Origin of the sequence: Cellulomonas sp. URHD0024 (assembly GCF_000426185.1) — a bacterium.
Classification (GTDB): Bacteria; Actinomycetota; Actinomycetes; order Actinomycetales; family Cellulomonadaceae; genus Cellulomonas.
In genome coordinates this window covers 1-57,107 of sequence record NZ_AUEW01000011.1, presented here as the reverse complement: position 1 = coordinate 57,107, position 57,107 = coordinate 1, and the positions used below count along the sequence as shown (strand labels likewise).

The window sequence follows — 57,107 nt, the reverse complement described above, 5'->3', positions numbered from 1 at the left end:
CGACGAGTAGCTCGTAGACGAGATCCATGCGGGAGAGCCTATCTGACGCTGAGTCAGATAAATCCGCAGTTCCCCTTTGTCGAGTTTTCGGGGATGCTGTCGGGGCGCTTCCCAATGGCGGGGAGCGCTGCGACCGCGCGGGGTCGCCGTACCGACACCCATTCGGCAACGGAGCTGAACCATGTCCCCACGCGCATCCACCTTCCGTCGAGCCGCGGCCGCAGCCGTAGCCGCGTTCAGCGTGCTGGCCGCCGCCACGCTCGTCGCCGCGCCTGCTGCTGTCGCCGCCGGTGAGCCCTGGACCAACACGAGCCTGACGCCCGAGGCACGAGCGGACCTCCTGGTCGCCGCCATGACGACGGCCGAGAAGCTGACGATGCTGCACGGTGGCACCTCGTGCGGCTATGCGGGCTGCATCGACGCCAACACCCGCCTGGGCATCCCGGCGCTGCACCTCCAGGACGGCCCCGTGGGACCCGGCGACGGGTTCACCGGCGTCACGCAGCTGGCCGCACCCGTCGCAGGCGCTGCGACCTGGGACACGGCGCTGATGCGGCAGTACGGCGACGTCATCGGCGCGGAGCAGAAGGGCAAGGGCACGAACGTCCAGCTCGGCCCGACCGTGAACATCATCCGCGACCCCCGCTGGGGCCGCGCGTTCGAGTCGTTCGGGGAGGACCCCTACCTGGCGGGCCAGATCGGCGTCGCCGACATCCAGGGCGTACAGGGCCAGGGCGTCATGGCGCAGGTCAAGCACTACGTCGCGAACAACCAGGAGTCCAACCGGATGGGCGTCAACGCGGTCGTCGGCGACCGTGCGATGCGCGAGATCTACACCCCCGCGTTCGAGGCGGCCGTCAAGGGCGGCGTCGACTCGGCGATGTGCTCGTACAACCTCATCAACGGCCCGTACGCCTGCGAGTCCGCCCCGACCCTGAACGGCATCCTCAAGGGCGACCTGGGCTTCAAGGGCTTCGTCACCTCCGACTGGGGTGCCACCCACTCCACCGTGGCATCCGCCACCAACGGGCTCGACATGGAGATGCCGGACGCCCGCTTCTTCGGCGGACCGCTGACGACGGCCGTCAACAACGGCCAGGTCTCCATGGCCACGATCAACGACAAGGTCAAGCGCATCACGACGTCGATGTTCCGGCGCGGCCTGTTCGACCGGGCGCCTGTCGGCAGCACCGGCGCGGTCGTCACGACGCCCGCCCACGTCGCGGTCGCCCGCCAGGTGGCCACCCAGGGCTCGGTCCTGCTGAAGAACGCCAACGGCGTCCTGCCGTTCACGTCAGCGACCAAGAACGTCGCGGTGATCGGCTCCGGAGGCGGGAGCGGCGCGATGTACCAGGGCGGAGGCAGCGCGAACGTCAACCCGTCCGGCACGGTCAGCCCGCTCGACGGGCTCAGGGCGCGCGCCGGGAGCGCGGTCAACGTCACGTACGCACCCGGCTCCGGGGGCTCCGACGGCGCACTGCCCGCCATCGACACCAGCTACCTGACACCTGTCTCCGGCACGGGCCACGGCCTGACGGTCGACTACTTCAACAACACGACGCAGGCCTCGCCCACCGCGAGCACCCGCGTGGAGCCCGCCGTCGACTACAGCTGGAACGGCTCGGCGCCCGTCGCCGGCCTGGGAGGCGTGAACTGGTCCGGCCGCTGGACCGGCAAGGTCACGCCGCCCACCACGGGCACCTACACGTTCTCCCTGACCAGCGACGACGGCAGCCGGTTGTTCGTCAACGGCCAGAAGATCGTCGACATGTGGAACGCCCAGGCGTCCACCACGAGGACCGGCACCATCAACCTGACCGCCGGCCAGGCCGTCACCATCCAGGTCGACTACTTCCAGGCAGGCGGCGGCTCCAACCTCACGCTCGGCTGGCAGGTGGCCGGCCAGAGCCTGCGCGACCAGGCGATCGCCACGGCACGGACAGCCGACGTGGCCGTCGTCTTCGCCAACAAGTTCGAGTCCGAGGGCTCGGACGTCGGCGACATCGAGCTCCCGGCAGCGCAGAACCAGCTCATCGCCGACGTCGCCGCCGCGAACCCGAACACGGTCGTCGTCGTGAACAGCGGGTCGGCCGTGACGATGCCGTGGGCCGGTTCGGTACGCGGGATCGTCGAGGCCTGGTACCCGGGTCAGGACTACGGCAACGCGCTGGCGTCCCTGCTCTTCGGGGACAGCAGCTTCTCCGGCAAGCTGCCCGTCACGTTCCCGAAGTCGCTGGCCGACGTCCCCGCGAACACCGCGGCACAGTTCCCCGGGACCAGCACCGTCCAGTACTCCGAGGGCATCAACGTCGGCTACCGGTGGTACGACTCCAAGGCGATCGCACCGGCCTTCCCGTTCGGGTTCGGCCTGTCCTACACGACGTTCGGCTACGGCAACCTCACCGTCGGCGCCCCGGACGGTGCCGGCAACGTCGCCGTCTCGTTCGACGTCACCAACACCGGCACGCGCGCCGGCGCCGAGGTCGCCCAGGTCTACGTCACGCAGCCGTCGGCCGCCGGCGAGGCACCGCGGAACCTGCGCGGCTTCTCACGGATCCAGCTCAACCCGGGTCAGACGCAGCGCGCCACCGTCACGCTCGACGCCCGCAGCTTCCAGTACTGGGCCGGCTCGTGGACCAAGGCGCCCGGCACCCAGACGGTGTCCGTGGGCTCGTCCTCGCGAGACATCCGGCTCACGGGGACCGTGCCCGGCTCCGACACGGGCGGCGGTGGCGGTGGTGGTGGTGGTGGCACCGACCCGAGCACCCCGCTGCCGCGGGCGGGCTGGACCGTCACCGCGTCGTCGACAGGCGGCGGCGACGTCCCCGCTCGCGCGATCGACGGAAGTCTCACGACCCGTTGGTCCACCGGCGTCCCGATGGCCAACGGGCAGTCGGTGACGATCGACCTCGGTTCCGTCCAGCCGTTCGGCCGTATCGACCTCGACGCCGGGGGAAGCGCGGCCGACTATCCGCGGGGGTACCAGGTGTTCGTCTCGAACGACGGTGCGTCGTGGGGCTCCGCGGTAGCGACCGGCACGGGAAGCAGCGCGCTCGTCTCGACGACCTTCCCCACCCAGAACGCCCGCTACATCCGCGTCGTGCAGACCGGGGCAGCCAGCTCCTGGTGGTCGATCGCGGAGCTGAACGTCTACGGCGCCGGGGGCACCACCCCGGTCACCCCCGTCGTCGGCGTGCTGCGTGGCGCTGAGTCCGGTCGCTGCGTCGACGTTCCCGGCGCGAACGCCGTCAACGGCGCCGCAGTCCAGCTGTACGACTGCAACGGCACCGGTGCGCAGCAGTTCACGGCGACCGCGAGCAACCAGCTGACGGTGCTCGGCAAGTGCCTCGACGTCAGCGGTGGCAGCACCGCGGACGGCTCGGCCGCCATCATCGGGGACTGCGCCACCGGCGGCACCAGCCAGCAGTGGACCGTGAATGCGGACGGCACGGTGGTCGGGGTGCCCTCGGGCAGGTGTCTCGAGGCGACCAGCCACGGCACCGCGAACGGCACCAAGCTCCGGATCGCCACCTGCACCGGCGCGACCAACCAGAAGTGGGCACGTAGCTGACCGAGTGACGACCTCGCCGCCCGCGCGTCGACCGCAGCGCGGACGGCGGGGTCGTCGCCTTCGCACCCGAATCCCCTCAGCCCGACAGGCTCGGTACGCGAGGGTCGTCCGGCGAAACAGCCACCGTGCGGCCACGCACCGGCTTGCCTGCTACAGCAGGCGCCTGGCGGCGGCCCAGCGGGTCAGCTCGTGGCGGCTGGAGAGCTGGAGCTTGCGCAGGACGGCGGAGACGTGGGTCTCGACGGTCTTGATCGAGATGAACAGCTCGGACGCGACCTCGCGGTAGGAGTAGCCGCGCGCGATCAGGCGCATGACCTCTCGTTCACGGGCGGAGAGGCGGTCGAGCTCGTCGTCCCCGATCGCCACGTCGCCGGCCGTCGACCCGAAGGCGTCGAGCACGAACCCGGCCAGCCGGGGCGAGAAGACCGCGTCCCCACCCGCCACCCGGCGGACGGCGTCGGACAGGTCCGTGCCGTCGATGTTCTTGGTGACGTACCCGCGAGCACCCGCACGGATGACCGCCACGACGTCGTCGGAGGCGTCGGATACCGACAGGGCGAGGAACCTCGTCGAACCCAGCAGGTCGGTGCAGGCGCGGATGACCTCGGCGCCGCCACCGCCGTCACCGCCGGGCAGGTGCACGTCGAGCAGGACCACCGGCGGCGCCAGCTGCCTGACGAGGCGGATCGCCTCGTCGACGGTGTCGGCCTCGCCCACCACGCGCACGCCTGCGTCCAGCGACGCCTTCACGCCCGTGCGGAACATGTGGTGGTCGTCCACCAGCACCACATCGACGACCTCGCTCATCGCACCTCTCCTTCGTCCGAGCCTGAGCCTGACGCACCCAACCCGCCCGAGCTGGCCGAGCTGCCCGAGCCCACGGCGAACGGCACCAGCAGGTGGACCTCCGTCCCGTGCCCGGGTCGGCACGTCACCGTCGCCGAGCCGCCCCGCCGGCGGACGCGACCGATGATCGACTCGCGTACCCCGAACCGGTCGGACGCGACCTCGTCGAGGTCGAACCCGTCGCCATGGTCCCGTACGAACACCTCGATCTGCGACTGCCCGACTTCCAGGTAGAGCGAGACCGGCGGCCGCCCGTGGACGACCGCATTGACCAACGCCTCGCGGGTGGCCTGCAGCAACGCCTCGGTGTCGGCGTCCGGCACGCGGTCCCCGACGACCACCGAGTCGATCGCGACCGGATCCCCTGACGGTCCGGAACGGGAGTCCTCGACCTCCGCGACGACCACCCGCAGCGATGCCGCGACCGACGTCCCGGGGGCCGGACGGTCGTCGTAGAGCCATTCACGCAGCTCACGCTCCTGCGCACGCGCCATCCGCGCGACCTCCGCAGGGTCGTCGGCACGGAGCCGGATGAGCGCGAGCGTCTGCAGCACGGAGTCGTGCAGGTGGGCCGCGATGTCGGCCCGCTCGGACTCCCGGGCGCGGGCGGCGCGCTCGTCGCCGAGCTCGCGCACCAGCCGGAGCCACCACGGGGTGAGCACGAGCGCCACTCCGCCCAGCATGACGATCGCCGCGATGATCGACTGAGCGAGCGTCGCCGGCTCGACGCCCTGGCCAGAGGCCATGCCGATCAGCAGGAGGACCCCGACGCCGGCCAGCAGGATGCCGCCGGCAACACGCACCACGCTGACCGGAGTGCGACCGCCGGCGCGGTCCCGGAGCCGGTCGCGCTGCGCCGCGTCGAGCTGGCTCCACGCGAGCCACAGACCGGCGAGCACGATGAGCGCCGGCAGCAGCCAGTCCACCTGCACGTCGGCGCCCGCACGCACGGCGATCAGCAGCACGGCCGCGACGACGAGCAGAGCGCCGATGGCGATGTCGGTGACGGGGACCCGTCGGCCCGGTTCGACGAGGTTCTGCCGCCGCGCCAACCGCGTCAGGGTGCTCGGCCGCACGCCCTGTGCGGCGTCGGCGGGATCGCCGACGGGGATCGAGAGCCACCAGAACAGGTAGAGCATCAGCCCGATGCCCGCCACGGGTGTCAGGACGAGGAACGCGAGCCGCACGAGGCCGACGGGTAGATCGAGGTGCGCCGCCAGGCCCAGCGCGACGCCGCCGAACCAGCGCCCGCGCTCCGGGCGGCGCAGCGGGAGTCGTCGTGGGGCGACGAGAGGTTCGGCGGGGTGCACGGTCCGATCGTCACATGCCCGACGAGCCCCAGGGGTGCTTCTCGGGGCCACGTCAGGGCTGCCGGCCCCCAGGTTCAGGGTCGTCTCAGGGGCACACCCGATGTCACAGGTGCGGCGCGACGACCAGGATCGACACATGGACACGAGCACTCCCCCCACACCCGAGGAACCGGCGCCGCCCGCGGCCCGCCCCACCGACGGCTTCTTCGCCGCGGTGCGTCGCCTCGGCATCACGCGTGCCGACGACCGCTGGGTCGCCGGTGTCAGCGCGGGCACAGCGGACCGGTTCGGCATCGACCCGCTGCTCGTGCGCGGCATCTTCGCGGCGTCGTTGCTGCTCGGTGGCCTCGGTCTGGTGGCCTACGGCATCGCCTGGGCCCTGCTCCCCGAGCGGCGCGACGGCCGGATCCACCTCGAGGAGATGGTCCTGGGACGTTTCGACATCGCCCTGCTCGGCGCCCTCGCGTTCACGCTCGTGGGATTCGGCAGGGGCGACACCTGGTTCTTCTTCTGGGGGCCTCCGGGATGGGTCCAGGGTCTCCTGTGGATGCTGTTCGTCGCCGGCATCGTTGCGGTCGTGCTGGTCGTGGTGAACCAGAACCCGCGGCCCGTGCGTCAGCCGTACGGCTTCCCGACGCCGACGCCGACGCCGACGACGACCACAACTTCTGGCCCGCGGGACGACGTTCCGACCTACCCCACGACCGCTTCGGCACCGCCGGTCTCCACAGCACCCGTCGGCTCAGCACCTCCCTACACGCCGCCCGTGTACGCAGCCCCCGTCCATACGACTCCCGCGTACACGCCGCCGCCACCACCGCCGGTGCCCCCGAAGCACCACCGTCCCCCGCAGCCCCCGCGGCCACCGAAGCCGCGGACACCCGGAGCCGGCGCGGGGACCGTCGGGGTGGTCGTCGCCCTGAGCCTCCTGACGCTCGCCGCCCTCTTGATCGCGGAGCGGACCGCTGGTTTCGACGGTCCGGTCGCACTGACCGCCCTCGGCGTCGCGATCGTCCTGGCAGGCCTCGGCATCATCGTCTCGGGTCTGCGCGGCCGCACCAGCGGGGCGCTCGGAGGGCTCGCGGTCCTGGGCCTGCTGGCCTCCGTTCCGCTCGGCGTCGTGACGAGCACGAGCTCGTTCTGGCAGAACGACGGCGAGCGCCAGTTCAACGCCTCGGACGTCACAGCTACCAGCCGCCAGGAGGCGTCGCAGGGCTGGTCGATGGGATTCGGCGACGTCACCGTCGACCTGACCGACGTCCCGATGACGGATCAGACCCTCGTCGTCCCCATCGCCCTGGCCGCAGGAAATCTGACGGTCCTCGTTCCCGAAGGGGTCGACGTCGACGCCGACGCCAACATCGGCGCGGGCCAGATCGCCTGGAACGTGGCGGGCGAGCACCGCTCGCAGGACGGCGTCGCCATCGACGACGGCAACTTCACCACCGGGGGCGGCGACGACCCGGCACTTCACCTTCAGATCCGCGTCGGTGCCGGGCAGGTCGACATCGTCGACGGGCCGCCGGCCATTCGTCCGGCGATGCCGACCCCGTCCGGGCAGGAGACCCCATGACCACCGAGAAGCACACCCCCGACGACCAGCCGTCGCCCGACGGCCCCGTCGAGACATCCCAGCAGGACTCCGCGGTCGACGAACCGTTGGTGGCCGATTCGAGCGGCGAGGCGTCAGTGCCGGACCCGGCCGTCGAGGCGTCGGTTCCGGATCCGGCCGACGAGGCGGCAGTGCCGGATCCGGTCGCCGAGGCGTCGGTTCCGGATCCGGTCGCCGAGGCGTCGGTTCCGGATCCGGTCGCCGAGAGCTTGGTCGTGGAAGACCCCGACGCACAGGGCGTCGACCCGGCCGGGACGGCGGCGTACCACCCGGTCGTCGACACTGTGGCGCTCGAGCAGGCCGATACCGAGGAACGGCCCGGAGCGACGACGAGCGAGGCGGTCACCGCCGCGACCGAGCCCGTGGTCGACGACACGCCGGCCCGGAACGCGCCGGACCCGTTCGACCTGTTCACGGCCGGCTCGACACCGCCTGCGTGGACCCAGCCCGCACCCACGATGGTCGCCGCGACCACCGACCCCGAGCCCCAACCGCGCAGGCTCCGCGTCGGCACGGTGGTGTGGGGCCTGATCCTTGCCGCATGCGGTCTCGGCGTGATCGCATGGGCTTCCGGCGCCCGCATCGACTACCAGCTGGCGCTGATCATCCTGCTGGCAGCGGCCGGTACCGCGCTGCTGGTCGGATCGATCGTCTCGGGCGCTCGTCGCGCCCGACACTGACCACCGACGTCCGGTCCCGGTCGCGGGGACCGGACGTCGGCGTGCGTCAGGCCGTCGGTGCGGCGGGCGGCGCGGCGGGCGGCTCCGTAGCCGTGGTCGGCCGGGTTGCAGCCGGCGCAGGTGCCGTCGCGGCCGGAGCCGGCCGGGCGGCGGCGGGTGTGGCGGTCGCGGCTGCGGCCGGGCCCTGGCCGATGCGCCGGAGCGCCCAGCCGATCAGGATGAAGATCACGCCGAGCCCGACGACCAGCGCAGCCACCCCGAAGGCGACGACGGAGGTGAACAGCGACGCCCGCAGGAACGAGGCCGTCATGACGGTCTCGCGCTTCGGGTCGTCCTGCGGCAGCTCGGCGTAGGTCTTGCCCTCGGAAGCGTGCAGGGCGTGCGTGTTGATGATGTCGGCCTGGAACCAGGCCTCCCACGGAGTGTCGACGAGCTGTCCGCCGAAGTGCTGCGCGTCGTCGGAGACCGTGATCTTCTCTGCCGCGAGGTTGCTGGACACAGACCCCCACGTGATACCGCCGGCAATGATGAAGATGATGCCTGCGATCAATGTGAGGAGCCCGATGACGCGGACCCCCTTGGACCCTGCGACCTCAGTCGTCGTCGTCATTTCTACCCTTCCGAGTCCCGCCGCGGTGGAGCCGGACCCGTGACGGGCCAGATGAGCGCCGCAGCTCATGCCAGAAGAAACCGAACACGAACACGTTAGCGAGAAATGTCGGGGAATGCCCGTAACCTATGGATTCGGTGGTGCGCCTGATCAGGCAATGCGCGCCAGGGAGCGGGCGCGAGCGTATTCGGCGTCGGCTACGGCCAGCACGCGGTCCCACCCGAAGGCGGGCGCTGTCGACCGGTTGTGGGCGACGATGGCGTCGAGGAGGGACCGCTCCGACGCGAGGCGCACGATGACGTCCGCCATCGCGTCGTCGTCGGAGACCAGGAACCCGTCGACCCCGTCCTCGACGAACTCCGCCACGCCGGTGCCCCGTCGCGCGACGACGACCAGACCGGCCGTTCGAGCCTCGAGCGCCGCGATCCCGAAGGCCTCGAGCTCCGCCGGGGCGAGGAAGACGTCCGCGTCCGCGTACGCCGCACGCACCTGTTGACGCGTCAGACGACCCCGCAGCTCGACGATGTCGCCGAGCCGCTGTGCAGACACGGCCGCCGCGATCCGAGCCTGCGCCGGACCGGAGCCGATGATCGACAGCCGCACCCCGGGTGGAGCGAGCCGGCGCGCCGCCGTGCCGACGAGCTCGACGAGCTGGACCCCACGCTTGCGCGGAGCGAGCCGCATCGTCGAGACGAGCCTGAGCGGGCCGTCGGCGACGGGTGTGCGCTGGGCCGGCCCCCACGCAGCGAGGTCGATGCCGTTCGGGAGGACCGACACCTCAGCCGCGAAGACCTCGCGGACCCGGGACGCCGCCTCGGTGCTCACCGCGCTCAGCGCCGCCGACGTGCGGTTCCAGCGAGAATGGCCGACGACGGTACGCAACGGTCCGACGACGCCGTCGAGCATGCAGTGCCAGGTGATCGCCATGGGCAGGCCGAGGTCCTGCGCGATCCGGGCACCGTCGAACGCGAACGGCGACAGCACCCCCGCGTGCACGTGGACGACGTCCGGCCGCAGGGACCGGTAGGCGTCGCGCAGCAGCCGGGGACCGACGGGGTTCACGGGCAGGTCGAACGGCAGCCGCGCGCCGAGCCGGTGGACGTGGACGCCGTTCTCCAGGTCCACCACGCCGCCGCGCTCTCCGGCCTCGCCGAGCGTGGCGGTCAGGACGTGCACCTCGTGGCCCGCGGCCGCCTGCCGCGCGGCGAGGTCGCCGACCTGCGACTCGATGCCGCCGGTGCGCGGCGCGAAGCAGTCGCTGACGTGGGTGATCAGCACGTCAGGCCTGGGCGGCGGTCGCGGCCTCGATACGGGCAGCGGCCTGCGTGTGGACCTTGCGCTCCAGGATGAACGACATGGCGGGCACGACGCCCGCCGCGGCCATCGTGGCCAGGCGACCGAGCCGCCAGCGCATCGTGGACCACAGGTCGAAGACCGTGAGGAGGTAGACGACGTACAACCAGCCGTGCGCATAGGCGACCCAGGCGCCGATCACCGGGTTCGGGTGTCCGTCCGCACCGACGCCGTTGGCGTGGAAGCCGTACTTGAGGATCAGCTCGAGGCAGAGCAGGAGCAGCATCGTGCCGGTGGCCCACGCCATGATCCGGTACCGAAGCGCGGCCCCCGCAGCCTTGCGCGGCCAGGCCTGCGCCTTGGTGTTCGTCGCAACGGACTCAGTCATGCGGCGATTCTCCCCCACGCGCGGGGCAGATCACTCCCACTCGATCGTGCCCGGCGGCTTGCTCGTGACGTCGAGGACCACCCGGTTGACCTCCGGGACCTCGTTCGTGATGCGGGTCGAGATCGTGGCCAGGACGTCGTACGGCAGGCGGGTCCAGTCCGCGGTCATCGCGTCCTCGGACGAGACGGGCCGCAGCACGACCGGGTGGCCGTAGGTGCGGCCGTCGCCCTGGACGCCGACCGACCGGACGTCCGCCAGCAGGACCACCGGGCACTGCCAGATGTCGCGGTCGAGGCCGGCCCGGGTCAGCTCTTCGCGGGCGATGACGTCCGCTGCCCGCAGGATGTCGAGGCGCTCGGCGGTCACCTCGCCGATGATCCGGATGCCCAGGCCCGGGCCCGGGAACGGCTGGCGCCACACGATGCCCTCGGGCACGCCGAGCTCGAGGCCGACCGCGCGGACCTCGTCCTTGAACAGGGTGCGCAGCGGCTCGACGAGCGCGAACTGCAGGTCGTCGGGAAGCCCGCCGACGTTGTGGTGCGACTTGATGTTGGCCGCGCCCTCGCCGCCGCCGGACTCGACGACGTCGGGGTAGAGGGTGCCCTGGACGAGGAACTTGACCTCCTCGTCGCTGCCTTCCACGATCTCGCGGGCTGCGTCCTCGAAGACCCGGATGAACTCGCGACCGATGATCTTGCGCTTGGTCTCCGGATCGGTGTGCCCGGCGAGCGCGCGCAGGAACCTGTCACGCGCGTCGACGACCTTGAGCTGGACGCCCGTGGCGGCGACGAAGTCCTTCTCGACCTGCTCGGCCTCGCCCGACCGCAGCAGGCCGTGGTCGACGAACACGCAGGTGAGCTGGCTTCCGACGGCCTTCTGCACCAGCGCCGCGGCGACCGAGGAGTCGACTCCGCCCGACAGCCCGCAGATCACGCGGGCCGACCCGACCTGCGCACGGATCTTCTCCACCTGCTCCGCGACGACGTTGCCGGCGTTCCAGTCGGGCGCCAGGCCCGCGCCCTCGTACAGGAAGTTCTCGAGCGCCTTCTGCCCGAGCGGGGAGTGCTTGACCTCCGGGTGCCACTGCACGCCGAAGAGGCGCCGCGTGCGGTCCTCGAACGCAGCGACGGGACTTCCGGCCGACGTCGCGAGGACCTCGAAGCCTTCGGGTGCCGCGTGCACCGCGTCGCCGTGGCTCATCCAGACGGTCTGGTTCTCGGGGCTCCCGGACAGCACGGTCCCTGCGGACGTGACCGAGACCGCCGTGCCGCCGTACTCGCGCTGCCCGGTCTGCGCGACCGTCCCGCCGAGCGCCGCCGCCATCGCCTGGAACCCGTAGCAGATGCCGAGCACGGGGACGCCGGCCTCGAACAGAGCCGGGTCGACGAACGGTGCACCGGTCGCGTACACGGACGACGGGCCGCCCGACAGGATGATCGCGGCGGGGTTCTTGGCCAGCAGGTCCTGCACCGAGGCGGTGTGCGGAACGATCTCCGAGTAGACGTTGGCCTCGCGCACGCGTCGCGCGATCAGCTGCGCGTACTGGGCTCCGAAGTCGACGACGAGGACCGGGCGGTGGTCCGTGGTGGCGGGCGGCGGGGGCGTCTGCGTCACGGGTCAAGGGTAGTCGGGCGCCGACACGGGTCGCGCCGACGTCCACGTCGCCACGTCGACCGTCGGGTCGGATAAGGCTTCGGTGCTTGTCGGTACCGGCCCGTAACGTTGCTGCTCGTGCGTTCACTCCCCCTGGCTGACCCCGGCACCCCGCCGACGAGCGGGCCGTGGGCGCTGCTCTGGTGGCTGGCGCGTCGGCAGTGGGGCATCCTGCTGGTCGCCGTGCTGCTCGGGGTCACGGTGTTCGCCTCCCAGGCAGTGACGCCCTACATCGTCGGTCGTGCTGTGGACGACGGTCTCGAGCACGGGTTCGGACCTGAGCTCTGGCGCGCGTGCGCCAGCCTGCTCGCTCTCGGGCTGGTCGTGATCGTCGCCGGAGCGCTGACCCACCGGTTCGAGATCGCCAACTGGCTCCGCGCTGCCTTCACGTCCTCGCAGCTCGTCGGGCGGACCGTGTCCCGCAGCGGCCACGCGATCACCGCAGAGCTCCCGACCGGCGAGGTGGTCTCGGCGGTCGCCAACGACGCCCTGCGGATCGGCGAGGTCTACGCTCTCGCCGCCAACTTCCTGGGAAGCCTCGTCGCCTACGGGGTCGTCGCGGTGCTCATGCTGCGCGTGTCCGTGCCGCTCGGCCTCGTCGTCATCCTCGGTCTGCCGACCGTCGCGGCGGCCCTCGGCCTGCTGGTCAAGCCGCTGCAACGGCGGCAGGCCGCACAGCGTGAGGCGTCCGGTCGGCTGACGACTCTGGGCGCTGACACGGTCTCCGGCCTGCGCATCCTGCGCGGCATCGGCGGCGAGTCCGTGTTCACCGGTCGCTACCGCGCCCAGTCGCAGGAGACGCGCCGCCGAGGCGTCGAGGTGGCCCGGACGCAGTCGGTGCTCGACGCGTTGCAGGTGCTCCTGCCGGGCAGCTTCGTGGTCGTGCTCATCTGGATGGGTGCGCACATGGCGCAGGCCGGCACGCTGACGCCCGGGCAGCTGGTCGCGACGTACGGGTTCGCCGCGTTCCTGGCCTGGCCCGTGCAGAACGCCACGCAGACGTTGCAGGCCGCAACGCGCGCGCACATCGGCGCCGCCAAGGTGATCAAGGTGCTCCAGGTGGTTCCGTCGACCGGCTCGGAGCCGGGCCGTGCGCCGCTGCCGCCTTCCCACGTCCCGCTCGTCGACGAGGTCAGCGGGCTCGTCGTCGACGCCGGTCGCGTGCTCGCGCTCGTGAGCGCCGACCCGGACGAGTCGGCGCGCCTGGCGACGCGGCTCGGACGGTTCGACGACCTCGCGGAGCGCGAGACGCCGGTGCGACTCGGCGGCGTGCTTCTCCGCGACCTCGACAAGGACGCCGTACGCGCACGGATCGTCGTGGCCGAGGCGACACCGCAGCTGTTCTCCGGACCGCTGGGCGGCGCGCTGGACGTCCACGGCAGCGCCTCACGCGACGACCTGCTGCGCGTGATCGCGACCGCCGACGCGCACGACGTCCTCGACTCCGTGCCCGACGGCCTCGACGGTGACCTGCCCGAGAAGGGACGCTCGCTGTCGGGTGGCCAGCGTCAGCGTGTCGCGCTGGCTCGCGCCCTGCTCGTCGACCCGGAGATCCTCGTGCTCGTCGAGCCAACCAGCGCCGTCGACGCGCACACGGAGGCGAGGATCGCGGCACGGCTCGCCGACGCCCGCCGCGGCCGCACGACGCTGGTGGTCACGGCGAGCCCGCTCGTGCTCGACCACGTCGACGAGGTCGCGTTCCTGCAGGACGGTGTCGTCGTCGCCCGCGGGCAGCACGACGAGCTGCTCGACGACCCGGCGTACCGCGAGGTCGTCGGACGACGGATGGACGAGGAGGCGTTGGCCCGATGAAGCTCCCCATCGCCGACTCGGCGACCGTGCGCGCCTACGCGACCGTCCTCCTGCGGCGCCACCGCCGCCCGCTGCTCCGCATCGTCGTGCTGCACACCCTTGCAGCGACCGCCGGCCTCGCCGGGCCGCTGATCCTCGGTCTCCTGGTCAACGCGGTCACGGCAGGGACGACGACCCGCTACATCGACAGGCTCGTGCTCATCGGCGCCGCGGCCGTGCTCACGCAGACCGTCCTCATGCGGTTCGCCCAGCGCACGTCGATGGTCTTCGGCGAGGAGGTCTTCGCCGAGCTCCGCGAGGAGTTCATCGAGGCGGTCACCGCCCTGCCGCTGTCGACCGTCGAGAGGGCGGGGACCGGTGACCTCGTCGCACGGACGACCAACGACGTGAACAAGCTGCAGCACGCGGTCCGGTTCGGGGTGCCGCGCGTGATCGTGGGGGTCGTCACGATCACGCTGACGGTGGTCGCGTGCCTGTTCATCGCGCCGCTCGTCGCGCTGGCGATGTTCGTCGGGGTGCCCTCGCTCCTGCTGATCACGCGCTGGTACCTCAAGCGGGCCACGCCGGCCTACCAGCGCGAGTCGGCGGCGTACGCGACGCTCAACGGCACGATCACCGAGTCCGTCGAGGGCGCACGAACCGTCGACGCCCTGCGGCTGGGGCCGCGCCGGCTCAGCCGCGTGAACGCCGACCTGGCCGAGGCGTTCGCGGCCGAGAAGGCGACGCTGCGGCTGCGCACGATCCTGTTCCCCGGCATCGATGCCACGTTCGTCCTGGCGCCGGCCGCTGTGCTGCTCTGGGGCGGGTACCTCGTGTCGCAGGGCATGGTGAGCGTCGGCGCCGTCACCGCGATCGTCCTGTACACCTACCAGGTCACCGGGCCGGTGTGGGAGCTGATCTTCTGGGTCGACGAGATCCAGGTGGCCGCGACCTCACTTGCCCGGATCGTCGGCGTGCAGCTCGTCGACCCGGACCGGCAGGCGCGCGAGGGCACGCCCGTCGACGAGACAGTCGCCGCCCGGGACGTCACGTACGCCTACCGCCAGGGCCACGACGTGCTCCACGGGATCGACCTGGACCTCGCCGTCGGTGAGCGCCTTGCTGTGGTCGGCCCGTCGGGCGCGGGGAAGTCGACCCTCGGACGCATGCTCGCGGGCATCCACCCGCCGGGCGGCGGGACGGTCTCCGTCGGCGGCGTGCCGCTCGTCGATCTCCCGCTCGAGCAGCTGCGCGGGCACGTCGCGCTCGTCACCCAGGAGCACCACGTGTTCGTCGGCTCCGTCGCGGACAACCTGCGGCTCGCCCAGGTCGACGCCTCACCCGAGGCGCTCGAGCGGGCGCTGCGGGCAGTCGACGCGTGGGACTGGGTCCAGGCGCTGCCCGACGGACTGGCCACCGAGGTCGGTTCCGGCGGCGCACCCCTGACGCCGGCGCAGGCCCAGCAGATCGCGCTCGCCCGGCTCGTGCTGCTCGACCCGCACACGCTGGTCCTCGACGAGGCCACCTCGCTGCTCGACCCGCGGGCGGCCCGGCACCTGGAGCGGTCGCTGTCAGCCGTGCTCGAGGGCCGGACCGTCGTGGCCATCGCCCACCGCCTGCACACCGCGCACGACGCCGACCGGGTGGCGGTGGTCGACGGCGGCCGGATCGTCGAGATCGGTGCCCACGACGACCTGGTCGCGGCCGGGGGCGACTACGCCGCCCTGTGGCACTCGTGGCAGCACGAGTGAGGACCTCCCGGACGCGGGCGCCCAGGGGATGATGCTCAGCATGTACGGGTCTTTCGAGCTGCGCGGGGGCATCGTCGTCCCCGAGGACGCCCTCGCGTGGCGGTTCTCCCGTTCCGGTGGACCGGGCGGCCAGTCGGTGAACACGTCCGACTCGCGGGTCGAGCTCTCCGTCGACCTCGCGCGGATCCCCTGGACCTCGCCGACCCAGCAGGACCGGGTCCTGGACCGGCTGCGTCCACGCCTGCGCGGCGAGGTGCTCACCATCGCCGCCTCGGAGTACCGCTCGCAGCTGCGCAACCGCGAGGCCGCCGTGGTCCGCGCAGCCGCGCTGCTCGACGAGGCCCTCGCTCCACCGGGGCCGATCCGCAAGGCCGCCCGTCCGAGCCGGGCCTCACGCGAGCGCCGAGCCCAGTCGGAACGCCAGCGCCGGGCCACGAAGCAGCTGCGCCGGCGCCCACCGAACGCCTGACGCCGCGAACGACTCCGGCCCGACAGGCGAGAGCCCGACGCCGCCCGCACCGACCTAGCGCCCCTGGGGACCAGCGGGCCAGGAGTCAACGAGGAACGCGCGATCTTTGCCCCACGAGTGCACTCGCGTCCCACGTGGCGCTAGGTCGGAACGGAGAGGACGGGCCGGGGCGCCCGAGCCCTACGCTTCGGCAACGTCGACGCCGTCCGAGGCGCCGCGGGCCTCGTCGCGCACCAGACGGAGCCAGAGCAGGACCGCGAACGCACCGAAGATCCACCACTGGGCCGCGTAGGCGAGGTTCTGGATGTTGAGACCCGAACCGGGCTTGGTCGGCGGTTCGAGGATCTGGACGGCCGACGACTGCGCGGGATCCGACGACGCCACCACGAGATACCCGGTGTAGATGGGACCGCCCCAGGCGTTGAGGAGCTCGGGCGAGCTGATCGCCTCGCTCCGCCCGTCGGCCACGCCTGACCCCGCCTGCTCGGAGGCCTGCAGGTAGCCGACGACGTCGACGGGACCGGTCGGCGGGACGTCTGCGTCGGCGGGCGACGCGACCCAGCCGCGCACGACCGGTAGGACCGGCGAGTCGTCGGCGGCGACGCGCAAGGGCGTCAGGACGAGGTAGCCGACCTGCCCGTCGTGCGCACGACCGGGGACGAGGAGCTGGCCGGCCGGGTCGTAGGTGCCGGTCACGGCGACCTTGCGGCCGACGAGCTGGCCGGTGAACGACGTCTGCGGCTGGAGCACGGTGTCCAGCGGCACCGGCGGCGCGGCGACGAGAGCGGCGGTGTGCCGGGCCTCGGCAGACGCGCCCCGAACCTGCGCACGGTCGAGCTGCCAGACGCCGAGCCGGGCGCACAGAGCGGCGGCGGCGAGCAGCAGGACCAGGATGACGAGCATCCGAGGGCGAAGGGCGGCGCGGAGCATCGTCGTCGGCGGGCGCCGGTCGGCCTGCTCCCACCCGGAACGCACGGGTACCGCCGCAGCGGCGGCAGCCGTCGGGCCCCCGTCCTGCGGCCTGCCGGACGTCGCCTGGGCCGGCTGCGGACCGGAAGGGTTGGACGAGCTGGACACGTGCGGAGCAGGCTCGCGCGGCGGCGCAGCCATGCCCTCGACAAGGTCGCGCTCGGTCACGCCTCACGGTACCCCGCAGCTCGTCGCCCATCCGAGGCTGTCCGGCACGCGACGACCTGCGGGGACCGTCACCAGGTGTTCGGCGGGCGTTCGCCCTCCCCCTGTGCGGGGTGCCCTCACCTGCGGTTGTATGGCAGAGCGAGGGTGCACATCCGGGTCATACGGCCCTAGGTGGCGTCACCGTCCGACAACGAGGCTGGCACCGGAGCCGACAGCGGCTCCGAGTGATCACGGGGAGCGCACGCACATGAGCACCACGACCACGAATCCCACCACCTGGCCCAGGGGCACCGGTCAGCCGGTCGACGGCCCGACGCTCGCGCGGATCGACAAGTGGTGGCGTGCCGCCAACTACCTGTCAGTGGGGCAGATCTACCTCCTGGACAACGCCCTGCTGCGGGAGCCGCTCACACGCGACCACGTCAAGCCGCGCCTCCTGGGTCACTGGGGGACGACGCCCGGCCTGAACTTCCTGTACGCGCACCTGAACCGCGCGATCGCGGAGCGCAACCAGTCGACGATCTACATCATCGGTCCGGGGCACGGTGGCCCGGGACTCGTCGCCAGCGCCTACCTCGACGGCACGTACTCCGAGGTCTACTCGGACATCACCGACGACGCCGAAGGCATGCGCCGGCTGTTCCGGCAGTTCTCCTTCCCCGGGGGCATCCCGAGCCACGTGGCCCCGGAGACGCCGGGATCGATCCACGAGGGCGGCGAGCTCGGCTACGCCCTGAGCCACGCGTACGGCGCGGCGTTCGACAACCCCGACCTGCTCGTCGCCACGATCGTCGGCGACGGCGAGGCCGAGACCGGCCCGCTCGCCACGAGCTGGCACTCCAACAAGTTCGTGAACGTCGAGAAGGACGGCGTCGTCCTGCCGATCCTGCACCTCAACGGCTACAAGATCGCCAACCCGACGGTCCTCGCGCGCATCAGCGACGAGGAGCTGAACTCGCTCATGGTCGGGTACGGGCACAAGCCGCACGTGTTCGTCGCCGGGTTCGACGACGAGTCGGCGATCAGCATCCACGCCCGGTTCGCGACCATCCTCGACGAGGTCCTCGACGAGATCGCGGACATCAAGGCGAGCGACGGCGAGCAGCGTCCGATGTGGCCGATGATCGTGTTCCGCACGCCCAAGGGCTGGACCGGACCGGACTACATCGACGGCAAGAAGACGACGGGCTCGTGGCGCGCGCACCAGGTGCCGCTGGCCAGCGCCCGGGACACCCCGGAGCACCTCGAGGTGCTCAAGGACTGGCTCGAGAGCTACGGCGTGGGCGAGCTGTTCGACGAGTTCGGGACGCTGCACGCGGACATCCGCGCGCTCGCGCCCGAAGGCGACCTGCGGATGAGCGCGAACCCCCACGCGAACGGCGGCCTGCTGCTCAAGGACCTGCGCCTCCCCGACTTCCGCGACTACGCGGTCGACGTGCCGACGCCCGGCGGCTCGTTCAGCGAGGCCCCGCGCGTCCTGGGCGATTGGCTGACGGACGTCATCAAGCAGAACCCCGACAACTTCCGGATCTTCGGTCCCGACGAGACCGCCTCGAACCGTCTCCAGTCCGTGTTCGGGGTGACGGACAAGCAGTGGAACGCCGACTTCTACGGCCCGGACGTGGACGAGCACCTGGCGCGCGCGGGCCGCGTGATGGAGATGCTGAGCGAGCACCAGTGCCAGGGCTGGCTGGAGGGCTACCTGCTCACCGGCCGGCACGGCCTGTTCAACTGCTACGAGGCGTTCATCCACATCATCGACTCGATGTTCAACCAGCACGCCAAGTGGCTGAAGGTGTCCGACGAGATCCCGTGGCGCCGCCCGATCGCGAGCCTCAACTACCTGCTGTCCAGCCACGTCTGGCGCCAGGACCACAACGGCTTCAGCCACCAGGACCCAGGGTTCGTCGACCACGTCGTGAACAAGAAGGCCGAGGTCGTCCGCGTCTACTTCCCGCCGGACGCGAACACCCTGCTGTCCACGTACGACCACTGCCTGCGCAGCCGTCAGTACGTGAACGTCGTGGTCACCGGCAAGCAGCCGGCCCCGAACTTCCTGACGATGGACGAGGCGGTCGCGCACTGCACGCGGGGTCTGGGCATCTGGGAGTGGGCGGGCACGGAGGTGCCGGGCGAGAAGCCGGACGTGGTCCTCGGCTGCGCCGGCGACGTGCCGACGCTCGAGGTGCTCGCCGCGGCGGACATCCTCAAGCGCGAGCTGCCGGACCTCAAGGTCCGGGTGATCAACGTGGTCGACCTGATGCGCCTGCAGGACGAGCGGGAGCACCCGCACGGGCTGTCGGACGCGCAGTTCGACGGCCTGTTCACCCCGGATCGGCCCGTGATCTTCGCGTACCACGGCTACCCGTGGCTCATCCACCGCCTGACGTACCGCCGCACGGGCCACACCAACATCCACGTGCGCGGGTACAAGGAGGAGGGCACCACGACGACGCCGTTCGACATGGTCATGCTCAACGACCTCGACCGGTTCCACCTCGTGATCGACGTCATCGACAACGTGCCCTCGCTGCGGACGGCCCAGGCGGGCCTTCGGCAGAAGATGGTCGACGAGCGGCTGCGGGCCCGCGAGTACACGCGCGAGCACGGCGACGACCTGCCCGAGGTGCGCGACTGGGTCTGGCCGGACGCCGGCGACGCTGCGGCCGAGGGTGAGGTCGCCGCGACAATCTCCACCGGGGGCGACAACGAATAGCGTGGACGTCGACCGAGGTCAGGAGACCTGTTCGTGGCACACAGCATCTATGTGACCTCCCCCGAGGGCGACACCGGCAAGTCCGTCGTCGCCCTCGGGCTGGTCGACCTCCTCACGCGGACCGTGCAGCGCGTCGGGGTGTTCCGCCCCATCGCGCGGTCGACGGCCGTGATCGACTACGTGCTCGAGCTGCTGCTGCAGCGCGACGGCGTGGACCTCACCTACGACGAGTGCATCGGGGTGACGTACGAGCAGGTCCACCAGGACCCGGAAGCCGCGCTGTCGCAGATCGTGTCGCGGTACCACGACGTGCAGCGCCGGTGCGACGTCGTCGTCGTGGTCGGCACCGACTACACGGATGTCGCCGGTCCCACGGAGCTGGCGTACAACGCCCGGATCGCCGCCAACCTCGGGGCCCCCGTCGTCCTCGTCGTCAACGGGAACGGCCGATCACCGTCCGAGATCGCGCAGGTGGCGGACGTCGTCGTGACCGAGATGGAGGCGAACTACGCACAGGTCGTCTCCGTGATCGCCAACCGCTGCAGCGCGGGCGAGCTCGATGTCGTCCGCAATGCTCTCCGGACCAAGTCGGGCTGGGCGATCCCGGAGAACCGGCTGCTCACGGCTCCGACGATGCGCGAGCTGACCACCGCGGTCAACGGACGTCTGATCGCCGGCGACGACGAGCTGATGTCGCGCGAGGTGCTCGACGTGATGGTCGGCGCCATGTCCATCGAGCACCTGCTCGACCGACTGACCGACGGGTCGGTCGTCATCACCCCTGGTGACCGGTCGGACGTGCTGCTCGGCCTGCTGATGGCCCACCAGGCCGAGGGCTTCGCGTCCCTGGCCGGCATCATCCTGAACGGCGGCTTCATGCCGTCACCGTCGGTGATGCGGCTCATCGAGGGTCTCGGCAGCCGGTTGCCGATCATCAGCACCGGGCTGGGCACGTTCCGGTCCGCGAGCGCGGTCGGTGACACGCGCGGGCACATCAGTGGCGACTCGCAGCGCAAGATCGACACTGCCCTGTCGCTCTTCGAGCAGCACGTCGACGGGGCAGCCCTGCTGGCCGCGCTCGACGTGGAGCGACCCGAGGTGGTCACCCCGTTGATGTTCGAGTACGCGTTGCTGGCTCGCGCGCGGGACGACCGCAAGCACGTCGTCCTCCCGGAGGGGGACGACGACCGGGTCCTGCGCGCGGCGTCCACCCTCCTGCAGCGGGGTGTCGCACAGCTCACGATCCTCGGCGACGAGCCGACGATCCGCGCACGTGCCACCGAGCTGGGCCTCGACCTGGAGGATGCCGCGGTGATCAGCCCGCACGACCCCGTGCTGCTCGAGCGGTTCGCCGTCGAGTACACGCAGATGCGCAAGCACAAGGGCATGACCGTCGAGCGCGCCCGCGAGATCGTCTCGTCGGTCTCCTACTTCGGCACGATGATGGTCAAGCTCGGCCTCGCGGACGGCATGGTCTCGGGCGCGGCCCACACGACGGCGCACACGATCAAGCCGTCGTTCGAGATCATCAAGACCTCCCCCGGCGTCTCCAACGTGTCGAGCGCGTTCCTCATGTGCCTCGAGGACCGCGTGCTCGTGTACGCCGACTGTGCGGTCATCCCGGACCCGACCGCCGAGCAGCTGGCCGACATCGCGATCTCGTCGGCGGGCACCGCTGCGCAGTTCGGCATCGAGCCGCGGATCGCGATGCTCTCCTACTCGACCGGCGAGTCGGGCTCGGGCGCCGACGTCGAGAAGGTCCGCGAGGCGACGGCGCTGGTCCGCAGCCGACGGCCGGACCTGTCCGTCGAAGGACCGATCCAGTACGACGCCGCCGTCGACGCCTCGGTGGCGCGCACCAAGCTGCCCGACTCCGCGGTGGCCGGTCGCGCGACAGTGTTCGTCTTCCCCGACCTCAACACCGGCAACAACACCTACAAGGCCGTGCAGCGCTCGGCGGGAGCCGTCGCCATCGGACCTGTCCTGCAGGGACTGCGCAAGCCTGTCAACGACCTGTCCCGCGGGGCGTTGGTCTCGGACATCGTCAACACGGTCGCCATCACCGCGATCCAGGCACAGGCAGACGGGCAGGACCAGTCGTGAGCACCGTTCTCGTGGTCAACTCCGGGTCGTCGTCGATCAAGTACCAGCTGGTCGACACCGTCCACGGATCCGCGCTCGCCTCGGGCATCGTCGAGCGGATCGGCGAGACCGTCGGTTCGATCAAGCACACGTTCGCGGATGCGACGACCTCCCGGACAGACCCGGTGCCCGACCACGGCGCCGGGCTGCGCGCGGTCCTCGACCTCTTCCGGGAACAGGGCCCCGACCTGCAGGAGGCCGGCATCGTCGCCGTCGGCCACCGCGTGGTGCACGGCGGGTCGGTGTTCGGCGGGCCGGTTCTCGTCACGGACGAGGTCATGGACCAGATCGACGCCCTGTCGCCGCTGGCTCCGCTGCACAACCCGCCCAACCTCACCGGCATCCGCGTGGCCCGCGAGCTGTTTCCCGACGTGCCGCACGTCGTCGTGTTCGACACCGCGTTCTTCCGCACGCTCCCCGAGGCTGCGGCGACGTACGCGATCGACAAGGAGGTCGCCGCGGCCTACGGCGTCCGGCGCTACGGCTTCCACGGGACGTCGCACCAGTACGTGTCCACGCGGGTGGCCGAGGTGCTGGGTCGCCGCCCGCAGGACCTCAACCAGATCGTGCTGCACCTGGGCAACGGCGCGTCCGCGTCGGCGGTCCGGGGTGGCGTCGCGGTCGAGACGTCCATGGGCCTGACGCCGCTCGAAGGGCTGGTGATGGGGACCCGCTCGGGCGACCTCGACCCCGCGGTGCTCATCCACCTGCAGCGCAACGCGGGCATGAGTGTCGACGACGTCGACGACCTGCTCAACCGGCGGTCCGGCCTCAAGGGCCTCTCCGGCGAGAACGACTTCCGCGCCCTGCACGGCCTCGTCGATGCAGGCGACCCGGACGCCGTCCTCGCGCTGGACGTCTACCTGCACCGGCTGCGCAAGTACGTGGGTGCCTACTGCGCAGTGCTCGGCCGCGTCGACGTCATCGCGTTCACCGCGGGCGTCGGCGAGAACGACGAGATCGTCCGCGCCCGCGCCCTCGAGAACCTCGAGTCGCTGGGCATCGCGGTCGACCTCGAGAAGAACGCCGGCCGTATCCGCGAGCCGCGGATCATCTCCCCGGACTGGGCGACGACCACGGTCATGGTGGTCCCCACGAACGAGGAGCTCGCGATCGCCCGGCAGGCCGTCGACCTCGTCGGCGACGCACCCGACGACTCGGCCGACCTCGGGCACGCCTGAGCTGTCCGCGCTGGCCGATCAGCACGGTCATCGCCGTGTCCGCCATGACGTGTGGTGCTCGCCCGGCTCCCAGAAGGGAGCCTGACCGGGTCCGATGGCACCGCGGACGTCGTCGTCGCCCGCCACCCGCGGATCAGGGCAGCCGGAACGTCTTCATCGCGCGCAGTGCCTCCGTGTAGAGGCGCGGCCACGTCTCGGTGCCGAGGTCGAACATCCGATGCAGACCGACGCCGGGACCTCCGAGGACGCCGTGCACCCCGTGCTGGACGGCGACGGTCTGCGCGCGGGTCGTCGCCCAGAGGCCCTCGCGACCGTGCCGCGCACCCATGCCGGACGCGCCGATCCCGCCCTGCGGCGCCCCGACCGAGCCCCAGGTCGCGACATAGCCTTCGTTGACGTTGACCGAGCCGGACCGGACGCGGGCGGCCAGTGCGGCACCCCGGCGCGTGTTCGCGGTCCAGATGCTCGCGTTCAGGCCGAAGTCGGAGTCGTTCATGGCGGCGACGGCCTCGTCGTCGGACGCGACGCGGTAGATCGTCGCGACGGGACCGAACGTCTCCTCGCGGACCAGGCGCGCCTCGTCCGGGACGTCGGCAAGGATCGTCGGCTCGTAGAACCATGGACCGAGGTCGCTGCGGTGCACGCCCCCGGCGAGCACGGTCGCCCCGTGCCCGATGGCGTCCTCGACGTGCTCGACGACCGTCGCGAGCTGCGCGGCCGAGGTCAGGGAACCCACGTCGGAGGCGTAGTCGAGACCCGACCCGATCCGCAGCTCGCCTGTGCGACGCACGAAGGCCTCGGTGAACTCGTCGGCGACGGCCTCGTGGACGTAGATCCGCTCGATGCTGACGCAGACCTGACCGGTGCCGACGAAGCACGCGCGGACGGCCCCCTCGGCGGCCACCTCGACATCCACGTCCTCGGCGACGTACATCGGGTTCTTGCCGCCGAGCTCGAGCGTCGCCGGTACCAGGAGCGAGCCGGCCTGCGCGGCTACGAGACGCCCGGTCCGCGTCGACCCCGTGAAGCTCACGTGGTCCACGTGCTCGACCACGGCCGCACCGATCGAGCCGTCCCCGACGACCACCTGCAGCAGCCCGTCGGGAAGCCCGGCCGCCTCCAGCAGCTCCGCGGCCCACAGCGACGTGAGCGACGTCTGCGGGTCGGGACGCAGGATCACCGCGTTGCCCGCGACGAGCGCCGGGAGCACGTCGCCGAGCGTGAGGGTCAGCGGGAAGTTCCAGGGCGCGACGACGCCGACCACACCGATCGGGTGGCGCAGGACCCGCGTCGTCGTCAGGCCCGGGATGAGACCGGCGACCCGCCGGGGTGCGAGGTAGCGGCCGGCGCGCAGCGCGTAGTGCCGCGCGATGTTCGCGATGTCGCAGACCTCCTCGAACGCCGAGACGCGCGCCTTGCCGGCCTCCAGCTGGATGAGGTCGAGGACGTCGCTCTGGCGTTCGAGCACGAGGTCGTGGACGCGGGAGAGCACCGCGGTCCGCTCACGCAGCGGGCGGGCCGCCCACAGTCGCTGAGCCGAGCGGGCAGCCCGTGCGGCGCGGGCCACGTCCTGCGTGCTCGACAGCGGGATGGCGGCGATCGGACCGCCCGTGAACGGCGCGTGCGACGTATAGGTGGCGGCGCCCGGCGACGCGACGACACGACGCAGGAGCGTGCGTATGTCGTCCGGTTCGAGGACGTACGTCGCGAGCGGGTCGGTCTCGGGGTCGTGCAGCTCGATGTGTCCAGGGTCGTGCGCCATACCCGGCAGGGTACGCGCGGCGGCTGAGCACTCGACGCGACTGCACGCCGCGAGTCGTCAGCGGGCTCGGAGCTCGCCGTGTCAGTGGGGCTGGTACGGGCTCACGACGACCTCGACACGCTGGAACTCCTTGAGGTCCGAGTAGCCGGTGGTGGCCATCGCGCGGCGCAGTGCACCCATGAGGTTGAGCGTTCCGTCGGCGGTGTGTCCCGGGCCGAAGAGGATCTGCTGGAGCGAGCCCGCGGTACCCACCTCGACGCGCTCGCCGCGCGGCAGCTCCGGGTGGTGCGCCTCGGGACCCCAGTGCCAGCCCCGGCCCGGCGCCTCGGTGGCACGAGCCAGCGCAGCACCGAGCATGACGGCGTCCGCACCGCACGCGACAGCCTTGACCAGGTCGCCGGAGCGGCCCACACCTCCGTCGGCGATGACGTGCACGTACCGACCGCCCGACTCGTCCAGGTAGTCGCGGCGGGCCGCGGCGACGTCCGCGACCGCCGACGCCATGGGCGCGTGGATGCCGAGCGAGAGTCGCGTGGTGTGCGCCGCGCCGCCGCCGAAGCCGACCAGCACCCCCGCGGCGCCGGTGCGCATCAGGTGGAGGGCCGCGGTGTAGGTGGAGGCGCCACCGACGATCACGGGGACGTCGAGCTCGTAGATGAACCGCTTGAGGTTCAGCGGTTCGGCGCGGCCGGACACGTGCTCGGCGGACACCGTCGTCCCGCGGATGACGAACAGGTCCACCCCGGCGTCGACGACCGTGCGCCAGAACTCGTTGGTGCGCTGCGGGGACAGGGCACCCGCGACGGTGACGCCGGCTGCGCGCACCTCCTTGAGGCGGGCGGTGATCAGCTCCGGCTGGATCGGGGCCGCGTAGATCTCCTGCATGCGAGCGGTCGCACCGGCAGCGTCGAAGGTCGCGATCTCCTCGAGCAGCGGCGCCGGGTCCTCGTACCGCGTCCAGAGGCCCTCCAGGTCCAGCACGCCGAGCCCCCCGGCGTTGCCGAGCGCGACGGCGGTGGCCGGGCTCATCACGGAGTCCATGGGAGCCGCGAGGACCGGGAGGTCGAAGTGGTACGCGTCGATCTGCCAGCCGACGGAGACCTCCTCCGGGTCGCGCGTGCGGCGTGACGGGACGACGGCCACGTCGTCGAAGGAGTACGCGCGGCGCCCGCGCTTGCCGCGACCGATCTCGATGTCGTTGCTCACCAGGCAAGGTTACCGGGGGTGCGGTTCGTTCCCGATCGCGCGGCACGCGGTCCGCCTGCACGGTCGTGTCGGACCTCGGTGCCATCCTGACGGCAGACCGATCGACGCAGGACACGGATGAGGACACGGATGAGCTGGACGGACGGGCCACTGCTCGGCTTCGACACCGAGACCACCGGGATCGACGTCGACAACGACCGCATCGTGACCGCCGCACTGGTCCGTCGCGACGAGACCGGCACCCACATCCGCAACTGGCTCATCAACCCCGGGGTCGACATCCCGCAGGCCGCTGCCGACATCCACGGCATCAGCACGGACCACGCGCGCCGGCACGGCAGCAAGCCCAAGCAGGCGCTGGAGGAGATCGCGACCGAGCTGGCGCAGGCCTTCCGTGACGGCGTCCCGGTCGTGGCCTACAACGCGACGTTCGACCTGTGCCTGCTCGATGCCGAGCTGCGGCGCCACAGGCTGAGGACCCTGCCGGAGCGCCTCTACAACGAGGCCCGCCCGGTGATCGACCCGCTCGTCCTCGACCGGGCGGAGGACCAGCTCCGCCGCGGCAAGCGCAAGCTGGTCGACCTGTGCGGGTTCTACGAGGTCGTCGAGTCCGGCGCCCTGCACACCGCCGACGTCGACGTCGTCGCGACGCTCGACGTCCTGGAGCGGATCGTCGGCCGCTTCCCGCACCTCGCCTCGCTGGACCTGGACACGCTGCACGAGTACCAGTCGGCTGCGCACCAGGCGTGGGCGGAGGGGCTCAACGCGTGGCGGCTGGAGCAGGGCCTCGACGGGCCAGGGGTGTCCGACGTGTGGCCGACGCGCCAGCCCGTCGGCACGCTGTGGTGAGTTACGTCATATCGCGGCTGAGTTGCGGCGGCCGGACAGATCGCCCAGGACCCGATTCGCGAGGCGCATTCGAGGTGGCGCTATCTCATAGATGAGTTAACGTCGTCCACATGACGACGACCAGCACCCCGGTCCCACTCAGCACCGGCTCCTTCCCGATCGTGTCCGATCCGCTCGCGCACGTCGGCTCGCTGGTCCGCTCAGCGCGGCAGCACCAGGGCCTCACGCAGGCGCAGCTGGCGGAGCGGCTGGGCACGAGCCAGTCGGCGATCCACCGCATCGAGCAGGGTGCGCAGAACGTCAGCCTCGAGATGCTGACCCGGATCGGAGCCGCCCTCGACTCCCCCATCGTGACGCTCGGCGGTCCGCAGCGCACCCACCTGCGCGTGCAGGGCGGTCAGACGCTGAGCGGCCGGATCGACGTCAACACCAGCAAGAACGGCGCCGTCGCACTGCTGTGCGCGTCGCTGCTCAACCGCGGTATCACCCGCCTGCGCAACGTGGCCCGGATCGTCGAGGTCGACCGCATCGTCGAGGTACTGCGCTCGGTCGGCGTCAAGGCCGTCTGGTCGACGGACGGCCGAGACCTGGAGATCGTGGTCCCCGACCGGCTGCAGCTCGAGGACATCGACGTGGACGCGGCTCGCCGCACCCGGTCGATCATCATGTTCCTCGGCCCGCTGCTCGGCCAGCAGGACGAGTTCCGCCTGCCCTACGCCGGTGGTTGTGACCTCGGAACGCGCACCGTCGAACCGCACCTGATCGGGCTTCGCCCCTTCGGCCTGGAGGTCACGGCGACCGCCGGCGACTACCACGCGATGGTGGAGCGCTCCGAGAAGCGGGACCTCACGGTCGTCCTCACCGAGCGCGGCGACACCGTCACCGAGAACGTCATCATGGCCGCCGCCCGCCGGACGGGCGTCACCACGATCCGCAACGCCAGCCCCAACTACATGGTCCAGGACCTCTGCTTCTACCTGGAGCTGCTCGGCGTGCGGATCGACGGGATCGGCACCACGACACTGCACGTGCACGGGCTCGCAGACATCGACGCCGACGTGGAGTACGCCGTCTCGGAGGACCCGGTCGAGGCGATGAGCCTGCTCACCGCCGGTATCGTCACCTCGTCGGAGATCACGGTGGGCCGCGTGCCGATCGAGTTCATGGAGATCGAGCTGGCCACCCTCGCCGAGATGGGCCTGCGCTACGAGCTCTCCGACGAGTACGCCGCGCAGAACGGCCGCACCCGTCTGGTCGACGTCACGGTGTTCCCGAGCGACCTGCGTGCGCCCATCGACAAGATCCACCCGATGCCGTTCCCGGGCCTGAACATCGACAACCTGCCGTTCTTCGCCGCGATCGCGGCCTGCGCCGACGGCACCACCCTCATCCACGACTGGGTCTACGAGGGCCGCGCGATCCACCTGACCGATCTGACCCGCCTCGGCGCCGACGTCCGGCTGCTCGACGCCCACCGCCTGCAGATCAGCGGCCCGACGCACTGGTCCGGCACCGAGGTCTCCTGCCCGCCCGCGCTACGACCGGCGGTCGTCATCCTGCTCGCCATGCTCGCCGCCAAGGGCACGTCCGTGCTGCGCGACGTCGACATCATCGCGCGCGGCTACGAGCAGCTGCAGGACCGCCTGGTCCAGCTCGGCGCCCGCATCGAGACCTTCCGCGACTGACCCGTCGGGACTGTCACCTCCGGTTCCGCAGGACGACGGCTCGAACCGCGACGACAACGGCGATCAGCATCAGGAGCATGCCCGCGAGTGCGCTGAAAAGCAGCACGCCATGGCCACCGTGCGACAGTGCGACGGCCACCACGAAGCCGCCGAGAGCGAGCAGGAGCAGGGCCCATCTGATCTCGGCTCTCGTGGTCACGAGGCGCCATCGAGCTTCGTGGTGGTGGCGCCGCGGAGCGTCCACCTCCCGCGCACGATCTGGACCAGGATGACGGTCGGCGCCACGGCGGCGACGAGGCAGAGCCCACACACCGCGAGGGTCTGCGCCGAGGCGAGGCCGGCACCTGCCAGCACGAACCCGAGCACGAGGAATGCGACGACCTGCAGCGCGACGACCGGGCGCAGGGTCACGACGCGCGGTCCCGGAGGCTGCTCGTTGATTGCGCTCATTGGTTCTCCCTCCGTTGCACAGCTCGTCCTGCGGTCACGCGGACAGGAGCCACGTTGCCGTGGCGCCCAAGAGAAGAACCAAGAACGCTGCCCCGGCCCGTCGCGCCGTCCGGGCTCTTCGGTCGTCCTTCGCCCAGCCAGAGAACAGGACGGTCGCGACGCAGGAAAGCACGCCGACGATGGTGGCGAGAATCATCACGGCGGACGCACGGTGCAGCGCGGTCACCATCCACCCCCGAGATCGTCCGTCATGGGCTCACGAAGTCACGAAGACCGCGCTCGCCGCGACGAAGCAGGCCAGCGCCGCTAAGGGAAGGAACCACAACTGGCCCGCCCCCGACGATCGAGCGCCGCGACGGACGAGAACGAGGAACACCAGCGTGAGGCCGCCGCCTGCGACGACCAGCAGCGCGCCGACGGCGGTGCTCATACCGGCCGCTCCGGACGCGACCGACCTGGCCCGCACCGGCGCGACGAAGTCGCCCCACGCTGACCACGCGCCGTGCTCACTGGTCCGCGTTCCGTCGACGGATCGCCGACGTCATCGCAGCCACCGCCGCCGTACCGCTGACCACGTCCCAACGTCCGCACATGACGCCCCCGCGCCCACCGGCACGCCGGTGCGGGTGTCTTCACACGGGTCCGGGACAAGTCTTACAGCGCACGCAGATGCGGCGTCAACGATCCCGATGACGCCGCATGGACGGGCCCTCACGGGGCTCCGACGAATGTCGGAGGCACCGCCGATGAGCGGGCGGTCACCCCGCCGGGCGCAGCAGGACCGTGAAGGCGGTGGCGTCCGAGCCGGCTCGTGCCCCGTCGTCGTCGAGAACGGCCTGAACCAGCAGCCCGGCCGATGTCGCCAGGGCGCGGAAGCCGTCGACGGTGTGCCAGTGCAGCAGCCACTCGCGCTCGGCGGTCTGGCTGACGCCGTCACGGACGCGCTCGTAGAACAGTCGCGTGCGTCGCGTCCGGGCGACGACGTCGTAGTCCTCGTGGAGCAGGGACACCCGGATCACGGCACCGTCCTCGTCCACCGCCGAGCTCAGCTCACCCTGCCCGTCGGACGGCGGCGGTATCCACAGCGGGATCCTCGCGGTCCCGTCGGGAAGCAGGTGCGCCCGGATCCGCGACAGCGCGGCGAGCGCGTGCTCGTCGGAGGGCAGCAGGTTGAAGGTCGCCCCGGCGACGAAGATCGACTGGTAGCGCCGGGGCAGGTCGAGGTCCTCGAACCGCTGCTGGTAGACCGTGACCACCAGGCCATCCGCGCGCACCCGCAGCCGCTCCAGCATGTCGGCCGACGAGTCGACGCCGTCCACGTCGAGCCCGAGCGCGCGCAGGGCGAGCAGCGGGTCACCGTCACCGCAGCCGAGCTCGAGCGCGGGCTCGCCGTTCGTCGCGACGAACGACGCGAACGACTCGGGCGCCGGAACGTACGACCGCAGCGGCGAGTACAGGTCCGCGACGAGGCCGGTGTAGAAGTCGGCCGGGTCGAGTGCCGTCACCTGCCGGCGTAGTTCGGCGCCTCGGAGACCATCTGCACGTCGTGCGGGTGCGACTCCTTGAGCCCGGCGGGCGTGATGCGGATGAACTTGCCGCGCGTCTGGAGCTCGGGGACCGTGCGGGCCCCGACGTAGAACATCGACTGGTGCAGGCCACCGATCAGCTGGTGTGCGACGGCGGCGAGTGGGCCGCGGTACGGGACCTGTCCCTCGATGCCCTCGGTGATGATCTCGTCGTCGGAGAGGTCGCCCTGGAAGTAACGGTCCTTGGAGTACGAGCGGCGGTCGCCGCGCGACTGCATCGCGCCGAGCGACGCCATGCCGCGGTAGCGCTTGAACTGCTTGCCGTTGACGAACACGAGGTCGCCGGGCGACTCGTCGCAGCCGGCCAGCAGACCGCCGAGCATCACGGTGTCCGCGCCGGCGACGAGCGCCTTGGCGATGTCACCGGAGTACTGCAGGCCGCCGTCGCCGATCACCGGGACGCCGGCCGGCTTGGCCGCCAGGGAGGCCTCGTAGATGGCGGTGATCTGCGGGACGCCCACGCCGGCCACCACGCGGGTCGTACAGATGGAGCCGGGACCCACGCCGACCTTCACGGCGTCGACCCCCGCGTCGACCAGCGCCTGGGCGCCGTCGCGGGTCGCGATGTTGCCGCCGATGACCTGGACGTGGCGCGTGCCGGGATCACCCTTGATCCGGCGGACCATGTCCAGCATCAGGCGCGCGTGGCCGTTGGCGGTGTCGACGACGAGCACGTCCACCCCGGCCTCGACCAACGCGATCACGCGCTCCCATGCGTCTCCGAAGAATCCGACGGCGGCACCGACGACCAGCCGGCCCTCGCTGTCCTTCGTCGCGTCGGGGTACTGCTCGGACTTCACGAAGTCCTTGACGGTGATCAGACCGCGCAGGATGCCCGCGTCGTCGACCAGCGGGAGCTTCTCGATCTTGTGCTTGGCGAGGAGCGCGGCAGCGTCGTCACGCGCGATGCCGACCGGCGCGGTGACCAGCGGCATCGCCGTCATGATCTCCTGCACGCGGAGCTTCTCGAACTCGCCCGGGGGGACGAACCGCAGGTCGCGGTTGGTGATGATGCCCAGGAGCAGCCCGTCGGCCCCGACGACCGGCAGGCCGGACACGCGGTAGGTGCCGCACAGGCGGTCGAGCTCGGCCAGCGTGGCCTCGGGCGAGACGGTGACCGGGTCGGTGATCATGCCGGACTCGGAACGCTTCACCAGGTCGACCTGGTGCGCCTGGTCCTCGATGGACAGGTTGCGATGCAGGATCCCGATGCCACCCTGGCGCGCCATCGCGATGGCCATGCGCGACTCGGTGACGGTGTCCATGGCGGCCGACAGCAGCGGCACCCGGACCGAGATCTCTCGCGTGAGGCGCGAGGTCGTGTCGACCTCGCTCGGGATCACGTCGGTCTCCCCCGGCAGGAGGAGCACGTCGTCGTAGGTCAGCCCGATGCGGGCGAACGGGTCGGCAGGCGAAGGCTCCGTCATTGCCCCAGGATACGCGGCGTTGCTACTGGATCAGTCCGCGCCGGAGCCCGATGGCGACCGCCTGAGCGCGGTCGTTGGCGCCCAGCTTGCGGAACAGACGACGGGCGTGCGTCTTGACCGTGTCCTCGGAGAGGTAGAGCTCTGCGCCGATCTGCGCGTTCGAGCGGCCGTTGCTCATACCGACCAGCACCTCGATCTCGCGCTTGGTCAGCGGCACGCCCGCGATCGCACCCGAGGTGGGGGCGACGACGAGGGGTGCGGCGTTCGAGTCCACGGAGACCTGCGACGAGACGCGGCCGTCACCCGAGACCGAGCCGGAACCCGAGCCGGAGCCCGAGGCCGCGGCGGTGCGCTGCGTGAAGCCGGCCTGGTTGGGCACGTCGACGGGTACAGAGCGTGCACCGGCCGTGACCGGGAGCGCGGGGCTCGCAAGCACGTGCGCGGCGACGGCGGACAGCTCGGCGCGACCGACGTCGGGCGCCAGGAACCCGCGGGCGCCGAGCGCGAGCGCCCGGTCGAGCGCGACGGTGTCGTCCGGGACGGCGAGCAGCACGATCGCGGCAGAGGGGGCAACGGCCCGGAGACGACGGATCGCCTCGATGGCGCCGGGCGCACCGAGGTGCGCGTCCAGCAGCACGACTGTCGGAGGCATCCGACGCGCGAGGCTCAGCAGCTCGTCGACAGAGGCAGCGGCGCGCACAGGACCCAGCGCCGGCACTCCGATCGACGTCACTACCAGTCGCTCACGAACGACTGCCGAGCCGTGACAGACCACGACTCCTGCCATGTTGATCCCCTCTCGGACCCCACGCCGGGGCACCTGACCTGTATCGGTCGCCCGGACGAGTGACGTTAGTTCTCGAGGCAACCGACCGGGCCGCAGGTCGGGCAATCGTCCGCCGATGCGTCGCAAGCGCAGAATGTCTCACCCGAATGCAGGTCCGCCGAGAGGGTGAATTGGCTGATCAGACCGCTGCGCGCTAGGGGTCCTGCGCCGTGAGGCCCTCTCCCGGTCGACGCGTGACGGCCAGCACCTCGTGCACGAGTCCGGTGAAGGAATGCGCCCGGTGCACCGAGCGTCCGACGGGCACAGCTGCCGTCGCGTGGTCGGGGACCATCACGAACTGCGGCAGCTCGGCATGCTCCTGCGCGATGCGCTGAACGACCTCGAGGTCCACGTGCATCCCCTCGCCGATGGTGACGACGGCGCGGGTCCGGGTCATCGCCACGAGCTCGAAGGCGTGGTGCACACCGACCGGTCCGCCGACGATCCGCGCATCGACGCCGTGCGAGGCGAGCGCCCCCGCCACAGCATGGGCGACGAGCGGTCGCGGCTCCCGCGGGGCGACGAGCACGAGGACGACCGGGCGTCGCGCTCCCTCGAACGGGGCGGTCCGGTCGCGGAGCGCGGTGAGGGCCGCCGAGTGGACGGTCGCGACGGCGTCCACACCCGGCGGGTCCACCACGGTCCGACGCGCGAGCGCGCCGAGCGCCGGCTCGACAAGACCTGTCCACCAGGCCAGGACGTCCGCGTCCGGCGAGAGCGCGAGGACACGCCCGCACCCGCCCAGGTCACCAGCCAGCGCCGCGTCGACCACGGCGGTCGGCGTCCGTTCAGCCGCGACCCGTCCGTCCGACGGCGTCGAGAGGTCGCTGGCCAGGGCGATCCGGGCCGACTCCGCGGGGGCCACCCCGTCCAGCGTGAGCCGTCGCATGACGAGGAGACGTTCGACGTCCGCCGCCGAGTACCGCCGGTGCGCACCAGCGGAGTGCTCCGAGGGGCCGAGCCCGTACCGACGGTCCCAGGTGCGCAACGTCGCGGGTGCGACGCCGAGCCTGCGAGCCACCGCCGCAACCGCGAGCGCGGGCGCGTGGGCGACCTGCGGCTCGTCGTCACCGGACCTGACCATGGCGCGATTCTGCCAGGTGGAGCGCGGAAGTTCGTCCGCGGACGGGTCTGGACACGGGCGCGCTGCCTGCGGTAATGCGACCAATCGTTTCAATCGAGAAAGGACCGAACCGGTCTTGAACAACTGTTGAAGCGGTTGTAACGTCCTCCCCAACGCGTCATCCCGCGGGGCCCGCCCCGCGACAGCCAGTATCACGATCATCCGGCACAGCCGCCGCCCGCGGCCGTGGCGGAGCGACTGAGGAGGAACCATGGCCGAGATCTCTCGACTTCCCGGACCCGTGATGGATCTCTGGGAGTGGCAGTTCGAGGGCGCCTGCCGCGACGCGGACCAGGACCTTTTCTTCCACCCCGAGGGCGAGCGCGGATCCGCACGCCGCCGCCGCGCCGAGGCTGCCAAGGCCATCTGTGCCACGTGCCCGGTCATCAAGGAGTGCCGCGAGCAGTCGCTGACCGTGCGCGAGCCGTACGGAGTCTGGGGCGGGCTCTCGGAGGACGAGCGCACCGCCGTGCTCGCCCAGCGCAGCCGCCGGGCTCGCGTCAGCTGATCCTCGAACGAAGACCCTCCGCGATCAACGCCGATCGCGGAGGGTCTTCGTCTGCCTGGACCGACCTGGTATCCCCGTCGAGGGAGGCGGGACGAGAACGGCCCCCCGGTCCGAGGACCGAGGGGCCGTTCTGCTCGATCCGTTGGACCGACGTGGCTGTTCGCCAGGTGATCGTCAGATCACTTGACGACGACCGCGAGGATGTCGCGGGCCGAGAGGATGAGGAGCTCCTCGCCCTGGTACTTCACCTCGGTGCCGCCGTACTTGGAGTAGATCACCTTGTCGCCGACGGCGACGTCGAGCGGGACCCGGTTGCCGTTGTCGTCGACACGGCCGGGGCCGACCGCCAGGACCTCGCCCTCCTGGGGCTTCTCCTTGGCACTGTCCGGGATGACGAGACCGGAAGCGGTCGTCGTCTCTGCCTCGAGCGTCTTGACGACGATCCGGTCCTCGAGGGGCTTGATGGAGACCGACACAGCGGACCTCCCCTTCGCATGTGAGTAGTTCGTGAGTCCGAAGAGCGCTGTCAGGCCACCGTCGTCGCGGGTGCCGGGGCCTGGAGCGCCGTTGGCACACTCACGGGGAGAGTGCCAGCTCCTCACTCTAGGAACGGGTTAGCACTCGGTCAAGGCGAGTGCCAACTGCCGACAGCGAACCGGTACGCCGTGAAAGGATCTCGACATGGATTCCGAGGGCCTCTCCCAGCTGCTCAGCCCGACCGGCTGGGCCCTGCTGTCGGCGCTGCCGCCCTACGACGAGGCCCGCACGATGGCTCTCTCGGAACGGCTGCGCGAGGAGGGCCTCGACCCGGTGCTGGTCGCCGCGGCGCTGACGCAGTCGCGGCTGCGGGCCAAGGCGGTCGACAAGTTCGGGGACTTCGCCGGAGGCATGCTGTTCACCGCGCCGGGCCTCGAGCAGGCCACCCGCCTCAACGTCGCGGCCCACCACGCACGACGGTTCCGGGACGCCGGCAGCACACGCGTGGCGGACCTGACCTGCGGCATCGGCGCCGATGCGATGGCGATGGCGGGCATCGGGCTGCGGGTGCTGGCCACCGACGTGGACGAGGCGACGGCCGCGATCGCGACCGTGAACCTGCGGCACTTCCCCGACGCCGAGGTGCGGCACGGGGACGGGCTCGCGCTGGACCTCGAGGGCGAGGGGATCGACGGGGTGTATGCCGACCCGGCTCGTCGGACCTCGTCGGGAAGCCGCGTGTTCGACCCGTCCGCCTACGAGCCCGCGCTGGACCGTGTGCTCGAGCTGCGCGAGCGGGTGCCCGCGCTCGGGCTGAAGCTGGGGCCGGGCATCCCCCACTCGGCCCTGCCGATCGATGCGCACGCGCAATGGGTGTCGGTCGACGGCGACGTCGTCGAGCTCGGCCTGTGGTTCGGGCCGCTCGCGCCCGAGGGGTCAGGTCGGTCGGCGCTGGTGCTGCGCGACGGGCAGGCGCACACGATCCTGGCCAGCAACCCCGACGGCATCTACCGGCCGCCGTCGGGCGCGGTCGGTGCCTACCTGTACGAGCCCGACGGCGCGGTCATCCGCGCCGGGCTCGTCGGTGAGCTCGCCGACCAGGTGCGAGGGCGGCTGGTCGACCCGACCATCGCCTACGTGACGTCCGACGTGCTGACGCCCGTGCCCACGGCGACGGCCTACCGCGTCCTCGACACCATGCCGTTCGGGCTCAAGCGGCTCAGGACCTACCTGCGCGAACGGGACGTCGGGAAGCTGACGATCAAGAAGCGCGGGACGGCCGTGGTGCCGGAGCAGCTGCGGCGCCAGCTCGACCTGCGGGGCAGCGCGTTCGCGACGATCGTCCTGACGCGCGTCGCGGGCAGCCAGCAGGTTCTCGTGGTCGAGGCCGCCTGATGGCCGCCCCGGTCGCGCTCCCGTTCGCGCACTCCGAGCGGTCCAGCATCGGCATCGAGTGGGAGGTCGCCCTCGTCGACGCCGACTCGGGCGACCTGCGCCAGGCCGCCGAGACCATCCTGACCGCGGTGCGGCCCGACGACGGCGGCGAGCACCCGCTGATCACGCAGGAGCTTCTGCTGAACACCGTCGAGCTGCGGTCCGGGAAGAGCGCGAACGTGGCCGAGGCCGTCGCCGACCTGAACCGTGCTCTCGACATCGTCGGCGAGGCCGCGCAGCCGCTGCGGATCGAGCTCATGGGCAGCGGGACGCACCCGTTCGCGCAGTGGTCGAACCAGAAGGTCACCGACAAGCAGCGGTACGCGACGCTCATCGACCGCACGCAGTGGTGGGGTCGGCAGATGCTCATCTATGGCGTGCACGTGCACGTCGGCATCGAGGACCGCGCCAAGGTGCTGCCGATCTCCCGCGCGATGCTCACCGTGTTCGCGCACATCCAGTCGCTGTCGGCGTCGTCCCCGTTCTGGGGAGGCAAGGACACCGGCTACGCCTCGAACCGCGCGCTGCTCTTCCAGCAGCTCCCCACCGCCGGCCTGCCGTTCGGGTTCGACGACTGGTCGCAGCTGGAGCAGTACATCGGGGACATGATGCACACCGGCGTCATCGACCAGTTCGACGAGGTCCGCTGGGACGTGCGGCCGTCGCCGCGGTTCGGGACGCTCGAGATGCGGATCGCCGACGGCGCATCGAACCTGCTCGAGGTCGGAGCCATCTCCTCGCTGACCCACTGCTTCGTCGAGCACTTCAGCTCGATGCTCGACCGCGGCGAGACCCTGCCGACGCTGCCGCCCTGGTTCGCCCAGGAGAACAAGTGGCGCTCCGCGCGGTACGGCATGGACGCGATCATCATCACGAACGCAGCCGGCGACGAGGAGCTGGTCACCGATGCCATCGGCCGGTGGCTCGTGGACCTCGCGCCCGTCGCCGAACGGCTGGGCTGTTCCGAGGAGCTCGAGCAGGTCCGCGTCGTCCTGCGCCGGGGAGCGTCCTACCAGCGGCAGCGCGCCGTGGCGCGACGTCATGCGGGCGAGCTGGATGCCGTGGTCCGGTCGCTCGTCGCGGAGATGAAGGCCGGCCGACCTCTGTAAAGCCTGCTACTTGTCATTACCTACTACTAGGCATAGCGTGTGGCTCATGGACGAGCCACGAGACCCGCAGCTGCTCAAGGGCGTGCTGCCCATGCTCGTGCTCGCCCTCCTCAGCGAGCGCGAGTCGTACGGCTACGAGCTGGTCACCCGGCTGCACGACAGCGGGCTGGACGACATCGCCGCCGGCACGGTCTACCCCGTGCTCAACCGCCTCGAGCGCGACGGGCTGATCTCCTCCCGCCTCGTCGCCTCCACCGCGGGCCCCGCCCGCAAGTACTACCTGCCGACGACGACCGGCACCGACCAGCTCTGGGCCACCGCCCGCTCGTGGCGGCAGCTCTCGGTGACCGTCGAGCACGTCCTCGAACGCACCCCGAAGGAGAACTGATGCTGCGCGACACGTTCCGACGCGAGGCCTACCTGCTGCGGTTCAGCTGGGCGGTGCAGGACTTCCCCCAGTACGTACGGCTCAAGCGCGAGCTGCGCAACGAGCTCGACGCCACCGCCGCGGAGGTGGGGATGAGGCAGGCCATCGCCGATCTCGGGCATCCGCGGGTGCTCGCCGACGGCTACCTGGCCGAGCTGGACCGCAGCATGCCCCGATGGAACACCGGCGGCTGGTGGGCCGCCCTCACACTCGGGGCGCTCGTGGCCCTCGGGATGGCGTTCGGCGTCGGAGCACTCACCACGCTCGAGCAGCTCGGCGGCGGGACGACGACAGCGACGTTCCTGGGCGCGACGACCACCTTCACCTGGACCGACGACGCGATCTCGGCCGGTGCGACGCTCACGTGGCAGTTCGCGGTGTTCCTCGTCCTGGCGCTGCTGGTTCCGTACCTGGTCGGCGCACGGTTCTGGCGGCTCTGGTCGACCTCGCGCTCGCTCCAGCGCGCGTGACCTTCCCCTCAGACCAGGACCTGCGTGAGCGGCATCGAGGAGTCGACCGGTAGGTCGAGCGACGACGGCGGCAGCCCGCGGCGCACGACGGCGGAACCGAGCGCGGCGATCATCGCTCCGTTGTCGGTGCAGTAGCGGATCGGCGGGATGCGCAGGGTGATTCCCGCCTCCGCGCAGCGCTTGGCGGCCATGTCACGCAGCTGGGAGTTCGCGGAGAACCCGCCGCCGATCACGAGGGTCGCGACGCCGTGCTTCTTGGCTGCCGCGATGGTCTTGGCCGTCAGCACGTCCGCGACGGCCTCGGCGAACGAGGCCGCGACGTCGTTGAGCGGGAGCTCCTCACCCGCGTCCTGGCGGGCCTCGACCCAGCGGGCGACGGCCGTCTTCAGCCCGGAGAAGGAGAAGTCGGCGGCGTGCGCGGCCTGGTCCTTCGGGGCGGTGAGACCGCGCGGGAAGCGGATCGCGGTCGGGTTGCCGTCACGAGCCAGGCGGTCGATGTGCGGGCCGCCGGGGTAGGGCAGGCCGAGCAGGCGGCCGACCTTGTCGAACGCCTCCCCCGCCGCGTCGTCGAGCGTCGAGCCGAGCTCCGTGACGTTCACGGTGTCGTCGATCATCAGGAGCGACGAGTGCCCGCCGGACACCACGAGGGCCATCACACGCTCGGGAAAGGCACCGTCGACCAGCTCGTCGACCACGGCGTGCCCGATGACGTGGTTGACGCCGTACAGCGGCTTGTCCAGGGCGAGGGCGAGCGCCTTGGCTGCGGCCGCGCCGACGGTCAGCGGACCGACGAGCCCCGGGCCGGCCGTCACCGCGATGGCGTCCACCGCTCCGAGCGACACGTCCGCGGTGGCCAGCGCCCGCTCGATCGTCGGGACCATCGCCTCCAGGTGCGCCCGCGAGGCGATCTCCGGGATGATCCCGCCGAACCGCGCGTGCTCGTCGACCGAGCTGGCCACGGAGTCGACGAGGAGGTCGAGACCGCGGACCAGCGCGACGCCGGTCTCGTCGCACGACGTCTCGATCCCGAGCACCAGGGGTTCAGCCATGCGGGGAGTTTATCTGCGCGGCTCCACGTGACCGGCGTCACGCCGCCGAACGGAACATCGACAAGTAGTTGACGGTTCAACGACACATGACCACAGACACCACAGTCCTGGACGGCCTCGACTTCCCGACGCCCGCGTTGGCCGTTGCCGACGACGTCGCCGACCTCCTCTTCCGCGAGGCACGCACCGTCGCCGAGTTCCTCCCGGGCGAGGTCACCGACGAGCAGCTCGCCGCGGTCTACGACCTGGTCAAGTGGGGCCCGACCGCGATGAACACGGTGCCGCTGCGCCTGCTCGTCGTGCGTAGCCCGGAGGCCCGCGAGCGCCTTGCCGCCCTGATGAACGAGGGGAACCGCGAGCGCGTGCTGGCCGCCCCGGTCACGCTCGTCGTCGCCGCGGACACCGGCTTCCACGAGCACCTGCCGACGCTCGCGCCGCACGCGGCCGCCTTCAAGGACGTCCTCGAGGGCCAGCCCGAGACGCGTGAGCAGATGGCGCGCACCAGCGCGCTGATCCAGGCCGGCTACCTGATCGTCGCTCTGCGCGCTGCCGGCCTGGGCGCCGGACCGATGGCGGGCCTGGACTTCCCGGGCGTCGACGCGGAGTTCTTCCCGGACAACGGCTGGAAGTCGCTGTTCGTGATCAACGTCGGCACCATCGAGGGCACGGGCACCCACCGCGCCCGCGCGGAGCGCCTGAGCTTCAGCCAGGTCTCGAAGACCGTCTGACTCTCCTCGACGAAGGCCGCGACCCTCGGGTCGCGGCCTTCGTCATGCCCCCGTCGCGACCGGCCGGGTCGGGTCGTTCGACCACTGCGACCACGAACCGGGGTAGAGCGCGGCGTCGATGCCGATGCTCGCGAGTGCGGCGACCTCGTGCGCGGCGGTGACACCCGAGCCGCAGTAGACGGCCACGGGACGACTGAGCTCGGCGAACCTGCGTCGCAGCGCCTCGTCGCTGAGGAAGGTGCCGTCGGCCTCGAGAAGCCAGGCCGTCGGGGACGACAGCGCACCGGGGATGTGGCCCGCCTGCGGGTCCACGGGCTCGACCTCGCCGCGGAAGCGCTCCGCGGCGCGCGCGTCGAGCAGCGAACCGTCCCAGCCGGCCGCCGCATCGGCGTCGATCGTGGCCAGCGCGCCTCCGGACAGGACGACGTCGCTCGGCGTCGGGGTGACCTCGCCGGCCTCGAGCGGGCCGGTCCACGCCCCGAGGCCGCCGTCGAGCAGCCGGACGTCGCCCAGACCCGCCCAGCGCAGCAGCCACCAGGCACGCGCCGCCGACATGCCGCCGACGGCGTCGTAGGCGACGACCGGGCGGTCTGCGCGCACACCCCAGCGGCGCGCGGACGACTGGAGGTCGGACGGCAGCGGGTGCCGTCCGTCCCGCGCGGTCGGCGGGTCCGCCAGCTCCGTCTCGAGGTCGACGTACACCGCGCCGGGCAGGTGGCCAGAGACGTAGCGCGCGTGCCCGTCCGTCTGGCCGAGCGCCCAGCGCACGTCCAGCAGGAGCGGACTGCGCGGTCCGGCGAGCTCAGCCTCGAGCGCTTCCGCGGTGACGAGGACGTCGTACCTCATGGGGGCTCTCCTCGCAGGTCCAGTCGCATGGTCCAGGCGTCGATGTTGCCCGGTTGGTAGTAGGCGCGGCGCTTGCCCAGCCGCTCGAAACCGGCGCTCTCGTACAGGTGGATCGCCGGCTCGTTGTCGACGCGGACCTCCAGCAGGACCACGGCGGCGCCGACCTCCCGGGCCCGCGCCAGCAGGTTGTCGAGCATCAACCGCGCGAAACCCTGACCCTGGAACTTCTCCTGCGTCCCGACGGTCATCACCTGGGCGTCGTAGCCGTCGAACCACAGACCCGCGTAGCCGACGAGGTCCCCGTCCTGCTCGACGCCCACATACCAGCGCCCGGGTCCGACCAGCTCGTCGGCCAGCCCCTCCGGGGACCAGGCGGCCGGGCCGAACAGCTCGCCCTCCAGGCGGACGAGCGTCGGCAGGTCGGCAGCCGTCAGCGGCCGGACGAGCACCGTCATCCGAGTGCGCGCTTGCGTTCCGCGGGCGGCACGGCGTCCGGGCGACGCAGGTAGAGCGGTTCGGTGTCCAGAGCCTCGTCGGACCGCTGCAGGGACAGTCGTGCCAGCTCCGCCGGGTCCGGGTCGCGCAGGCCTTCGAGCAGGTCGGGGCTGATCGCCACGGCGCCGACGGGGGCGACGACCGGACCGTCCGCGACGAACACGTCCCGGTAGAGGTCGGCGCCCCTCCCGATCACGAGCGCACCGTTCGTCGGCACCTCGGCAGCCGCGCCCACCGCCGGCGGGACGAGCACCTCGATCCGGCCCGGACCGGCGAGCCGGTAGAGCGACCAGTAGACCTCGCGCCGACGCGCATCGGTCGCGACGAGGACGTCGGTCCCCGGAGGAAGTCGTCGCGACGCCGCCGCCGCGATCGCGTCGAGGCTGGGCACGCCGCGGGCGGGGATGCCGAGCGCCAGCCCGAGCGTCCGAGCGGTCACGAGGCCGACCCGCAGGCCGGTGAAGGGCGCGGGCCCGGTGCCGACGACCACCGAGGTCAGGTCGCGCCGGTCCACCCCTGCGTCCGCCAGAACAGCGGCGATCATCGGGGTGAGGAGCTCGGCATGGTGCCGTTGCTGCTCGTCGGACCGGGCAGCCAGCAGGCTGCCGTCGTCGTCGGTCAGGCTGACGGCGACGGCAGCGGACGTGTCGAGAGCGAGGACGGGCACGGTCTCAGCCTGCCATCGAACCCGGCAGCGCCGGGTCGGGAAGGGCGACGCCGGCCCATCGGGCGCCCACCGGGGTCAGCGTGACGACCCGCTCGCCCGCCGCCGCATCGTCGAGCTCCTCCAGCGACCCGCCGCGCGGCCGTTGCAGCCTGATCTCCAGGCGGTCGTCGGCGAGCCCCTCGACCCAGCCCTCGCCCCACTCCACGACCGTCACGGCCTCGTCGAGGCTCGCGTCGAGGTCGAGCGCGTCCACCTCGTCGAGCGAGCCCAGCCGGTAGGCGTCCACGTGCACGAGAGCGGGCCCGCCCGCGAGCGACGGGTGCACGCGCGCGATCACGAACGTCGGCGAGGCCACCTGCCCACGCACCGAGAGCCCGGCGCCGATGCCCTGCGTCAGGGTCGTCTTCCCGGCACCCAGGTCGCCCGTGAGCACGACCAGGTCGCCCGCGCGCAGCACGCCCGCGAGCGCCCTCCCGAACGCCCGGGTCGCCTCGGCGTCCGGGAGTCGTACCTGCGTCATGCACCCTCCTCGCTGTCCACGTACACGCGCGGCACCCGCGCACCCAGGCGGGTGACGATCTCGTAGGAGATCGTCCCGGCCGCGCGCGCCCAGTCCTCGGCCGTCGGCCCGCCGTCCGCGCCGGTCCCGAACAGCTCGACCGTGTCGCCCGCCTGCTCGGCTGCGTCGGGGCCCAGGTCGAGCACCACCTGATCCATGCAGACCCGCCCGGCCACGCCCACGGTCCGCCCGCCGACCCGCACGGGACCGCCCGGGTGGTCCTGCGTCCCGGAGGCGTGCCGCGGCACCCCGTCGGCGTAGCCCAGCGGCACCAGACCCAGCACGGTGTCCCGCGCCGTGACGTACTGGTGAGCGTACGAGACACCCGAACCCGCGTGTACGTGCTTCACGTTGGCGAGCTCGGCCTCCACCGTCATCGCCGGAACGAGCCCGAACTCCTCCGGTCCGCCCAGCTGTGGAACCGGCGACAGGCCGTAGACGGCGATCCCCGGGCGTACGAGGTCGTAGTGGGCGGCCGGAGTCGTCAGGGTCGCCGCGGAGTTGGCCAGGTGGCGGACCTCGAGCCGGGCGCCGGCAGCCTCGACGGTCGCCAGCACCTCGCCGAAGACCTGGGCCTGGAGCCGGACCGTCGGGTGCGTCGGCTCGTCGGCCAGCGCGAGGTGCGACCACAGGCCGACGACGTCGATCACGCCCTCGGCCTGCAACGCCAGAGCCGCCGGGAGGAGGGCGACGAGATCGGCCGGAGTCGCACCGTTGCGACTCAGGCCCGTGTCCACCTTGAGCTGCACCCGGGCCGTTCTCCCGGCCGCCCGTGCGGCCGCCTCCACCTCGTCCAGCGCCCAGGCGGCCGAGACGGTGACGTCGACGTCGGCCTCGATCGCCTCCCTCAGGGGCGCCCCGGGCGCGTAGAGCCATGTCAGGATCCGGGGTTCGACGATCCCCGCCCGGCGCAGCTCCACGGCCTCGCTCACCTGGGCCGCCCCGAGCCACGACGCTCCACCGGCAACTGCTGCGCGCGCGGACGGGACCAGGCCGTGGCCGTACGCGTCCGCCTTGACCACGGCCATGACCTGCGCACTCGGAGCGTGTGCGGCCAGTGACGACACGTTGCCGCGGATCGCCGCGAGGTCGACGACGGCTCGCGCGGGGAACTGGCTCACGGCGCCCAGTCTCCCATCCCCGGGCCCACGATCACGGACGCCCGCTGAGCCGTCGCCGCGACCAGCCTGGCGTTCGCCTCGTCGGGACCGTCGGCCCACGCGCGCGCAGCCTCGGGCGGCTTGCCGAACTCCTCGTGCCTCGCCACCAGTCGGCTCAGCCGGACCTCGTCGGGCGGCGCGAGGAACCACGACTCGTCGAGCAGGCCGGCCACCGGGCCGAACCCGTGGTCGTCGAGAAGCAGGTAGTTGCCCTCCGTCACCACGAGCGGCACGTCGGCAGGTACGGCGATCGCGCCGGCGACCCCGTTCTTCAGGTCACGGCGGTACTCGGGCGCGTACACGGTGCCCGGCTCGGAGCGCAGCCGCCGCAGCAACGCCACGTAGCCGGCGGCGTCGAACGTGTCCGGCGCACCCTTGCGACCCGCCAGGCCGAGCCGGTCGAGCTCGGTCTGCGCGAGGTGGAACCCGTCCATGGGCACCACGACGGCGCGCGACCCGACGGTCTTCGCCACCTGGGCGGCGAGGGTGGACTTCCCGGCCCCGGGGGCGCCGACGAGCCCGAGGATCCGCCGTCCACCCGAGGCCAGGAGCGCGTCGAGCCTTGCCCGCAGCTCGTCGTTCACGGTCCGTCGACCAGCGCGGCGACCGTACCGGGAATCGCCTCGGCGACCGCGGTGGCCGAGATCGGACCGCCCGGGTTGGCCCGGTGAGCGGCGCGGCCATGCACCAGGGCGGCCGTCGCGGCGAGCGCGGCAGCGATCGTCGGGTCCTCGTGGATCGCGTCGACCCGAGCAGCCAGGAGCGCCCCCAACAACCCGGCGAGGACGTCACCCGCACCCGCGGTGGCGAGCCACGCAGGCGCGTCGGCCTGCGCATAGGTGGCGCCGTGCGCACCGACCACGAGCGTCACGGGCCCCTTGAGCAGCACCGTCGCTCCGGTGAGCTCGTGCGCCCGGCGGGTCCAGCGCAGCGGCTCCTCCTCGACACCCGCCCGGTCGACGTGCTCGCCACGCCCGACGAGCAGCGCCGCGAGCTCGCCTGCGTGCGGCGTCAGCACGGCGTGCGGACCGACCCGTTCAGGCAGCAGCTCGAGCGCGCCCGCGTCGATGACCGCCGGCTCACCGCCGGTGACCACGTGCTCCAGCGCGTACGCGATCCGGCGTCGCTGGCTCGCGTCGTCCGCCGAGACTCCCGGCCCGAACACCCAGGCCTGGACACGCCCGTTTCCGACGACCACCTCGGGGTTGTGCGCGACGACAAGGTCCCCGACGTCCCCCAGGTAGCGCACCATGCCGACGCCCGCACGCAGTGCGGCGCTCGTCGCGAGGATCGCGGCCCCCGGATACGCCCGGGACCCGGCAACGACCCCGACGACCCCTCGGGTGTACTTGTGCGCTTCTGCCGTCGGTACAGGCCACAGCGCCGCTACGTCGCTCGCCTCGAGCCGAGCCACGGCCGGGTTGCCGCCGAGGGGAAGGCCGATGTCGACCACCTCGACGCGCCCCGCCCGTCGCGCGGCCGGCGGCAGGAGCAGCCCCGACTTCGCACCGCCGAACGTGACCGTCACATCGGCGTCGAGCACGGTCCCCGTCGCCCGGCCGTCGTCGACCCCGATCCCCGACGGGACGTCCACCGCGACGACGAACGGGCTCCCGACGAGTGCGTCGACGATCTGCGCGGCGCGCCCCCGAAGTCCCGAGCCGTCCCCGCCGATGCCGACCAGCCCGTCGAGGACCAGATCAGCGTCTGTGGGTTGATCGAGCACGCGACCACCGGCGGCCGTCAACGCCGCAAGGCCGCCCTCGTGCACACGGTCTCCCGCCAGCACGGCACGCACGTCGACGCCCCGCCGCGCCAGCAGCGCACCCGCGTACAGGGCGTCTCCCCCGTTGTTCCCCGACCCGGCCAGGACGAGCACGCGCGAGCCGCCGACCCGGCCACGGAGCTCGCGCAGCACACCCGCGACACGCACGTGCAACGCGAACGCGGCCCGCTCCATGAGCGGCTCGCCGGCGGCCAGCAACGGCTCCTCGGCGGCTCGGACCTGCGACGACGTCCACGACTCCAGCACGTGCCCATCCTGTCGGCTCCGCGCGAGCCGTGCGAACGCGGGCGGCGCGAGACGGAGGTAGCCTGCCGGGCATGCGCTTCGGACTCTTCATCCCCCAGGGCTGGCGGCAGGACCTCACAGGCATCGAGGCCCGCGACCACTGGCAGGTGATGAACGGACTGGCTCGGCACGCCGACGAGGGGGACGCGTTCGAGTCGATCTGGGTCTACGACCACTTCCACTCGGTACCGGCACCGAACGGCGAGGCGGTGCACGAGGCGTGGAGCCTGATGAACGCGTTCGCCGCCTCCACCAGCCGCGTCCGCCTCGGTCAGATGTGCACCTGCATGGCCTACCGGAACCCGGCCTACCTGGCCAAGGTCGCAGCCACGGCGGACGTCATCTCCGGCGGCCGCATCGAGATGGGCATCGGCGCCGGCTGGTACGAGCACGAATGGCGTGCGTACGGCTACGGCTTCCCGCGCGCCGGCGAGCGGCTCGCGATGCTCGACGAGGGCGTGCAGATCTTCAAGCAGCTGTGGACCAACGGCACCGCGACGCTCGACGGCCGCCACTACCAGGTCGACGGCGCGCAGCTGGCCCCACTTCCCCTGCAGCTCGACGGCCCCCCGTTGTGGATCGCCGGCGGCGGCGAGCAGAAGACCCTGCGCATCGCTGCCGAGCACGCGCAGTACACCAACTTCGACGGCACCCTCGAGGGCTTCGCGCACAAGTCGTCCGTGCTCCGCGGGCACTGTGACGACATCGGTCGCCCGTTCGACGAGATCACGCGCTCGTCCAACTACAACGTCGTCATCGGCGAGACCGAGGCCGACGTCGACGACCGGATCGCCTGGGCCGAGGAGCACCTGTCCAACACCGTCCCGGAGAAGGCCGCCGCCGAGGCCGAGAGCCTGCGCAACGGACCGCTGGTCGGCACGCCCGAGCAGATCGTCGAGAAGCTGCAGGCTCTGCGGGACATCGGTCTGGGGTACGCGATCACGTACTTCCTCGAGGCCGCCTACGACCGCTCAGGCATCGAGCTCTTCGAGTCCCAGGTGGTGCCCGCGCTGCGCTAGTCGCGTTCCGCGACGACGACCGCGGACGCGATGCCCGCGTCGTGCGAGATGGACAGGTGGAACCGGTCCACCCCGGCCGCGGAGGCGGCTGCCGCGACGGTGCCCACCACCTCGACGACGGGCTGCGCCCCGGCGACGCGACGCACGGTCGCGTCCTGCCAGCTCATGCCGGCCGGTGCGCCGAGGGCCTTGGCGATCGCCTCCTTGGCGGCGAACCGCGCCGCCAAGGACGTCTCCGGCATCTCGCGCTCCTCCGGTGTGAACAGCCGGTCCCGCAGGGCGGGGACGCGGTGCAGGGTCGCGACGAACCGGGCCACGTCGACCACGTCGATACCGACCCCGACGATCACTCGACCGTGACCGACTTCGCCAGGTTCCGCGGCTGGTCGACGTCGAGTCCCTTGGCCGTGGCGAGCTCGCAGGCGAAGATCTGCAGCGGTACCACGGCGAGCAGGGGCGCGAGCAGCGTGGACGTCTGCGGCACGTAGAACACCTCGTCCGCGTAGGGCCGCACCGCGTCGTCGCCGTCCTCGGCGATGACGAGGGTGCGTGCGCCCCGGGCGCGGATCTCCTGGATGTTGGAGACGACCTTCGAGTGCAGCGAGTCGCGGCCGCGCGGCGAGGGCACGATGACGAAGACCGGTTGGCCCTCCTCGATCAGTGCGATAGGCCCGTGCTTCAGCTCGCCCGCGGCGAACCCCTCGGCGTGGATGTAGGCGAGCTCCTTGAGCTTGAGCGCACCCTCCAGCGCCACCGGGAAGCCCACGTGCCGGCCGAGGAAGAGGACCGACGTGGTGTCCACCATCGACCGCGCCGTGTCCCGCACGCGGTCGGCGCGGTCGAGGACCTGCTGGATCTTGTCGGGCATGGCACGCAGCTCGGCGAGGATCGCGGCGACCTCGTCGGCGTACTTGTTCCCGCGCAGCTGCGCGAGGTACAGGCCGAGCAGGTACGCGGCGGTGATCTGCGCGAGGAACGCCTTGGTGGAGGCGACGGCGATCTCGGGGCCCGCGTGCGTGTAGAGCACCGCGTCGGCCTCGCGGGGGATGGTCGACCCGTGGGTGTTCACCAGCGCGAGCACCTTGGCCCCCTGCTCCCGCGCGTGCCGCACGGCCATGAGGGTGTCCATCGTCTCGCCCGACTGCGACACCGCGACGACGAGCGTGCGCTCGTTGACCACCGGGTCCCGGTAGCGGAACTCGTGCGCGAGCTCGACCTCGACGGGGATCCGGCACCAGTGCTCGATCGCGTACTTGGCCACGTGCCCGGCGTACGCGGCGGTGCCGCACGCGACGACGACGATCTTGTCGACGGCACGCAGGACCGACTCGTCGATGCGGACCTCGTCGAGGACGAGGCGACCGTGCGCGTCCGTGCGGCCGAGCAGCGTGTCCGCGACGGCGTGCGGCTGGTCGTGGATCTCCTTGTCCATGAACGAGCGGAAGCCGCCCTTCTCGGCGGCCGCGGCGTCCCAGTCGACCGTGTAACGGCGCGCCTGCGCGGGCAGCCCGTCGAAGCCGGTCACCGTGACCGTCCCGGGGGTGATGGTCACCACCTGGTCCTGGCCCAGCTCGAGTGCCTCGCGCGTGTGCGAGATGAAGGCGGCGACGTCGGACCCGAGGAAGTTCTCCCCGTCGCCGAGACCCACGACGAGCGGCGAGTCGTGCCGGGCGCCGACGACGACGTCAGGCGCGTCCTCGTGCACCGCCAGAAGGGTGAACGTGCCGTGCAGCGCCCGGGCGACCTCCGTCATCGCCGTCGTCAGGTCGCCCGTGGACTCGTAGGCGCGGGCGATCAGCTGCGCGGCGACCTCCGTGTCCGTCTCCGACTCGAACTCGACTCCCTGCCCGACGAGCTCGGCCTTGAGCGTCGCGAAGTTCTCGACGATGCCGTTGTGGATGACCGCGAGCTTGCCGGCGACGTGCGGGTGGGCGTTCACGTCGGTGGGTCCGCCGTGCGTGGCCCAGCGGGTGTGGCCGATCGCCGCGGTCGACGTCGGCAGAGGTCGCAGGTCCAGCTCCTCGACGAGGTTGGCCAGCTTGCCGGCCTTCTTGGCGGTCGCCAGCAGGCCGTCGGGGCTGACCAGCGCGACACCGGCCGAGTCGTAACCGCGGTACTCCAACCGCCGGAGCCCTTCGAGCACCACGTCCAAAGGACGATCGCTGGCTACCTGGCTTCCGACGTACCCGACGATTCCGCACATGGCGGGGAGTCTACCGGCGCGCCCGTGGCACCCTGGCTCGGGCACAATCGTCCCGTGCCGCCCTCGCTCAGCCTGGCCACCCCCTTCGTCGACCTCGACCGCGACGCCTGGGCGCGCCTGTCCGCCTCGACGCCCCTGCCACTGACGGATGCCGACGTCGAGCGCCTCGCCGGTCTGGGCGACCCCATCGACCTGGCCGAGGTCGACGTCGTCTACCGCCCGATCTCGCGACTGCTCGACCTGCACATCGAGGCGACCCGCGGGCTGCACGCGGCCTCGAGCACGTTCCTGCGCGAGGACGTCGGCGGCACCCCGTTCGTCATCGGGGTGGCCGGTTCGGTGGCCGTCGGCAAGTCCACCACCGCGCGCGTGCTGCGCGAGCTGCTCGCCCGCTGGCCCGCCACGCCCCGCGTCCAGCTGGTCACCACCGACGGGTTCCTCTACCCGAACGCCGAGCTCGCCCGGCGCGGCCTGATGGAGCGCAAGGGCTTCCCGGAGTCCTACGACCGTCGCGCGCTGCTGCGGTTCGTCTCCCAGGTGAAGGCCGGTCGGCCCGAGGTCACCGTCCCGGTGTACGACCACCTGACCTACGACATCGTGCCGGGTCGCGAGATCGTGGTCAGCCGGCCCGACGTGCTCATCGTCGAGGGCCTGAACGTCCTGCAGCCCGCCCGGCCGTCGTCCGAAGGCCCCTCCAGTCTCGCGGTCAGCGACTTCTTCGACTTCTCGATCTACGTCGACGCCCGCACCGCCGACGTCCGGCAGTGGTACGTCGAGCGGTTCCTGCGCCTGCGGGAGACCGCCTTCGCCCGGCCCGAGTCCTACTTCCACCGGTTCGCCGCGCTGAGCGACGCCGAGGCGGTCGACCGCGCGGAGACGATCTGGGACTCGATCAACGCCCCGAACCTGCTCCAGAACATCCTGCCGACGCGCAGCCGCGCCACCCTGGTGCTCACCAAGGGCCCCGACCACGCGGTCCAGCGCGTCCGGCTGCGCAAGCTCTAAGGCGTCGGCCGCACCGGGTACTTCACGCTGTCGGTCTCCTCGAGCTTCGCCAGGGCCTTCGAGACCTTGCTGCTCGGCACACCGCAGTGATCGGTCGGCCAGGTCGGGCGCAGGGCTCGGCCCAGGGCGTCGACGAGCCAGAGCGCCGAAGGGGCAGCCGCCGCCACCTGCGCGGAGCTGCAGGTCCCCTCGCGCCGGGCCGACGGCTTGCGCAGGGCCGCCACGAGCGGCTCGAGGTCACCCTCGCGGTGGCTGGCGGTGAGTGCGAGCCAGGTGCCCGCCGCATCGTGCAGCGAGCCGTCCGGGGTGCAGACCACCACGCTCACGGGCACGAAGTCGTCCGGCACCCTGCCGGGCGCAGCCGAGGCGGTCGGGATCCTCTGGGCGTCTTCCGCGGCGGCGGGCACGAGACCGAGGTCGTCGAGCACGTCGGGCGACATGCAGTCGGCCACCGGCGCCACGACCGCGGTGGGCACCGGGTCGGCGGGAGCCGAGCTGCAGGAGCTGACGACGAGGGCTGCGGGCAGCGCCATCAGCGCCGTCCACCTCGCCCACCTGGCCATCTCGCCTCCCGCTCGCCGCTCGCAGCCCATGCCGCGGCGCACCCCCTGCGGGTGTCAGAACGAGATGGGAGTGCCAGCTTCACCGTTGGCACACACCGAGAGTAACGGCGGTCACGGGCGTAATGACGCTGCGATACCGGATCGTTAGGCCGCTGGGGCCGATCGTGAGCGTCCCGTGACCGGAAGCACAGGAACGGTGGCGAGCTCGATGACCTCCGCGGACTCCGACTCCTCGGGGCGCTTGCGGGTCAAGGCACTCAGGACCCGGTCGATGACGACACCGAGCGCCAGTCCGCCGACCATCCCCGCGCCGACGGCGACCAGCGTGTGGTCACCGAGCCACGCCCCCGCACCGATGCCGATCAACGCGGCGTAGCCGGACCAGGTCACGGCGGCGATCGCGGTGAGCCCGACGAACCGACGCCGCGGGTAGCCCACCGCTCCAGCCGTCATGTTCACGGCCACCCGACCGACGGGGATGTAGCGCGCCGCGATGATGAACGCGGCACCCCGCTCGGCCAGCGCGCGCTCGGCCCAGTCGATCGCCGCCTGCCCGCGCGCCGAGCGGAGGATCCGGAGCTGGCGCACCCGGACCTTGCTGCCGATCTGGTACGCGATCTGGTCGCCCGTGAACGCGCCCAGAGCGGCGACGAGCATGACGAACCAGATGTTGGGCTCACCGCTCGAGACCGCCACCGCCGCGAGCGCGATCACCAGGGACTCGCTCGGCACCGGCGGGAAGAAGCCGTCGACGGCAGCGAACAGGAAGAGGACGGCGAAGATCCACGGGGACCCCGCGAGGGCCAGCGCCCACGTCTCGATCACCTGATTCCCCCGCCGTAGCCGTCCGTCGTCGTGCTCCACGGTAGGCAGCGCAGGTACCTGCCGGACATGGGGGAAACCCCCGGATAGACCCTGGGGTATGCCCCACCGACCCTGAGTCAGTCCAGCGGGAACCCGAGTGCGTGGCTCGCCCCGGCGGGCGCCGGTTCGGCGGCCCACCGGGCCCCGAAGCCGTCGGTCGCTGCGAGCGAGCGCAGCTCGGCGCGGTCGAGGTAGAGCGTTCCACGCAGGTGGTCCGTCTCGTGCTGGACGATCCGCGCGGACCAGCCCGTCACCAGCTCGTCGAGCTCGACGCCCTGCTCGTCGAGACCCGTCAGGCGCACCTGCCGGGCGCGCGCCACGACCGCGGTGTAGCCGACGACGCTCAGGCAGCCCTCGTAGAACGACGACCGCTCGTCACCGACCGGCTCGTACGAGGGGTTCACCAGGACTCGGTACGGGAACGGCTCGCGCTCCCGGGCGGTCGCGTGCTCGGCGGACGTCGTCCCCGGGTCCTCCAGCACCGCGATCGCCAGGGGCAGACCGAGCTGCGGTGCGGCCAGGCCGACGCCCGGCGCCGCCCGCATCGTGCGGTGCATGACGTCCAGCAGCGCTGCGAGCTCCTCGTCGGAAAGCTGCGCGTCGTACGGCGTCGACTCGGCGCGGAGCGCCGGGTGCCCAGCCTGCACGATCGGCGCGATTCCCCGCGCATCGCGCGTGCCGGCTTCGATGATCCACAACGCCGTGTCCCGCAGCGCCTGGTCCCACTGGGGGCCCGAGTGCCGAGCTGGACTCACCCGCGCCGTCGGCGGACCTGCCTCCAGCGCGCTCACAGAGCGAGCCGTTCCTTCACGACGTCGGCCAGGACGCGGGCCACCCGGTCCGCCTCTGCCTGCGTGGCGGCCTCGACCATCACGCGCACCAGGTTCTCGGTTCCCGACGGCCGCAGCAGGACGCGGCCCGTGTCGCCCAGTCCCGCCTCGGCGAGCCGCACGGCGTCCAGCAGGGGTCCGTCGGCGTCGGTCCTTCCCTTGTCGACCCCGGGCACGTTGACCAGCGTCTGGGGCAGCCGACGAACGATGCTCGCCAGCTTCGCGATCGGCTCGCCGGTCGCCGCGACCCGCGCGGCGAGCTGCAGGGCGGTCAGGACGCCGTCGCCCGTCGTCGCGTGCGCGGCCATGATGATGTGCCCCGACTGCTCTCCGCCGAGCGCGTAGCCGCCCGCGCGCATCGCCTCGAGCACGTACCGGTCGCCGACCGCCGTGTGGATCGTGGCGATCCCGGCCTCGGTCATCGCGATCTTCAGGCCCAGGTTGCTCATCACGGTGGTGACCAGGGTGTTGTCCACCAGGTCACCGCGGTCGCGCATGGACACCGCCAGGATCCCCATGATCTGGTCGCCGTCCACGAGCACACCGGACGCGTCCACGGCCAGGCAGCGGTCGGCGTCCCCGTCGAACGCGACGCCGAGGTCCGCACCGGAGGCGACGACGGCAGCCTGCAGCTGCTCCGGATGCGTCGACCCGCAGAGCTCGTTGATGTTGCGGCCGTCGGGCGACGCGTTGATGACGACGACGTCGGCCCCCGCAGCCCGCAGGGCGACCGGACCGACCTCGCTGGCGGCACCGTTCGCGCAGTCGACCGCGATGCGCAGGCCGGTCAAGGGCGCGTCGATCGTGCTGACCAGGTGCTCGACGTACTGCTCACCGGCGCGGCCGGTGTCGACGCGGATGCGTCCGACAGCGCCACCCAGCGGCCGTTCCCACGCCTCGCCCATGCGCGCCTCGATGGCCGCCTCCAGCTCGTCGTCGAGCTTGTGGCCGCCGCGCGCGAGGAACTTGATGCCGTTGTCGGGCATCGGGTTGTGCGACGCCGACAGGACGACGCCGATGTCGACGCCGAGGTCAGCGGTCAAGAAGGCCACGGCCGGTGTCGGCAGGACACCCACGTTGTTCACGTCGACCCCCGCCGAGGCCAGGCCGGCGGAGACCGCCGCCGCCAGGAACTCCCCCGACGCACGCGAGTCGCGCCCCACGATCGCCCGCGGCCGATGGCCCTCGAACTCGCCGAGCGACCCGAGCACGTGCGCCGCCGCGACCGACAGGTCGAGCGCCAGCTCCGCGGTGACGTCCCGGTTGGCGAGCCCTCGCACGCCGTCCGTACCGAATAGTTGCCCCATCGTCCTCAGACTCCTTCGTCGTCGCGAGGCTGGGGCGAGAATCCCACCGCCCACGCGTTGATGCTCCCAGACATGCCGATGGCCCCGCGGGTCGTGAGACCTGCGAGGCCATCGGGCCGAAGAGCGTCGATCAGCGCTTCGAGTACTGCGGAGCCTTGCGGGCCTTCTTGAGACCGGCCTTCTTGCGCTCGACGACGCGGGCGTCGCGGGTCAGGAAGCCGGCCTTCTTCAGCGCCGGGCGGTTGTGCTCCTCGTCGATCGCGTTCAGCGCGCGGGCGATGCCCAGGCGCAGCGCACCGGCCTGGCCGCTCACGCCACCGCCGGTGATGCGGGCGACGACGTCGAAGCGACCCTCGACGTCGACCAGCTTGAACGGGGAGTTGACGAGCTGCTGGTGCACCTTGTTGGGGAAGTAGTCCTCGAGCGTGCGCCCGTTGATCTTCCACTGACCGGTGCCGGGGACGATGCGCACGCGGGCGATCGCCTCCTTGCGGCGACCGAGCGCGTTGGCCGGGGCCACGTTGCTCAGACCGCGCCCGGTGGGCGCGACCGTCTCGGAGGTGTAGCTGGTGGGGGTGTCATCGCCCTCGAGGTCGATGTCGACCGTGGTCTCTGCCACTGGTTTCCTCGCGTCCTTGTTCTCTGCGCTCAGCCGGCTCACGCCTGCTGAGAAACCTGGGTGATCTCGAAGGGCTTCGGCTGCTGCGCCGCGTGCGGGTGCTCCGCACCGGCGTAGACCTTGAGCTTGGTGAGCTGCTGGCGCGCGAGCGAGCTCTTGGGGAGCATGCCGCGGACCGCCTTCTCGATTGCGCGCTCGGGGTGCTTCTCCAGGAGGTCGGAGTAGGCCACGGCGCGCAGGCCACCCGGGTATCCGGAGTGGCTGTACGCGAGCTTGTTCTCGCGCTTGTTGCCGGTCAGGGCCACCTTCTCCGCGTTGATGACGATGACGAAGTCACCGCCATCGACGTGCGGAGCAAAGGTCGCCTTGTGCTTGCCGCGCAGCAACGTGGCCACGTGAGTGGCCAAGCGGCCCAGGACGACATCGCTTGCGTCGATGATGTACCAGTTCCGCTCGACGTCGCCGGGCTTCGGGGTGTACGTACGCACGGTCGTCAGCCTTCGTTTCGTTGCGAATCTTGTCGCGGCGGGAACTCGCAGGGTGCGGGTCCGCCGATGAGAACTCTCGTATGGCATCCGGACGGCGAGCGGGAACGCACCAGCCCAGCCGTTCTGGCTCGGTGCTGAGTACACCGGCGCTCGAACGGGGACGCACAACGACTCATTAGGTTACCGGCCGCCCTGGCGGAGGGTCAAAACGCGGTTCGTCACACCGCCGCGGGAGGTCCGTGCCGTCGCACCGGCCGCAGGGCCGCCGACGCCGCGCGCACCACCCTGTCGGTCAGGTCGTCGAGCGTCGGCGTCCGCAACGCCCAGTGCTGCCAGTACAACGGGACGTCCAGGGTGCGCCCGGCCCGCACCTCGACGAGCGCCCCCCGTTCGAGGCCGTCCCGGGCCGCGACCTCGGGCACCATCCCCCAGCCGAGCCCCGCCTCGATGAGCCCGACGAACGCCGACTGCGACGGGACGTAGTGCACCATCGGCGTCACCGTTCGCCTGCCGACGACGGCCGCGACGAACCGTTCCTGCAGGCCATCCTCCCTGTTGAACGCCAAGAGCGGCGCCGTCGCGAACGCTTCCGCGGTCAGCCCGTCGCCGAACCAGCGGTCCTTCCTGTGCGGTGCAGCCACCGCGAGGTAGCGCATCGCGCCGAGGCGCCGGACGCGACAGCCCTGCACCGCACGCGGGTCCGCCGTGACCGCGGCCATCACCGTCCCGTCCCGGAGCAGCCCCGCCGACAGGTCCTGGTCCTCGCGGCGCAGGTCGAGCAGGACGTCCGGCGGGAGGTCGGCGACGGCCGCGGGGAACCAGGTCGACATCGAGTCGTCGTTGACGGCTACCGGTAGCCGGCGGGACGCCCCTCCCGTGCGCGCTGCGCCCGCACCGCCGGGAGCAGGCACGAGCTGGCCGAGCGCATCACGGCCCAGCAGGTCCACCTGACCGGCCAGGCGGACCAGGATCTCGCCGTCCTCGGTGGGCTTGCACGGACGCGTGCGGAGCACCAGCACGCGTCCGACCTGCAGCTCTAGGGCTTTGACCCGCTGGCTGACCGCCGAGGGGGTGATGTGCAGACGTTGCGCGGCCGCGTCGAAGGTGCCCTCGTGGACCACCGCCGCGAGGGCGCCCAGCTGGTCGGGATCGAACGCCACATGAATGATCCTAATGCTTCATACGGATCCTTAACTGGTCTTAAGCAAGTGCGTCCGTCTACCGTCACCGTCATGCTCTCCGCCGCCCTCGCCGGGTTCCTCACGATGATGAGCCTCATCGTCGCCATCGGCGCCCAGAACGCCTTCGTGCTTCGGCAGGGCATCCGACGGGAGCACGTCCTGCCCGTGGTGGTCCTCTGCTCGGCAGCTGACGCGCTCCTGATCGTCGCGGGCATCGCCGGCCTCGGCGCGGTCATCGCCAACCATCCGGCCGTCCTCACCGTCACCAAGTACGTCGGTGCCGTGTTTCTCCTGGTGCTCGCGTTCGGCTCGTTCCGGCGCGCGCAGCACCCCGAGGTCCTCGATCCGGCGGCCTCCGGCCCGGCCAGCCTCTCGGCGGTCGTGACCACGTGCCTCGCCCTGACGTTCCTCAACCCGAACGTCTACCTCGACACCGTCGTGCTCATCGGCTCGCTGGCGCACCAGCACGAACCTGATGCGTGGGTGTTCGGCTTCGGGGCCGCCCTGGCGAGCATCGTGTGGTTCGTGGCGCTCGGGTTCGGCGCCGGCTACCTGCGTCCCCTGTTCGCCCGTCCGCGCGCGTGGCAGGTCCTCGACATCGTCATCGGCCTCGTCGTGACGACGATCGCCGTGCTGCTCGTCCTCTGAGTCAGCAGCCGGGTTGGTGGGGGTCCTGGTTGCAGTCCTTGGCGACGAGGTGTGCGCGGCGTTCCTCGACGTCGAACGGTGCGGCGGCGCTGGTGGTCTCGGCGGTGCCGACGACGTCGTGCCACTGGTCGTCCCCGTCGACCCGGTAGCGCCCCGACCAGGTCGTGGTCAGCGTCACCGTCACCGTGCCCAGCGTGGTGTAGACGTGGGTGAGGTCCTGGTGGGGGTAGGCGTGCCCGGGGCTGGTCGTGCGCAGGTGCGCGCTGCCGTCCCCGAAGTCCCACGTGAACGTCGTCGGTGTCGCGACCACGTCGAG

The 57,107-nt window shown here is 71.7% G+C and carries 55 protein-coding genes and 1 pseudogene (1 of these 56 running past the window's edge); 20 read left to right on the top strand and 36 right to left on the bottom strand.

Features of this window, described 5'->3' with window-relative positions:
- On the bottom strand, positions 1-28 hold the 5' end (the start) of the coding sequence (locus tag I847_RS0112615; RefSeq protein ID WP_028049984.1) for a hypothetical protein. Its footprint begins 323 nt before the window's first position; 28 of the gene's 351 nt are visible here — the first part of the coding sequence; it begins with the start codon at positions 26-28; its stop codon lies beyond the left edge, outside the window.
- 153 nt (positions 29-181) lie between these two features.
- On the opposite strand from I847_RS0112615, the gene I847_RS23565 reads away from it, so the two are divergent.
- Positions 182-3,571: a glycoside hydrolase family 3 C-terminal domain-containing protein gene (locus tag I847_RS23565; protein WP_081680868.1), complete on the top strand. Its 3,390-nt coding sequence runs from the start codon at positions 182-184 to the stop codon at positions 3,569-3,571.
- A gap of 150 nt (positions 3,572-3,721) precedes the next feature.
- Here I847_RS23565 and I847_RS0112605 read toward each other — a convergent pair whose 3' ends face one another.
- On the bottom strand, positions 3,722-4,378 hold the full coding sequence (locus I847_RS0112605) for a response regulator transcription factor (protein WP_028049983.1): 657 nt from the start codon (positions 4,376-4,378) through the stop codon (positions 3,722-3,724).
- On the bottom strand, positions 4,375-5,727 hold the full coding sequence (locus I847_RS23560) for an ATP-binding protein (RefSeq protein ID WP_034610151.1): 1,353 nt from the start codon (positions 5,725-5,727) through the stop codon (positions 4,375-4,377). The genes I847_RS0112605 and I847_RS23560 overlap by 4 nt, the downstream gene beginning before the upstream one ends.
- A gap of 136 nt (positions 5,728-5,863) precedes the next feature.
- On the opposite strand from I847_RS23560, the gene I847_RS0112595 reads away from it, so the two are divergent.
- Together I847_RS0112595 and I847_RS0112590 are read left to right on the top strand one after the other, a co-directional pair.
- The gene (locus tag I847_RS0112595) at positions 5,864-7,300 is read left to right on the top strand and encodes a PspC domain-containing protein (protein ID WP_028049982.1); all 1,437 of its coding nucleotides are present in this window, start codon (positions 5,864-5,866) and stop codon (positions 7,298-7,300) included.
- Complete coding sequence (locus tag I847_RS0112590; RefSeq protein ID WP_028049981.1) at positions 7,297-8,019, top strand: hypothetical protein; 723 nt, start codon at positions 7,297-7,299, stop codon at positions 8,017-8,019. The genes I847_RS0112595 and I847_RS0112590 overlap by 4 nt, the downstream gene beginning before the upstream one ends.
- 46 nt (positions 8,020-8,065) lie before the next feature.
- On the opposite strand, the gene I847_RS23555 is transcribed toward I847_RS0112590, so the two are convergent.
- From I847_RS23555 to guaA, 4 genes are all read right to left on the bottom strand, one after another.
- Positions 8,066-8,629, bottom strand: coding sequence for an aromatic ring-opening dioxygenase LigA (locus I847_RS23555; protein WP_081680864.1), 564 nt, complete (start codon positions 8,627-8,629; stop codon positions 8,066-8,068).
- Positions 8,630-8,779: 150 nt separating this feature from the next.
- Positions 8,780-9,907: a glycosyltransferase family 4 protein gene (locus I847_RS0112580; RefSeq protein WP_028049980.1), complete on the bottom strand. Its 1,128-nt coding sequence runs from the start codon at positions 9,905-9,907 to the stop codon at positions 8,780-8,782.
- 1 nt (position 9,908) lies between these two features.
- Complete coding sequence (locus tag I847_RS0112575; RefSeq protein ID WP_028049979.1) at positions 9,909-10,310, bottom strand: DUF3817 domain-containing protein; 402 nt, start codon at positions 10,308-10,310, stop codon at positions 9,909-9,911.
- Between the two features lie 30 nt (positions 10,311-10,340).
- Positions 10,341-11,924, bottom strand: coding sequence for a glutamine-hydrolyzing GMP synthase (gene guaA / locus I847_RS0112570; RefSeq protein WP_028049978.1), 1,584 nt, complete (start codon positions 11,922-11,924; stop codon positions 10,341-10,343).
- Between the two features lie 117 nt (positions 11,925-12,041).
- Here guaA and I847_RS23550 point away from each other — a divergent pair, with 117 nt between their 5' ends.
- From I847_RS23550 to arfB, 3 genes are read left to right on the top strand one after another with little or no spacing between them, the layout of a single operon-like run.
- On the top strand, positions 12,042-13,775 hold the full coding sequence (locus tag I847_RS23550; protein WP_034610150.1) for an ABC transporter ATP-binding protein: 1,734 nt from the start codon (positions 12,042-12,044) through the stop codon (positions 13,773-13,775).
- On the top strand, positions 13,772-15,505 hold the full coding sequence (locus I847_RS0112560; protein WP_028049977.1) for an ABC transporter ATP-binding protein: 1,734 nt from the start codon (positions 13,772-13,774) through the stop codon (positions 15,503-15,505). Before I847_RS23550 ends, I847_RS0112560 begins: the two co-directional genes overlap by 4 nt.
- Positions 15,506-15,545: 40 nt before the next feature.
- Positions 15,546-15,974 (top strand): alternative ribosome rescue aminoacyl-tRNA hydrolase ArfB, encoded by a 429-nt coding sequence (gene arfB, locus I847_RS0112555; RefSeq protein WP_028049976.1) that lies wholly within the window; start codon positions 15,546-15,548, stop codon positions 15,972-15,974.
- 180 nt (positions 15,975-16,154) lie between these two features.
- On the opposite strand, the gene I847_RS23545 is transcribed toward arfB, so the two are convergent.
- Positions 16,155-17,111, bottom strand: a complete 957-nt coding sequence (locus I847_RS23545; RefSeq protein WP_231384209.1) for an SURF1 family protein — start codon at positions 17,109-17,111, stop codon at positions 16,155-16,157.
- 247 nt (positions 17,112-17,358) lie between these two features.
- On the opposite strand from I847_RS23545, the gene I847_RS0112545 reads away from it, so the two are divergent.
- From I847_RS0112545 to I847_RS0112535, 3 genes are read left to right on the top strand one after another with little or no spacing between them, the layout of a single operon-like run.
- Positions 17,359-19,827, top strand: a complete 2,469-nt coding sequence (locus I847_RS0112545; protein WP_028049975.1) for a phosphoketolase — start codon at positions 17,359-17,361, stop codon at positions 19,825-19,827.
- A gap of 33 nt (positions 19,828-19,860) precedes the next feature.
- On the top strand, positions 19,861-21,930 hold the full coding sequence (gene pta, locus I847_RS0112540; protein ID WP_028049974.1) for a phosphate acetyltransferase: 2,070 nt from the start codon (positions 19,861-19,863) through the stop codon (positions 21,928-21,930).
- Entirely contained in the window at positions 21,927-23,150 is a 1,224-nt protein-coding gene (locus I847_RS0112535; RefSeq protein WP_028049973.1) for an acetate/propionate family kinase, read from the top strand. Before pta ends, I847_RS0112535 begins: the two co-directional genes overlap by 4 nt.
- 133 nt (positions 23,151-23,283) lie before the next feature.
- On the opposite strand, the gene I847_RS0112530 is transcribed toward I847_RS0112535, so the two are convergent.
- Together I847_RS0112530 and I847_RS0112525 are read right to left on the bottom strand one after the other, a co-directional pair.
- Positions 23,284-24,912, bottom strand: a complete 1,629-nt coding sequence (locus I847_RS0112530; protein ID WP_028049972.1) for a succinic semialdehyde dehydrogenase — start codon at positions 24,910-24,912, stop codon at positions 23,284-23,286.
- A gap of 81 nt (positions 24,913-24,993) precedes the next feature.
- Positions 24,994-26,118, bottom strand: coding sequence for a GuaB3 family IMP dehydrogenase-related protein (locus tag I847_RS0112525; RefSeq protein ID WP_028049971.1), 1,125 nt, complete (start codon positions 26,116-26,118; stop codon positions 24,994-24,996).
- Positions 26,119-26,247: 129 nt separating this feature from the next.
- Between I847_RS0112525 and I847_RS0112520 the strand changes: the two genes are divergently transcribed.
- Positions 26,248-26,967, top strand: coding sequence for an exonuclease domain-containing protein (locus tag I847_RS0112520; protein ID WP_028049970.1), 720 nt, complete (start codon positions 26,248-26,250; stop codon positions 26,965-26,967).
- A 110-nt stretch (positions 26,968-27,077) separates the two neighbouring features.
- Positions 27,078-28,652, top strand: a complete 1,575-nt coding sequence (locus I847_RS0112515) for a UDP-N-acetylglucosamine 1-carboxyvinyltransferase (RefSeq protein WP_051274859.1) — start codon at positions 27,078-27,080, stop codon at positions 28,650-28,652.
- A gap of 13 nt (positions 28,653-28,665) precedes the next feature.
- On the opposite strand, the gene I847_RS0112510 is transcribed toward I847_RS0112515, so the two are convergent.
- The 7 genes from I847_RS0112510 to I847_RS23540 form a co-directional block, all read right to left on the bottom strand.
- Complete coding sequence (locus I847_RS0112510) at positions 28,666-28,851, bottom strand: hypothetical protein (RefSeq protein WP_028049968.1); 186 nt, start codon at positions 28,849-28,851, stop codon at positions 28,666-28,668.
- Positions 28,848-29,102 (bottom strand): hypothetical protein, encoded by a 255-nt coding sequence (locus I847_RS0112505; RefSeq protein ID WP_028049967.1) that lies wholly within the window; start codon positions 29,100-29,102, stop codon positions 28,848-28,850. Before I847_RS0112505 ends, I847_RS0112510 begins: the two co-directional genes overlap by 4 nt.
- A 256-nt stretch (positions 29,103-29,358) precedes the next feature.
- Positions 29,359-29,532, bottom strand: coding sequence for a hypothetical protein (locus I847_RS26775; RefSeq protein ID WP_155856134.1), 174 nt, complete (start codon positions 29,530-29,532; stop codon positions 29,359-29,361).
- Positions 29,533-29,860: 328 nt separating this feature from the next.
- Positions 29,861-30,607, bottom strand: coding sequence for a trans-aconitate 2-methyltransferase (locus tag I847_RS0112490; RefSeq protein ID WP_028049964.1), 747 nt, complete (start codon positions 30,605-30,607; stop codon positions 29,861-29,863).
- Positions 30,604-32,115: an IMP dehydrogenase gene (guaB, locus tag I847_RS0112485; RefSeq protein WP_028049963.1), complete on the bottom strand. Its 1,512-nt coding sequence runs from the start codon at positions 32,113-32,115 to the stop codon at positions 30,604-30,606. Before guaB ends, I847_RS0112490 begins: the two co-directional genes overlap by 4 nt.
- Before the next feature lie 22 nt (positions 32,116-32,137).
- Entirely contained in the window at positions 32,138-32,902 is a 765-nt protein-coding gene (locus I847_RS0112480) for a response regulator transcription factor (protein ID WP_028049962.1), read from the bottom strand.
- 193 nt (positions 32,903-33,095) lie between these two features.
- The gene (locus tag I847_RS23540; protein WP_051274858.1) at positions 33,096-34,025 is read right to left on the bottom strand and encodes a MerR family transcriptional regulator; all 930 of its coding nucleotides are present in this window, start codon (positions 34,023-34,025) and stop codon (positions 33,096-33,098) included.
- Between the two features lie 250 nt (positions 34,026-34,275).
- Between I847_RS23540 and I847_RS0112470 the strand changes: the two genes are divergently transcribed.
- Complete coding sequence (locus I847_RS0112470; RefSeq protein ID WP_028049961.1) at positions 34,276-34,572, top strand: WhiB family transcriptional regulator; 297 nt, start codon at positions 34,276-34,278, stop codon at positions 34,570-34,572.
- Positions 34,573-34,751: 179 nt separating this feature from the next.
- On the opposite strand, the gene groES is transcribed toward I847_RS0112470, so the two are convergent.
- Positions 34,752-35,048, bottom strand: coding sequence for a co-chaperone GroES (groES, locus tag I847_RS0112465; protein WP_028049960.1), 297 nt, complete (start codon positions 35,046-35,048; stop codon positions 34,752-34,754).
- A 205-nt stretch (positions 35,049-35,253) separates the two neighbouring features.
- Here groES and I847_RS0112460 point away from each other — a divergent pair, with 205 nt between their 5' ends.
- Genes I847_RS0112460 through I847_RS23535 form a run of 4 tightly spaced genes read left to right on the top strand, consistent with a single transcriptional unit; the run spans position 35,254 to position 38,489 of the window.
- Positions 35,254-36,444, top strand: coding sequence for an SAM-dependent methyltransferase (locus tag I847_RS0112460; protein WP_028049959.1), 1,191 nt, complete (start codon positions 35,254-35,256; stop codon positions 36,442-36,444).
- Positions 36,444-37,592: a glutamate--cysteine ligase gene (locus I847_RS0112455; RefSeq protein WP_028049958.1), complete on the top strand. Its 1,149-nt coding sequence runs from the start codon at positions 36,444-36,446 to the stop codon at positions 37,590-37,592. The genes I847_RS0112460 and I847_RS0112455 overlap by 1 nt, the downstream gene beginning before the upstream one ends.
- 46 nt (positions 37,593-37,638) lie before the next feature.
- Positions 37,639-37,980 carry a PadR family transcriptional regulator gene (locus I847_RS0112450; protein WP_028049957.1) on the top strand — a complete coding sequence of 114 codons (342 nt, stop codon included), beginning with the start codon at positions 37,639-37,641 and terminating at the stop codon, positions 37,978-37,980.
- On the top strand, positions 37,980-38,489 hold the full coding sequence (locus tag I847_RS23535) for a hypothetical protein (RefSeq protein ID WP_051274857.1): 510 nt from the start codon (positions 37,980-37,982) through the stop codon (positions 38,487-38,489). Before I847_RS0112450 ends, I847_RS23535 begins: the two co-directional genes overlap by 1 nt.
- A gap of 8 nt (positions 38,490-38,497) precedes the next feature.
- Here I847_RS23535 and tsaD read toward each other — a convergent pair whose 3' ends face one another.
- Positions 38,498-39,538, bottom strand: coding sequence for a tRNA (adenosine(37)-N6)-threonylcarbamoyltransferase complex transferase subunit TsaD (tsaD, locus tag I847_RS0112440; RefSeq protein ID WP_028049956.1), 1,041 nt, complete (start codon positions 39,536-39,538; stop codon positions 38,498-38,500).
- 86 nt (positions 39,539-39,624) lie between these two features.
- Here tsaD and I847_RS0112435 point away from each other — a divergent pair, with 86 nt between their 5' ends.
- On the top strand, positions 39,625-40,266 hold the full coding sequence (locus tag I847_RS0112435; protein WP_051274856.1) for a malonic semialdehyde reductase: 642 nt from the start codon (positions 39,625-39,627) through the stop codon (positions 40,264-40,266).
- 42 nt (positions 40,267-40,308) lie between these two features.
- On the opposite strand, the gene I847_RS0112430 is transcribed toward I847_RS0112435, so the two are convergent.
- The 7 genes from I847_RS0112430 to I847_RS0112400 are packed head-to-tail and all read right to left on the bottom strand — an operon-like array spanning position 40,309 to position 46,025.
- A complete protein-coding gene (locus I847_RS0112430; RefSeq protein ID WP_028049954.1) occupies positions 40,309-41,112 on the bottom strand; it encodes a sulfurtransferase in 804 nt (267 codons plus the stop codon).
- Complete coding sequence (gene rimI, locus I847_RS0112425) at positions 41,109-41,567, bottom strand: ribosomal protein S18-alanine N-acetyltransferase (RefSeq protein WP_028049953.1); 459 nt, start codon at positions 41,565-41,567, stop codon at positions 41,109-41,111. Before rimI ends, I847_RS0112430 begins: the two co-directional genes overlap by 4 nt.
- Positions 41,564-42,274, bottom strand: coding sequence for a tRNA (adenosine(37)-N6)-threonylcarbamoyltransferase complex dimerization subunit type 1 TsaB (tsaB, locus tag I847_RS0112420; protein WP_028049952.1), 711 nt, complete (start codon positions 42,272-42,274; stop codon positions 41,564-41,566). Before tsaB ends, rimI begins: the two co-directional genes overlap by 4 nt.
- Before the next feature lie 4 nt (positions 42,275-42,278).
- Positions 42,279-42,794 (bottom strand): tRNA (adenosine(37)-N6)-threonylcarbamoyltransferase complex ATPase subunit type 1 TsaE, encoded by a 516-nt coding sequence (gene tsaE / locus I847_RS0112415; RefSeq protein ID WP_028049951.1) that lies wholly within the window; start codon positions 42,792-42,794, stop codon positions 42,279-42,281.
- Positions 42,791-43,954 carry an alanine racemase gene (alr, locus tag I847_RS0112410; RefSeq protein WP_051274855.1) on the bottom strand — a complete coding sequence of 388 codons (1,164 nt, stop codon included), beginning with the start codon at positions 43,952-43,954 and terminating at the stop codon, positions 42,791-42,793. Before alr ends, tsaE begins: the two co-directional genes overlap by 4 nt.
- On the bottom strand, positions 43,951-44,577 hold the full coding sequence (locus tag I847_RS0112405; protein ID WP_028049949.1) for a nucleoside/nucleotide kinase family protein: 627 nt from the start codon (positions 44,575-44,577) through the stop codon (positions 43,951-43,953). The genes alr and I847_RS0112405 overlap by 4 nt, the downstream gene beginning before the upstream one ends.
- On the bottom strand, positions 44,574-46,025 hold the full coding sequence (locus I847_RS0112400; protein ID WP_028049948.1) for a bifunctional ADP-dependent NAD(P)H-hydrate dehydratase/NAD(P)H-hydrate epimerase: 1,452 nt from the start codon (positions 46,023-46,025) through the stop codon (positions 44,574-44,576). Before I847_RS0112400 ends, I847_RS0112405 begins: the two co-directional genes overlap by 4 nt.
- Before the next feature lie 71 nt (positions 46,026-46,096).
- Between I847_RS0112400 and I847_RS0112395 the strand changes: the two genes are divergently transcribed.
- Complete coding sequence (locus tag I847_RS0112395) at positions 46,097-47,083, top strand: LLM class F420-dependent oxidoreductase (protein WP_028049947.1); 987 nt, start codon at positions 46,097-46,099, stop codon at positions 47,081-47,083.
- Here the strand turns inward: I847_RS0112395 and I847_RS0112390 are convergent.
- Positions 47,080-47,433 (bottom strand): holo-ACP synthase, encoded by a 354-nt coding sequence (locus I847_RS0112390; protein ID WP_028049946.1) that lies wholly within the window; start codon positions 47,431-47,433, stop codon positions 47,080-47,082. The two genes, I847_RS0112395 and I847_RS0112390, sit on opposite strands and share 4 nt — an antisense overlap.
- Entirely contained in the window at positions 47,430-49,286 is a 1,857-nt protein-coding gene (glmS, locus tag I847_RS0112385) for a glutamine--fructose-6-phosphate transaminase (isomerizing) (RefSeq protein WP_028049945.1), read from the bottom strand. The genes I847_RS0112390 and glmS overlap by 4 nt, the downstream gene beginning before the upstream one ends.
- Positions 49,287-49,340: 54 nt before the next feature.
- Between glmS and coaA the strand changes: the two genes are divergently transcribed.
- Positions 49,341-50,291: a type I pantothenate kinase gene (gene coaA, locus I847_RS0112380; RefSeq protein ID WP_028049944.1), complete on the top strand. Its 951-nt coding sequence runs from the start codon at positions 49,341-49,343 to the stop codon at positions 50,289-50,291.
- Here coaA and I847_RS25710 read toward each other — a convergent pair.
- From I847_RS25710 to I847_RS23520, 7 genes are all read right to left on the bottom strand, one after another.
- Positions 50,288-50,854 (bottom strand): hypothetical protein, encoded by a 567-nt coding sequence (locus I847_RS25710; protein WP_155856133.1) that lies wholly within the window; start codon positions 50,852-50,854, stop codon positions 50,288-50,290. The two genes, coaA and I847_RS25710, sit on opposite strands and share 4 nt — an antisense overlap.
- Positions 50,855-50,998: 144 nt before the next feature.
- Positions 50,999-51,679 carry a DedA family protein gene (locus tag I847_RS23525; RefSeq protein WP_231384208.1) on the bottom strand — a complete coding sequence of 227 codons (681 nt, stop codon included), beginning with the start codon at positions 51,677-51,679 and terminating at the stop codon, positions 50,999-51,001.
- A 116-nt stretch (positions 51,680-51,795) separates the two neighbouring features.
- Positions 51,796-52,509, bottom strand: a complete 714-nt coding sequence (locus I847_RS0112365; RefSeq protein ID WP_369751730.1) for a peptide deformylase — start codon at positions 52,507-52,509, stop codon at positions 51,796-51,798.
- On the bottom strand, positions 52,506-53,855 hold the full coding sequence (gene glmM, locus I847_RS0112360; protein ID WP_028049941.1) for a phosphoglucosamine mutase: 1,350 nt from the start codon (positions 53,853-53,855) through the stop codon (positions 52,506-52,508). The genes I847_RS0112365 and glmM overlap by 4 nt, the downstream gene beginning before the upstream one ends.
- 130 nt (positions 53,856-53,985) lie before the next feature.
- Complete coding sequence (rpsI, locus tag I847_RS0112355; protein ID WP_028049940.1) at positions 53,986-54,474, bottom strand: 30S ribosomal protein S9; 489 nt, start codon at positions 54,472-54,474, stop codon at positions 53,986-53,988.
- 38 nt (positions 54,475-54,512) lie between these two features.
- Positions 54,513-54,962 carry a 50S ribosomal protein L13 gene (gene rplM, locus I847_RS0112350; RefSeq protein ID WP_028045033.1) on the bottom strand — a complete coding sequence of 150 codons (450 nt, stop codon included), beginning with the start codon at positions 54,960-54,962 and terminating at the stop codon, positions 54,513-54,515.
- A gap of 218 nt (positions 54,963-55,180) precedes the next feature.
- A complete protein-coding gene (locus tag I847_RS23520; RefSeq protein ID WP_034610147.1) occupies positions 55,181-56,122 on the bottom strand; it encodes a LysR family transcriptional regulator ArgP in 942 nt (313 codons plus the stop codon).
- A gap of 72 nt (positions 56,123-56,194) precedes the next feature.
- Here I847_RS23520 and I847_RS0112340 point away from each other — a divergent pair, with 72 nt between their 5' ends.
- Positions 56,195-56,791 (top strand): LysE/ArgO family amino acid transporter, encoded by a 597-nt coding sequence (locus I847_RS0112340; RefSeq protein WP_028049939.1) that lies wholly within the window; start codon positions 56,195-56,197, stop codon positions 56,789-56,791.
- A gap of 1 nt (position 56,792) precedes the next feature.
- Here I847_RS0112340 and I847_RS23515 read toward each other — a convergent pair.
- Positions 56,793-57,107 (bottom strand): annotated as a pseudogene (locus tag I847_RS23515) (PKD domain-containing protein); the annotation flags it as partial.

Coding starts and splice junctions, on each gene's coding strand:
- I847_RS0112450 (WP_028049957.1), top strand. CDS start 37,639: ATGGACGAGCCACGAGACCCGCAGCTGCTCAAGGGCGTGCTGCCCATG.
- I847_RS0112395 (WP_028049947.1), top strand. CDS start 46,097: ATGCGCTTCGGACTCTTCATCCCCCAGGGCTGGCGGCAGGACCTCACA.
- I847_RS0112480 (WP_028049962.1), bottom strand. CDS start 32,902: ATGGCAGGAGTCGTGGTCTGTCACGGCTCGGCAGTCGTTCGTGAGCGA.
- I847_RS23555 (WP_081680864.1), bottom strand. CDS start 8,629: ATGACGACGACGACTGAGGTCGCAGGGTCCAAGGGGGTCCGCGTCATC.
- I847_RS23535 (WP_051274857.1), top strand. CDS start 37,980: ATGCTGCGCGACACGTTCCGACGCGAGGCCTACCTGCTGCGGTTCAGC.
- tsaD (WP_028049956.1), bottom strand. CDS start 39,538: ATGGCTGAACCCCTGGTGCTCGGGATCGAGACGTCGTGCGACGAGACC.
- I847_RS0112470 (WP_028049961.1), top strand. CDS start 34,276: ATGGCCGAGATCTCTCGACTTCCCGGACCCGTGATGGATCTCTGGGAG.
- I847_RS0112455 (WP_028049958.1), top strand. CDS start 36,444: ATGGCCGCCCCGGTCGCGCTCCCGTTCGCGCACTCCGAGCGGTCCAGC.
- I847_RS26775 (WP_155856134.1), bottom strand. CDS start 29,532: ATGAGCACCGCCGTCGGCGCGCTGCTGGTCGTCGCAGGCGGCGGCCTC.
- I847_RS23565 (WP_081680868.1), top strand. CDS start 182: ATGTCCCCACGCGCATCCACCTTCCGTCGAGCCGCGGCCGCAGCCGTA.
- I847_RS0112545 (WP_028049975.1), top strand. CDS start 17,359: ATGAGCACCACGACCACGAATCCCACCACCTGGCCCAGGGGCACCGGT.
- I847_RS0112430 (WP_028049954.1), bottom strand. CDS start 41,112: ATGAGGTACGACGTCCTCGTCACCGCGGAAGCGCTCGAGGCTGAGCTC.
- I847_RS0112435 (WP_051274856.1), top strand. CDS start 39,625: ATGACCACAGACACCACAGTCCTGGACGGCCTCGACTTCCCGACGCCC.
- I847_RS0112595 (WP_028049982.1), top strand. CDS start 5,864: ATGGACACGAGCACTCCCCCCACACCCGAGGAACCGGCGCCGCCCGCG.
- I847_RS0112560 (WP_028049977.1), top strand. CDS start 13,772: ATGAAGCTCCCCATCGCCGACTCGGCGACCGTGCGCGCCTACGCGACC.
- I847_RS0112505 (WP_028049967.1), bottom strand. CDS start 29,102: ATGAGCGCAATCAACGAGCAGCCTCCGGGACCGCGCGTCGTGACCCTG.
- I847_RS0112460 (WP_028049959.1), top strand. CDS start 35,254: ATGGATTCCGAGGGCCTCTCCCAGCTGCTCAGCCCGACCGGCTGGGCC.
- I847_RS0112340 (WP_028049939.1), top strand. CDS start 56,195: ATGCTCTCCGCCGCCCTCGCCGGGTTCCTCACGATGATGAGCCTCATC.
- arfB (WP_028049976.1), top strand. CDS start 15,546: ATGTACGGGTCTTTCGAGCTGCGCGGGGGCATCGTCGTCCCCGAGGAC.
- I847_RS23540 (WP_051274858.1), bottom strand. CDS start 34,025: ATGGTCAGGTCCGGTGACGACGAGCCGCAGGTCGCCCACGCGCCCGCG.
- I847_RS0112590 (WP_028049981.1), top strand. CDS start 7,297: ATGACCACCGAGAAGCACACCCCCGACGACCAGCCGTCGCCCGACGGC.
- I847_RS0112605 (WP_028049983.1), bottom strand. CDS start 4,378: ATGAGCGAGGTCGTCGATGTGGTGCTGGTGGACGACCACCACATGTTC.
- tsaE (WP_028049951.1), bottom strand. CDS start 42,794: ATGACGCAGGTACGACTCCCGGACGCCGAGGCGACCCGGGCGTTCGGG.
- rimI (WP_028049953.1), bottom strand. CDS start 41,567: ATGACGGTGCTCGTCCGGCCGCTGACGGCTGCCGACCTGCCGACGCTC.
- I847_RS0112520 (WP_028049970.1), top strand. CDS start 26,248: ATGAGCTGGACGGACGGGCCACTGCTCGGCTTCGACACCGAGACCACC.
- I847_RS0112515 (WP_051274859.1), top strand. CDS start 27,078: ATGACGACGACCAGCACCCCGGTCCCACTCAGCACCGGCTCCTTCCCG.
- glmM (WP_028049941.1), bottom strand. CDS start 53,855: ATGGGGCAACTATTCGGTACGGACGGCGTGCGAGGGCTCGCCAACCGG.
- I847_RS0112575 (WP_028049979.1), bottom strand. CDS start 10,310: ATGACTGAGTCCGTTGCGACGAACACCAAGGCGCAGGCCTGGCCGCGC.
- I847_RS25710 (WP_155856133.1), bottom strand. CDS start 50,854: ATGGCCAGGTGGGCGAGGTGGACGGCGCTGATGGCGCTGCCCGCAGCC.
- glmS (WP_028049945.1), bottom strand. CDS start 49,286: ATGTGCGGAATCGTCGGGTACGTCGGAAGCCAGGTAGCCAGCGATCGT.
- I847_RS0112530 (WP_028049972.1), bottom strand. CDS start 24,912: ATGGCGCACGACCCTGGACACATCGAGCTGCACGACCCCGAGACCGAC.
- guaB (WP_028049963.1), bottom strand. CDS start 32,115: ATGACGGAGCCTTCGCCTGCCGACCCGTTCGCCCGCATCGGGCTGACC.